At 70.4% G+C, this 55,722-nt stretch carries 54 protein-coding genes, 1 tRNA gene and 4 pseudogenes (1 of these 59 only partly in view); 22 read left to right on the forward strand and 37 right to left on the reverse strand.

Features of this window, described 5'->3' with window-relative positions:
- Positions 1–940: 940 nt before the first annotated feature.
- On the reverse strand, positions 941–1,363 hold the full coding sequence (locus ACH4SI_RS22365) for a zinc-binding dehydrogenase (protein ID WP_398298200.1): 423 nt from the start codon (positions 1,361–1,363) through the stop codon (positions 941–943).
- A gap of 16 nt (positions 1,364–1,379) precedes the next feature.
- Between ACH4SI_RS22365 and ACH4SI_RS22370 the strand changes: the two genes are divergently transcribed.
- On the forward strand, positions 1,380–1,925 hold the full coding sequence (locus ACH4SI_RS22370) for a DsbA family protein (protein ID WP_398298202.1): 546 nt from the start codon (positions 1,380–1,382) through the stop codon (positions 1,923–1,925).
- A gap of 38 nt (positions 1,926–1,963) precedes the next feature.
- Here ACH4SI_RS22370 and ACH4SI_RS22375 read toward each other — a convergent pair whose 3' ends face one another.
- The 3 genes from ACH4SI_RS22375 to ACH4SI_RS22385 are packed head-to-tail and all read right to left on the reverse strand — an operon-like array spanning position 1,964 to position 4,271.
- Positions 1,964–2,704 carry a GNAT family N-acetyltransferase gene (locus ACH4SI_RS22375; protein ID WP_398298781.1) on the reverse strand — a complete coding sequence of 247 codons (741 nt, stop codon included), beginning with the start codon at positions 2,702–2,704 and terminating at the stop codon, positions 1,964–1,966.
- 56 nt (positions 2,705–2,760) lie between these two features.
- Positions 2,761–3,663 (reverse strand): ABC transporter permease, encoded by a 903-nt coding sequence (locus tag ACH4SI_RS22380; protein WP_398298204.1) that lies wholly within the window; start codon positions 3,661–3,663, stop codon positions 2,761–2,763.
- On the reverse strand, positions 3,660–4,271 hold the full coding sequence (locus ACH4SI_RS22385; RefSeq protein ID WP_398298206.1) for an ATP-binding cassette domain-containing protein: 612 nt from the start codon (positions 4,269–4,271) through the stop codon (positions 3,660–3,662). Before ACH4SI_RS22385 ends, ACH4SI_RS22380 begins: the two co-directional genes overlap by 4 nt.
- A gap of 153 nt (positions 4,272–4,424) precedes the next feature.
- Here ACH4SI_RS22385 and ACH4SI_RS22390 point away from each other — a divergent pair, with 153 nt between their 5' ends.
- Entirely contained in the window at positions 4,425–6,731 is a 2,307-nt protein-coding gene (locus tag ACH4SI_RS22390; RefSeq protein ID WP_398298208.1) for a polyprenyl synthetase family protein, read from the forward strand.
- A 339-nt stretch (positions 6,732–7,070) separates the two neighbouring features.
- Here ACH4SI_RS22390 and ACH4SI_RS22395 read toward each other — a convergent pair whose 3' ends face one another.
- The 3 genes from ACH4SI_RS22395 to ACH4SI_RS22405 all read right to left on the reverse strand — a co-directional run bounded on the left by ACH4SI_RS22395 (position 7,071) and on the right by ACH4SI_RS22405 (position 10,633).
- On the reverse strand, positions 7,071–7,361 hold the full coding sequence (locus ACH4SI_RS22395) for a hypothetical protein (RefSeq protein WP_398298210.1): 291 nt from the start codon (positions 7,359–7,361) through the stop codon (positions 7,071–7,073).
- Positions 7,358–7,642: a hypothetical protein gene (locus tag ACH4SI_RS22400; protein ID WP_398298212.1), complete on the reverse strand. Its 285-nt coding sequence runs from the start codon at positions 7,640–7,642 to the stop codon at positions 7,358–7,360. Before ACH4SI_RS22400 ends, ACH4SI_RS22395 begins: the two co-directional genes overlap by 4 nt.
- Before the next feature lie 123 nt (positions 7,643–7,765).
- A complete protein-coding gene (locus ACH4SI_RS22405) occupies positions 7,766–10,633 on the reverse strand; it encodes a tetratricopeptide repeat protein (protein ID WP_398298214.1) in 2,868 nt (955 codons plus the stop codon).
- A 307-nt stretch (positions 10,634–10,940) separates the two neighbouring features.
- Between ACH4SI_RS22405 and asnB the strand changes: the two genes are divergently transcribed.
- Complete coding sequence (asnB, locus tag ACH4SI_RS22410; RefSeq protein WP_398298215.1) at positions 10,941–12,773, forward strand: asparagine synthase (glutamine-hydrolyzing); 1,833 nt, start codon at positions 10,941–10,943, stop codon at positions 12,771–12,773.
- A 212-nt stretch (positions 12,774–12,985) separates the two neighbouring features.
- Here the strand turns inward: asnB and ACH4SI_RS22415 are convergent, their stop codons facing one another.
- From ACH4SI_RS22415 to ACH4SI_RS22430, 4 genes and pseudogenes are all read right to left on the reverse strand, one after another.
- Positions 12,986–13,363 carry a hypothetical protein gene (locus ACH4SI_RS22415; RefSeq protein WP_398298217.1) on the reverse strand — a complete coding sequence of 126 codons (378 nt, stop codon included), beginning with the start codon at positions 13,361–13,363 and terminating at the stop codon, positions 12,986–12,988.
- Between the two features lie 94 nt (positions 13,364–13,457).
- Positions 13,458–13,787, reverse strand: a complete 330-nt coding sequence (locus ACH4SI_RS22420) for a CorA family divalent cation transporter (RefSeq protein ID WP_398298219.1) — start codon at positions 13,785–13,787, stop codon at positions 13,458–13,460.
- Positions 13,756–14,436: a CorA family divalent cation transporter gene (locus tag ACH4SI_RS22425; protein WP_398298221.1), complete on the reverse strand. Its 681-nt coding sequence runs from the start codon at positions 14,434–14,436 to the stop codon at positions 13,756–13,758. Before ACH4SI_RS22425 ends, ACH4SI_RS22420 begins: the two co-directional genes overlap by 32 nt.
- Positions 14,437–14,823: 387 nt before the next feature.
- Positions 14,824–15,745, reverse strand: a pseudogene (locus ACH4SI_RS22430) (YihY/virulence factor BrkB family protein).
- Between the two features lie 147 nt (positions 15,746–15,892).
- Between ACH4SI_RS22430 and ACH4SI_RS22435 the strand changes: the two are divergent.
- Positions 15,893–16,159 (forward strand): DUF4235 domain-containing protein, encoded by a 267-nt coding sequence (locus ACH4SI_RS22435; protein ID WP_398298223.1) that lies wholly within the window; start codon positions 15,893–15,895, stop codon positions 16,157–16,159.
- A 142-nt stretch (positions 16,160–16,301) separates the two neighbouring features.
- A tRNA-Trp gene (locus ACH4SI_RS22440) sits at positions 16,302–16,379 on the forward strand.
- A gap of 67 nt (positions 16,380–16,446) precedes the next feature.
- On the opposite strand, the gene ACH4SI_RS22445 is transcribed toward ACH4SI_RS22440, so the two are convergent.
- Positions 16,447–16,881, reverse strand: a complete 435-nt coding sequence (locus ACH4SI_RS22445) for a TlpA family protein disulfide reductase (RefSeq protein WP_398298225.1) — start codon at positions 16,879–16,881, stop codon at positions 16,447–16,449.
- Between the two features lie 186 nt (positions 16,882–17,067).
- Here ACH4SI_RS22445 and ACH4SI_RS22450 point away from each other — a divergent pair, with 186 nt between their 5' ends.
- Entirely contained in the window at positions 17,068–17,478 is a 411-nt protein-coding gene (locus tag ACH4SI_RS22450) for a DUF4395 domain-containing protein (RefSeq protein WP_398298227.1), read from the forward strand.
- Here the strand turns inward: ACH4SI_RS22450 and ACH4SI_RS22455 are convergent.
- Both ACH4SI_RS22455 and ACH4SI_RS22460 read right to left on the reverse strand, forming a co-directional pair.
- Complete coding sequence (locus ACH4SI_RS22455; protein ID WP_398298783.1) at positions 17,424–17,714, reverse strand: hypothetical protein; 291 nt, start codon at positions 17,712–17,714, stop codon at positions 17,424–17,426. The two genes, ACH4SI_RS22450 and ACH4SI_RS22455, sit on opposite strands and share 55 nt — an antisense overlap.
- Before the next feature lie 693 nt (positions 17,715–18,407).
- Positions 18,408–18,870, reverse strand: a pseudogene (locus ACH4SI_RS22460) (RrF2 family transcriptional regulator).
- Between the two features lie 200 nt (positions 18,871–19,070).
- Here ACH4SI_RS22460 and ACH4SI_RS22465 point away from each other — a divergent pair.
- A complete protein-coding gene (locus ACH4SI_RS22465) occupies positions 19,071–19,592 on the forward strand; it encodes a cupin domain-containing protein (RefSeq protein ID WP_398298229.1) in 522 nt (173 codons plus the stop codon).
- 128 nt (positions 19,593–19,720) lie between these two features.
- Positions 19,721–21,142 (forward strand): sulfatase, encoded by a 1,422-nt coding sequence (locus tag ACH4SI_RS22470; RefSeq protein ID WP_398298231.1) that lies wholly within the window; start codon positions 19,721–19,723, stop codon positions 21,140–21,142.
- Between the two features lie 122 nt (positions 21,143–21,264).
- On the opposite strand, the gene ACH4SI_RS22475 is transcribed toward ACH4SI_RS22470, so the two are convergent.
- Entirely contained in the window at positions 21,265–21,837 is a 573-nt protein-coding gene (locus ACH4SI_RS22475) for a TetR/AcrR family transcriptional regulator C-terminal ligand-binding domain-containing protein (protein ID WP_398298233.1), read from the reverse strand.
- Positions 21,838–21,959: 122 nt separating this feature from the next.
- Between ACH4SI_RS22475 and ACH4SI_RS22480 the strand changes: the two genes are divergently transcribed.
- Positions 21,960–23,048 carry an NADH:flavin oxidoreductase/NADH oxidase gene (locus ACH4SI_RS22480; RefSeq protein ID WP_398298235.1) on the forward strand — a complete coding sequence of 363 codons (1,089 nt, stop codon included), beginning with the start codon at positions 21,960–21,962 and terminating at the stop codon, positions 23,046–23,048.
- Between the two features lie 197 nt (positions 23,049–23,245).
- On the opposite strand, the gene ACH4SI_RS22485 is transcribed toward ACH4SI_RS22480, so the two are convergent.
- The 6 genes from ACH4SI_RS22485 to ACH4SI_RS22510 form a co-directional block, all read right to left on the reverse strand.
- Positions 23,246–23,401, reverse strand: a complete 156-nt coding sequence (locus ACH4SI_RS22485) for a hypothetical protein (RefSeq protein ID WP_398298237.1) — start codon at positions 23,399–23,401, stop codon at positions 23,246–23,248.
- A gap of 146 nt (positions 23,402–23,547) precedes the next feature.
- Positions 23,548–23,919: a hypothetical protein gene (locus ACH4SI_RS22490; RefSeq protein ID WP_398298239.1), complete on the reverse strand. Its 372-nt coding sequence runs from the start codon at positions 23,917–23,919 to the stop codon at positions 23,548–23,550.
- Positions 23,920–24,243: 324 nt separating this feature from the next.
- On the reverse strand, positions 24,244–25,080 hold the full coding sequence (locus tag ACH4SI_RS22495) for a hypothetical protein (protein WP_398298241.1): 837 nt from the start codon (positions 25,078–25,080) through the stop codon (positions 24,244–24,246).
- A 107-nt stretch (positions 25,081–25,187) separates the two neighbouring features.
- Positions 25,188–25,475 (reverse strand): YiaA/YiaB family inner membrane protein, encoded by a 288-nt coding sequence (locus ACH4SI_RS22500; RefSeq protein ID WP_398298243.1) that lies wholly within the window; start codon positions 25,473–25,475, stop codon positions 25,188–25,190.
- A 408-nt stretch (positions 25,476–25,883) separates the two neighbouring features.
- A complete protein-coding gene (locus tag ACH4SI_RS22505) occupies positions 25,884–27,068 on the reverse strand; it encodes an RNA polymerase sigma factor (RefSeq protein ID WP_398298785.1) in 1,185 nt (394 codons plus the stop codon).
- Entirely contained in the window at positions 27,065–27,484 is a 420-nt protein-coding gene (locus ACH4SI_RS22510) for a YciI family protein (protein WP_398298787.1), read from the reverse strand. The genes ACH4SI_RS22505 and ACH4SI_RS22510 overlap by 4 nt, the downstream gene beginning before the upstream one ends.
- Before the next feature lie 212 nt (positions 27,485–27,696).
- Here ACH4SI_RS22510 and ACH4SI_RS22515 point away from each other — a divergent pair, with 212 nt between their 5' ends.
- Entirely contained in the window at positions 27,697–28,218 is a 522-nt protein-coding gene (locus ACH4SI_RS22515; protein WP_398298245.1) for a hypothetical protein, read from the forward strand.
- A 19-nt stretch (positions 28,219–28,237) separates the two neighbouring features.
- On the opposite strand, the gene ACH4SI_RS22520 is transcribed toward ACH4SI_RS22515, so the two are convergent.
- Positions 28,238–29,461, reverse strand: coding sequence for an MFS transporter (locus ACH4SI_RS22520; RefSeq protein ID WP_398298789.1), 1,224 nt, complete (start codon positions 29,459–29,461; stop codon positions 28,238–28,240).
- Positions 29,462–29,696: 235 nt separating this feature from the next.
- Here ACH4SI_RS22520 and ACH4SI_RS22525 point away from each other — a divergent pair, with 235 nt between their 5' ends.
- Positions 29,697–30,530, forward strand: a complete 834-nt coding sequence (locus ACH4SI_RS22525; protein ID WP_398298247.1) for an MOSC domain-containing protein — start codon at positions 29,697–29,699, stop codon at positions 30,528–30,530.
- 3 nt (positions 30,531–30,533) lie between these two features.
- Positions 30,534–30,854: a VOC family protein gene (locus tag ACH4SI_RS22530; protein ID WP_398298249.1), complete on the forward strand. Its 321-nt coding sequence runs from the start codon at positions 30,534–30,536 to the stop codon at positions 30,852–30,854.
- Between the two features lie 26 nt (positions 30,855–30,880).
- Here the strand turns inward: ACH4SI_RS22530 and ACH4SI_RS22535 are convergent, their stop codons facing one another.
- The 4 genes from ACH4SI_RS22535 to ACH4SI_RS22550 form a co-directional block, all read right to left on the reverse strand.
- Entirely contained in the window at positions 30,881–33,253 is a 2,373-nt protein-coding gene (locus ACH4SI_RS22535) for an Orn/Lys/Arg decarboxylase N-terminal domain-containing protein (RefSeq protein ID WP_398298251.1), read from the reverse strand.
- 116 nt (positions 33,254–33,369) lie between these two features.
- Positions 33,370–34,674 (reverse strand): methyltransferase domain-containing protein, encoded by a 1,305-nt coding sequence (locus ACH4SI_RS22540; protein ID WP_398298253.1) that lies wholly within the window; start codon positions 34,672–34,674, stop codon positions 33,370–33,372.
- A gap of 40 nt (positions 34,675–34,714) precedes the next feature.
- Positions 34,715–35,197 carry a molybdopterin-dependent oxidoreductase gene (locus ACH4SI_RS22545; protein WP_398298255.1) on the reverse strand — a complete coding sequence of 161 codons (483 nt, stop codon included), beginning with the start codon at positions 35,195–35,197 and terminating at the stop codon, positions 34,715–34,717.
- 38 nt (positions 35,198–35,235) lie between these two features.
- Positions 35,236–35,787, reverse strand: coding sequence for an ROK family protein (locus ACH4SI_RS22550; RefSeq protein WP_398298257.1), 552 nt, complete (start codon positions 35,785–35,787; stop codon positions 35,236–35,238).
- A 130-nt stretch (positions 35,788–35,917) separates the two neighbouring features.
- Here ACH4SI_RS22550 and ACH4SI_RS22555 point away from each other — a divergent pair, with 130 nt between their 5' ends.
- Positions 35,918–36,901: a trypsin-like serine peptidase gene (locus ACH4SI_RS22555; protein ID WP_398298259.1), complete on the forward strand. Its 984-nt coding sequence runs from the start codon at positions 35,918–35,920 to the stop codon at positions 36,899–36,901.
- Here the strand turns inward: ACH4SI_RS22555 and ACH4SI_RS22560 are convergent.
- From ACH4SI_RS22560 to ACH4SI_RS22590, 7 genes are all read right to left on the reverse strand, one after another.
- Positions 36,898–37,926 (reverse strand): LLM class flavin-dependent oxidoreductase, encoded by a 1,029-nt coding sequence (locus tag ACH4SI_RS22560; protein WP_398298791.1) that lies wholly within the window; start codon positions 37,924–37,926, stop codon positions 36,898–36,900. The genes ACH4SI_RS22555 and ACH4SI_RS22560 overlap by 4 nt on opposite strands.
- A gap of 14 nt (positions 37,927–37,940) precedes the next feature.
- Positions 37,941–39,773, reverse strand: a complete 1,833-nt coding sequence (locus ACH4SI_RS22565) for an ABC transporter ATP-binding protein (RefSeq protein ID WP_398298261.1) — start codon at positions 39,771–39,773, stop codon at positions 37,941–37,943.
- Positions 39,770–40,633 carry an ABC transporter permease gene (locus ACH4SI_RS22570; protein WP_398298263.1) on the reverse strand — a complete coding sequence of 288 codons (864 nt, stop codon included), beginning with the start codon at positions 40,631–40,633 and terminating at the stop codon, positions 39,770–39,772. The genes ACH4SI_RS22565 and ACH4SI_RS22570 overlap by 4 nt, the downstream gene beginning before the upstream one ends.
- 19 nt (positions 40,634–40,652) lie before the next feature.
- Positions 40,653–41,597 carry an ABC transporter permease gene (locus ACH4SI_RS22575; RefSeq protein WP_398298265.1) on the reverse strand — a complete coding sequence of 315 codons (945 nt, stop codon included), beginning with the start codon at positions 41,595–41,597 and terminating at the stop codon, positions 40,653–40,655.
- Positions 41,598–41,599: 2 nt separating this feature from the next.
- The gene (locus ACH4SI_RS22580; protein WP_398298267.1) at positions 41,600–43,189 is read right to left on the reverse strand and encodes an ABC transporter substrate-binding protein; all 1,590 of its coding nucleotides are present in this window, start codon (positions 43,187–43,189) and stop codon (positions 41,600–41,602) included.
- A gap of 227 nt (positions 43,190–43,416) precedes the next feature.
- A complete protein-coding gene (locus ACH4SI_RS22585) occupies positions 43,417–43,500 on the reverse strand; it encodes a putative leader peptide (RefSeq protein WP_398298793.1) in 84 nt (27 codons plus the stop codon).
- A 67-nt stretch (positions 43,501–43,567) separates the two neighbouring features.
- The gene (locus tag ACH4SI_RS22590; RefSeq protein ID WP_398298269.1) at positions 43,568–44,794 is read right to left on the reverse strand and encodes an ROK family protein; all 1,227 of its coding nucleotides are present in this window, start codon (positions 44,792–44,794) and stop codon (positions 43,568–43,570) included.
- A gap of 359 nt (positions 44,795–45,153) precedes the next feature.
- On the opposite strand from ACH4SI_RS22590, the gene ACH4SI_RS22595 reads away from it, so the two are divergent.
- Positions 45,154–46,113, forward strand: a complete 960-nt coding sequence (locus tag ACH4SI_RS22595; RefSeq protein ID WP_398298271.1) for a TauD/TfdA dioxygenase family protein — start codon at positions 45,154–45,156, stop codon at positions 46,111–46,113.
- A 4-nt stretch (positions 46,114–46,117) separates the two neighbouring features.
- On the opposite strand, the gene ACH4SI_RS22600 is transcribed toward ACH4SI_RS22595, so the two are convergent.
- Complete coding sequence (locus tag ACH4SI_RS22600) at positions 46,118–47,077, reverse strand: alpha/beta hydrolase family protein (RefSeq protein WP_398298273.1); 960 nt, start codon at positions 47,075–47,077, stop codon at positions 46,118–46,120.
- Between the two features lie 145 nt (positions 47,078–47,222).
- On the opposite strand from ACH4SI_RS22600, the gene ACH4SI_RS22605 reads away from it, so the two are divergent.
- Both ACH4SI_RS22605 and ACH4SI_RS22610 read left to right on the forward strand, forming a co-directional pair.
- Entirely contained in the window at positions 47,223–47,486 is a 264-nt protein-coding gene (locus ACH4SI_RS22605; protein WP_398298275.1) for an SDR family oxidoreductase, read from the forward strand.
- Entirely contained in the window at positions 47,483–47,836 is a 354-nt protein-coding gene (locus ACH4SI_RS22610; protein WP_398298277.1) for a hypothetical protein, read from the forward strand. Before ACH4SI_RS22605 ends, ACH4SI_RS22610 begins: the two co-directional genes overlap by 4 nt.
- 291 nt (positions 47,837–48,127) lie before the next feature.
- Here the strand turns inward: ACH4SI_RS22610 and ACH4SI_RS22615 are convergent, their stop codons facing one another.
- On the reverse strand, positions 48,128–48,313 hold the full coding sequence (locus ACH4SI_RS22615; RefSeq protein WP_398298279.1) for a hypothetical protein: 186 nt from the start codon (positions 48,311–48,313) through the stop codon (positions 48,128–48,130).
- Here ACH4SI_RS22615 and ACH4SI_RS22620 point away from each other — a divergent pair.
- The 4 genes and pseudogenes from ACH4SI_RS22620 to ACH4SI_RS22635 all read left to right on the forward strand — a co-directional run bounded on the left by ACH4SI_RS22620 (position 48,305) and on the right by ACH4SI_RS22635 (position 52,605).
- Entirely contained in the window at positions 48,305–48,709 is a 405-nt protein-coding gene (locus ACH4SI_RS22620; protein WP_398298281.1) for a serine hydrolase domain-containing protein, read from the forward strand. The genes ACH4SI_RS22615 and ACH4SI_RS22620 overlap by 9 nt on opposite strands.
- A 298-nt stretch (positions 48,710–49,007) precedes the next feature.
- A complete protein-coding gene (locus tag ACH4SI_RS22625; RefSeq protein ID WP_398298283.1) occupies positions 49,008–50,420 on the forward strand; it encodes a family 2B encapsulin nanocompartment shell protein in 1,413 nt (470 codons plus the stop codon).
- Positions 50,411–51,697, forward strand: a pseudogene (locus ACH4SI_RS22630) (family 2 encapsulin nanocompartment cargo protein terpene cyclase); the annotation flags it as partial. The gene ACH4SI_RS22625 and the pseudogene ACH4SI_RS22630, both read left to right, overlap by 10 nt.
- Before the next feature lie 17 nt (positions 51,698–51,714).
- Positions 51,715–52,605 (forward strand): geranyl diphosphate 2-C-methyltransferase, encoded by an 891-nt coding sequence (locus ACH4SI_RS22635; protein WP_398298288.1) that lies wholly within the window; start codon positions 51,715–51,717, stop codon positions 52,603–52,605.
- Between the two features lie 66 nt (positions 52,606–52,671).
- On the opposite strand, the gene ACH4SI_RS22640 is transcribed toward ACH4SI_RS22635, so the two are convergent.
- Positions 52,672–53,565 carry a LysR family transcriptional regulator gene (locus ACH4SI_RS22640; RefSeq protein WP_398298290.1) on the reverse strand — a complete coding sequence of 298 codons (894 nt, stop codon included), beginning with the start codon at positions 53,563–53,565 and terminating at the stop codon, positions 52,672–52,674.
- 80 nt (positions 53,566–53,645) lie between these two features.
- Here ACH4SI_RS22640 and ACH4SI_RS22645 point away from each other — a divergent pair.
- Positions 53,646–54,931: pseudogene (locus ACH4SI_RS22645) on the forward strand (MFS transporter).
- 13 nt (positions 54,932–54,944) lie between these two features.
- Here the strand turns inward: ACH4SI_RS22645 and ACH4SI_RS22650 are convergent.
- The gene (locus ACH4SI_RS22650) at positions 54,945–55,145 is read right to left on the reverse strand and encodes a DUF4236 domain-containing protein (RefSeq protein WP_398298292.1); all 201 of its coding nucleotides are present in this window, start codon (positions 55,143–55,145) and stop codon (positions 54,945–54,947) included.
- Positions 55,146–55,302: 157 nt separating this feature from the next.
- Here ACH4SI_RS22650 and ACH4SI_RS22655 point away from each other — a divergent pair, with 157 nt between their 5' ends.
- On the forward strand, positions 55,303–55,722 hold the 5' end (the start) of the coding sequence (locus ACH4SI_RS22655; RefSeq protein ID WP_398298294.1) for a hypothetical protein. 4,287 nt of this gene lie beyond the right edge of the window; 420 of the gene's 4,707 nt are visible here — the first part of the coding sequence; its start codon is at positions 55,303–55,305; its stop codon lies beyond the right edge, outside the window.

The raw sequence follows: 55,722 nt of genomic DNA on the forward strand, positions 1-55,722 counted from the left end.
TCCCGACCGAACATTCGGTACCGAGCGGCACGGCCAAGTAATCCAGCCGGGCCACTACCTGTCAAGAGATGCAATGGATGCCGCAGAGGAAGCCTCTCGGACTCGAAAAGCCATGGCCAAGCGGCGTGGCGGGGCATTGGTCGATGAGGCCGCCGCGGACAGTGCCCGAGACCCCGGGGCACATCCCTCGAAGAATTCGAGGCCCGGTTCCGCCGCGCATACGCATAACCGATCCCCTCACGCCAGGATCGACCCATGTCCGTGCTCACCGCCGTGGCCGACAGGCCCCGTCCGGTCCCGGCGACCGTGCCCCCGTCGGCGTCGTCCTCGACGAACTCCGCGACTGCCTGAACGCGGCGCGCCTGATCGTGGGCGTAGGCCACCGGTCGCCCGACGGACCGGCCAACCTCGTCGACGGGCAGTGGCACGCAGTGGGCTCCCCGGCCGAGACCCGGACGCGGTCGACGGGTCCGTACTCGGGTCAATGCTCAAGTGGACGCCGCGACCTCGGCCGACGCGGTCCGGTGCCCCGCCACGGCGCACCGCACCTGGGCGACGGTCGATCTCGATGAGAGACCGCTGTCAGAGGCGGACGCTGGTACGTCGACGCGATGGAAGGGAGGCTCGCCCGCGGCATCGAGTGACCGCCGCGCACGCGCTGATCGCCCGCGAGGGTTTGCCGGTCGCGCTGCTGTCCGGGGACGGCTCGCACTGTCGAAAGCTCTCATCCGATCGCCGGAGATCGGCGTACTCGCGCTCGCCTTCGTCGGCTACGCCGGCTCACCAGCACCCCGGACCACCTCGCCGAACTGGCAGGCGTTCCCGCGCCCTGAGGCCCGTCCCTCTCACGATCCTGCGCGTGGTACCTGGGCGGTACCTGGGCCGGGTGTGCGTGCCATGCCGTGCCGGAAAACACCAAGGCCCCCGGCAGGGGCAAAGCTCAGGAGAAGTCCAGGATCACCCGACCGCGCAGGCCTCCGGTCTCCAGCATGCGATGGGCCCTGGCCGCCTCGTCGGCGGGCAGCACCTCGGCGACGCGCAGCGTCAGCGTGCCGTCCTCGGCTTGGCGGCGCAGCGTGTCCAGCCCCTCGGTGTCGGTGATGCCGTCCGGCACCATCACTGGGCGGACCCGGATGCCGCGCTCTGCCGGGCCGGACCAGCCCCGCAGCTCGGCCAGGGTCCCGCCGTCGGCGATGGCGGGCACCGTCCAGGTGGTCTGCACCGAGCCGTGCACGAGGCCGGGAACACCGTCGGGGGCCGGCACGCGTATGCGAGCGGCGACATCGATGCCGCGCTCGACGACGTGGTCGGCGCTGAAGTCGCGCACCAGCTCGGTGTCGTGCCGGGCGGCGTCCGCGATCACGGTCAGCCCGTCGGCCTTGGCCAGCTCGACCGCCTACCCGCCGACGGCCCCGGCCGCACCGGTCACGGCGACGGTCCCGCGGCACCGTGGCGACGTGGAGCTGGCCTTCCTCCCCTTCCAGGCCGCGCCGGACGCGCCCGCCGCCGGTGAGCCGCTCTTCGAGATCCACAAGCGGTACTTCGGCGAGGCGACCGCACGGCAGATCGCCTCCGACACCACTCTCGGCGCCGCGGACGGCTTGGAGCTGAACTTGCGGCCGGCCATGTTCACCCACACCTTCGACGCCCACCGCCTCCTCGCCCAGGCAGCCGCCCAGGGGCGCGGCGAGCCGATGGCGGAACGGCTGTTCCGGGCGTACTTCACCGACGGCCTGTGCCTCTCCGACCGCCCCACCTTGGCCCGGCTCGCCGCCGAGACCGGCGTCGTGATGGACGACACCGGAGCGGACGAGCTGCGTGCGGCGCTCGTCCGCGTGCGCACTCCCGGCATCGACGCCGAGGAGGCGTACGCGGCCGCGCTCGACGAAAACCACAACGGTCCGAACACCACCCACGGACGCTGACTACGCGCATGGGCCCGGTTGTCCTCGGGGCTGGGGCTTCAGTCCGCCAGCGCGTAGAAGCGCATCGGTGTGTTCGGCTCGAAGCCGATCCGCGGGTACACCGGTGCCCCGGCGGCGGTCGCGTGCAAAGTGGCGCGGGTCAGTCCGGTGGCGCGGCCGCCCTCGTACAGCGCCTTGCGCGTCACCGCCTCGCCGTACCCTCGACGCTGCGCGTCCGGGTCGGTGGCGACGAGCAGGACGAACAGGCGGCCCTGAGCCTCGACCGTCGCGGCGCAGGCGACCGGGACACCATCCCGCAGGGCCAGGTAGGCGTACACCTCCTTCTTCCATACCGTGGAGCCGACGATGCCGTCACGGCCTGCCTCGAGAGGAAAGCCGTAGGCGCGCGAGTTGATGTCCGCGTAAGCCCGCAGCTGTGCGTCGGTGGTCACCCGCTCGAACGTCAGGTCCGGGTGGTGCGGTTCGGGGATCGGCAGCAGGTCGCCTGCCATGCCGGTACCGGGAAAGGCGTAGGCCAGTCCCGCGCGCTGTGCCGCCTCGCCCAGTCCCGCGCGCGCGTCGTCCGCGAGCAGGTCCTCGAAGAGCCACAGGAAGCCCGGCTGCTGCTTGGACCGCATGATGTCCGCCGCTTGGCCCAGACGCTGTGCGAGGAGCGCCGCGTCCGCCCCGACATCGGTCAGTGTCACCGCGTTCCAGAAGGCGAAGCGGCAGTCGGCCCAGCGGACGACGACACCCGGAAGATCCCGTACGTCCGCCTCCTCGTCCCGGTCGAGCACCATGGCGCGCCAGACCGTGGAGAGTTGCCCCACCGATTCGACCGCGGCCGTCACATCTGTCACCGCAAACCTCTCGTCTTGTCGTGTGTGCAATGGTTTTGCGTCCTGTACAACGCTTCCCGTCGGCCGGAGGAACGGACTTCAAGTCCGGGGGTGCGCGGCGTGATGATGCGCGGTCGCGGTCTGTTGAGGCTGTTGCGCGTGCGGATGTGGAAGGCTAGCAGACCAGTGAGGGCGGAGGCCGTGAACCATCCGGCCTGGACGGCCAGGTATTTCGGCAGGGGTGTGGCGGAGAATCCGGCGCCCGTGGCGGCCTGCATGGCGCCGTAGGAGGGCAGGTAGCGCACGATGCTGCCGTTCGAGCTGGAGCTGTAGAGGGGGTTTTGGAGGGCGAGGTCGATGACGCTGGTCATCACGATGGCGAACATGCCTTCCACTTCGCGGCGTAGCAGTGAGCCGAAGGCGACGCCCAGGGCGCCGTAGGTGATGCCGGCGAGGAAGAGGGCCGCTGCGAGCAGGGCCGGTTGCTGGGGTTTCCAGAAGGCGCAGGTGAGGGCTGTCGCGTAGGCGGCTACGGCTGCGGAGATCAGTGTGAGGGAGATGAGCTTGGCCAGGACGAGGTGAGTGCGGGGGTAACCGGCCAGGGCGAGGCGGCGGTCGAAGCGGCCGTTGACAAAGGAGGCCGCGAACATCATGAAGCCGATGATCAGGGTGACGGCGTTGAGGGCGCCGGTGATCTCGGTGAGCTGGTTGCCGTGAGGGGTGAGCAGGTGTCCGGTGGCGCGCAGCCGGAAGCGGGTGCGGGTGTCCGGGACCGAATAGAAGGCCAGCGCCGTCCACACCGGGATGAACAGGGCCACGAGCACCATGGCGAAGCGGTTGCGCACATGCTCGGTCAGTGCGTAGCGGGTCGCGGTCGTGAAGAACATGCGGTGGCGGCGCCAGGGCCGGCGGGGCGTCATGATGCCGCACGCTCCGTGGTCTGTTCGTGCAGAAGACCGCCGTCCAGGCGCCACAACACGTCGAGACGTTCGGCGTCGTAGGCGAGGTGGGAGACCACGAGCACGGACCGGCCTTCATCGCGCAGCCACGTGGCCAGGTCCCAGAACCGCTGGTAGGTGTCCCAGTCGAAGCCCTGGTAGGGCTCGTCCAGCAGCAAGATGTGCGGGTCGTGCATGAGGGCCAGGGTCAGGTTCAGCTTCTGCCGGGTCCCGCCACTGAGGACCGCGGTCCGCTCGTCGGCGTACTCGCTGAACTGCAGTGCGCCCATGACCTCTTCGGCGCGGCCCAGGTTGCTCAGGCCGTAGGCGACCTTGAAGTACTCCAGGTGCTGGCGGACGGTGAGCGCGTCGTTGAGGACGGCTGACTGAGGGCAGTACCCGAACCTGCCCTCGTGGATGACCGTGCCCCGGTCGGGGGCGAGTTCGCCCGAGAGAATCTTCAGCAGGGTCGACTTGCCCGCGCCGTTCTCCCCCACGACACCGGCCAGGACTCCCGCCTCCAGCCGCAGGTCGATGCCGCGCAGGACCTCACGCCGGCCGTAGGCGTGGTGCACGCCCCGTACGTCCATCGATGGCCTCCCTCCCCTTGGTGTTCCGCTCTAACGAGCAGGGGACGGCTACGACACGGCGATCCGGATGTTTATCCGCAGAATTTTCATCCGATCTGATGGCCGGACGGCCAGTAGCCCATCGCGGAAGCGACGGGCATCTACCTTCCCCGCATGACCACCTCCTCCCGCCCCACGGCGCATGTCCCGTCGCACGCCACACCGCATGACGTCACCGACCCTGCCGCCTTCGGCCTGCCCCACCCCTCCGCCGGCGCCGAAGCGTGGTACCTCAACGGCCATCTGCGCGACGAGGACGGCAACGCGTACACGTGGATGATCAGCATCCTGCGCCACCAGGACGTCCACGACGATGCCGCCGCCCCCGGCCACGCCCTGGTGGCCGTCTGCTCCGGCCCGACGGGCGTGTCCCGGAGCACCTGGCTCACGCCCTCCATGCACGACACGGTCCGCAAGGCACTCGCGGGCGACACGGCACAGGATCAGCGCGTCCGCGAAGCACTGACACAGGCCCTCGCCGAAGGCCCCCTGCTGCCCGACCGACTGCTGGCCGAGCCCGTGGCCGAGTCGGCCGGGACCCTGGACATCTCCTTCGGCGACCTGGCGGCCCTGCGCCGCCAGGAGGACGGCGGCTACCGACTGGCCTTCCGGGACCGGGAACGCTTCGAACTCGTCCTCGCCCCCGCCAAAGCCGCAGCCCCGCAGTTCGATGCCCAGGGCCGCTACCCAGGGCGGCTTCCCACTGACGCGGACGCGATGACGTCGTACTTCGTACCGAGGCTGCACGCCCACGGCACGGTTCACCGGGAGAACGGCACCCGGAGACGGCTGGAGGGCCACGCCTGGTTCGAGCAGGACTGGGGCGCGACCTACTACAACGCCCAACGATCCCCGGGGACGCCGGACCACACCTGGGAGTGGGCCGGTATCCAGCTCGGCAACGGCTGGGAGATCAGCTGCATCCACTCCCGCACCAGCGATCCCGCCACCGGTATCGGCGGCCTGGAATTCACCCGCGCCACAGCAGTCGCCCCCGACGGCACCGTGAGCCACCACGACCTGACCTGGCGGCCCCTGAAGCACTGGACCTCGCTGGCCACCCTCAACACCTACCCCACCACCGTGCACGTGAGCGTGCCCGACCTCGGCCTGGACGCCGAGATCACCGCAACAACCGCCGAGGGCGAGATCCGCACCCTGGTCGTGGGCCGCGCCATGTGGGAGAGCCCCGCGGCCGCCCACGGCACCATGGGAACCACACCCGTGAGCGGCACCGCCTTCCTGGAGACCCTCCCGACCAACACCATCGGCGACCTCGAGCACTACATGCGCCGCACCCACGAGATCGCCGGCGCGGAAGCCGCAACCCTGTACTCCCCGGACCCGCGCGACGACGCCGCGCTCGGACTCCTCACCGGCACCAGCGGCCTGACCGGCCTCGACGCGAGCGCACGTCTCCGCCTCCACCAAGCGGTCGCCGCTCCCCTCCTCCACCTGCTGAACAACCCCGGACGCTCCTGGCGCCCCTACGTCGCCGCGGCCGTCCTGTGCCTCCTCGACGCCGACCCCGAGCCCTACCGGCCGCTCACCGCGATCACCGAGCTCCTTCACGTCTCCGCGCTGGTCATCGACGACATCCAGGACGACTCTCCCACCCGGCGCGGCCGTCCCAGCGTCCACGAGGTCTTCGGCACCGCTCCCGCCATCACCGCCGGCACCCTCGGCTACTACACCTTCGACGCCCTCATGCAGCGAGTCCCGCAGGCCGACCCGGCCACCATGCTGCGCATCTACCGTCTCTACCTTCGAGACCTGCGCGCCGCCCACGCCGGCCAGGCCCTCGACATCGCCGGACACCACACCGCGTTCGACGAAGCCGTCGCCACCGGCGACGCCCGTCCGCTCCTCGGCGAAGTCCGCACCGCACACCGCCTCAAGACCGGAATGCTCGTCCGCAGCACCGCCGAAGTCGCCGCGATCCTGGGCGGCGCCGACGAGCGGCAACTCGACGCCATCTGCCGGTACTTCGAAGCGGTCGGAACCTCCTACCAGATCACCGACGACGTCGCCGACCTGCACGGGCTGGTCACCGCGGAGGAACACCAGCAGGGCATCACCACCCGGTCCCCCGCCGAGGACCTGCGCAACGGCGAGGTCACCTACCCCGTGGCCCACGCTGTCGCACGCCTCGACGCGACTGACCGCCAGCGCCTGCGCGACTCGCTCCGGCAACGCTCCGACACCGGTGCGCGCGCCGCATCCCAGCTCATCCTCCACAGCGGGGCGCTCGAAGCCTGCACGACCGAAGCCAGCACCCTCGTCGACGAAGCCTGGACCGACCTGGCCCCTCTCCTCCCGCCCACCCCGCACAAGGCCATGGTGCGCGCCCTGGGCTGGTACGCCGCTCAACGTGAATCCGACCGCGGCGGACTGCCCGCGTCGCCCGTGCGACCGGAGTGACTGCTGGAGGCTGCGGGCCGTGGCGCGGGGTCGGCTGCCTTTCCGGCGCGGCCTCGGTCCTCGGGAATCTCCGGCGGCTGAGCCCACCCTCCCGCAACGCCGCCCGTACCTTCGCGGAACTCATAGCGGGGCTGAACCCCGTCCCGGGTTCAGCTTCGCCGTCCTGGAGGCGCACCCTGACGTTGGTTCGCAGCGCTTGGTGGGCGATGTGGTCCTCAAGGGGATCGCGTCCGGAAAACGGTCTGCCGAGGTCGGCTACTGGACGTCGGCGCATGCGCGGGGCCGCGGTGTCGCTTCCAGTGCGAAGCGACACCGGGGCGCTTCGCTTCGAAGGTAGTGTCAGAGGAACCAGACCAGCACCGGGATACGAATCTCGGCGATCTCGCGGAGGACGGTGTACTCGAATACGACGGGCTCGCCCGGGATCTGGAGGCTGAACCGGATGCCGAGGTCGTCCATCGGGTCACCGGGCGGCCGCCGGTCGCGGTCGACCGCGCCGCCGACCTCAAGGGCCAATGCGCTCAGGAAGTTGACCACCTTCTTGGACAGGTCCGGTGGCATGTCGAGCATCGTCTGGGCCGGGATCTCCTCCGTCCAGACGGTCCAGCCGCGGCGTGGAGCTTCGCTCACCGGGCGGCGCCTTCGAGGCGGTCGGCCAGCTCGTCCACGGACACCAGACGGCGACCCGCGGCGGCGTTCGCGCGGCTGTCCTCGGCGCCGGGGGCGCGGTCGAGCATCGCGGACTTCCACCAGCGGCGCATGACACCTGGGACGTCCTCCTCCTCGGCGGCCAGGACCTCGCTGTAGAAGAGGGCGCGCTGCGCGCCGCTCAGCGCGTCGCCGATGGCGTTGATGGTGTGCGGGATCGCCGTGCCCCGGCGGCCAGTCGGGTGGTCCGGCTGTGCGCTCATCCTTCGTTCCCTTCGTCGCGTCGAGTCTCGACGGCCCGCGGCCGAACCGTCGAGACGCACTCGGCACCCCCACAGCCTATCCGGGCCTCGGCGCGGTAGAGGAGCATCCGAAGCCGCGATGCGTCAATCGGCCTGGATATCGGCGACAAGCTTCTTCGCCGCCTCCAGCTTCGGCCCATAGGCCGCGGGGTCCGTGGCATTGAGGGCGGTGTAGATGTCCACGGCTTCCCGCGCCCGTGTGAGCGCCTGGTCGCGGCGGCCGGACTGCCGCAGGTAGGGGATCGTCGGAAACATCAGCCAGTCGCCCAGCCCTCCGCGATACCTCCCGGGGTTCTCGGTGGCGAGTTGGCGGAGGAGGTCGGTGGCCTCGACGGCGCGCTGTGCGCCCTGGGTGTGCTCGGGCTTGCCCCACAGGGCCTGGGCCAGGTTGATCAGCGTCCAGGCTTTTCGCCAGGGGAGTTCGTCGGATCCGGGTTGTTCGTGGATGAGTTTGTCGTAGAGGGCGAGTGCTTCCCGCATGCGGGCGATGGCCTCGTCGTGGCGCCCGCTGCCCATCAGGTACGTGCCCGCCGGGAACACCAGCCACTGCGCTAGCCCGGGCAGGTAGGGGGGTTTCTCGACAGCGAGCCGGCGGAGCAGGTCGGTGGCCTCGATGGCGCGTTGTACGCCTTGAGTGTGGTCGGGCTTGGCCCACAGGGCCTGGGCCAGGGTGACGAGTGTCCAGGCCTTGCGGTAGGCGAACTCGTCGGAGTCGGGCTGTTCGCGGAGCAGTTCGTCGTAGATGCCGAGTGCTTCCTGCATGCTGGTGATGGCCTCGTCGTGGTGGCCGCCGGCCAACAGATACGTGCCCGCCGGGAACACCAGCCACTGCGCGAGCATCGCGCGGTAGCCGGGATCCAGGGCCACGGCCTCCCGGGCGACCGCGATCGCGTCGGCCGCCCGGGCGTTGGCCTCGTCGCGCGCCGGGCCCGGCAGGTTCCACAGGGTCTGGGCCCTCGCCACCAGGGCTCGCGCGTCCGCGATCCGGGTCGGCGCGGTCGGCGTGGCCGTGTCGTAGAAACACGTCATGAGCCTCGGCACCTCACCGATCTCGCTGCCGTAGTCGACCCGATAGAGCGCTACGCTCCCCGCCGCCCGCGGCACCGCGGCGACCTCGGAATACGACCACCAGGGCTGTCCGAGCCACTGCGGCGCCGACCACTGGGTCTGCTGGGGATCCCGGTAGATGGTCTGGACGCGGCTGTCCCGGCCCTGCCAGAACCAGTTGGCCCGCCGGTCCCCGGTCACCGCCGGGACGATCGTGTAGGGCACGCCCCAGTGGGTGAGGTGCCGTGGGGTGATCTCGGACGGGGCGCTCCAGCCGCCGTCGTAGTGGATGTTCCACATGGCCCCGAACTTGCCCTGCCAGACCACGTCGGCCCTTCCGTCGCCCGTGCCCATGGCGTAGATGGATGCCGCGAAGTCGTCGCCGGGGAATTCGGCGATCTGCGTGGGCGCGCTCCACGCGGGGGAGGCCGCGTGGGAGTCGTAGGTGACGCTGTGCAGCGTGCGGTAGTTCATGGTCCACACCACCAGCACCACCCCGGGCGATGGGCAGGTCACCGTGAGGTCCGAGCTCAGCGACACGGCGCCTGCCGGGGTCGCCGCCTGCGGTGGCCCCCACGCTCCCCTGGCGTCCTGGAACGTGGCCATCAGTGTGCCGGTCCCGTTGTCGAGCCACAGCACGACGACCGAGCCCGGCGCCGCGGCGGCAGCTCCGGTGAACCCGATGTCGGTGGCGTCGCCGCTCAGCTTGACCGGGGCGTCCAGCCATCCGGTCGGCCGGGTGGGATCGGTGTGCGTGGCGTAGACGCCGCCGTCCTTGCCCTGGATCACGACCGTGACCAGGCCCGGCCCTGACGACAGGGCGAGCAGCGTGGGTTCCTTCCGCAACATCTTCTCCGCGCTGATGGCCACGGACGATTTCCAGGCCGGTGCGGTCGCGGTGGAGTCGTAGGAGGTGGTGCGCAGTTGTGCCTTGTCCGGGTCCCGCCACACCAGCACGGTGCGGCCCGGCCGGTCCGACGCCGCGGCCAGGGACACGATGGTGTCCGGCACCTCCACCGGGGTCCAGGGGGACCATCCGGGGGTGTGCGGGTCCTTGGCACAGTAGGCCACGGTGTCGTGGAAGGCCATGAGTTTGGCCAGACCCGTCCTGACCCGCATATCGGCGCGCATCTGATCGGAGTAGTAGGCCCGGGCGTCGTCGTACTCGGCCTGGCCACCGGGCCGCCACCCGAGTTGAGTGTGCCCCGTGTCGTAGCCGGTGATGTGGTCCACGCACTGGTAGCCCAGGATGTAGCTTCCGCGGTCGTCCGGACCGCCGCCGGTATGCGGTTCGATGGCCTGGTCGGCGTGTTGGAAGACCCAGTCCAGCCGCGCCGCGTGCCGGGTCAGCTCCTCGCGGGCCAGCCGGTCGTCGCGGTACTGCGGATTGAGCCCGGCGATCACGCCGAACCGGACCGTCAGGACATAGACATAGGCGATATGGGCCAGCCGGTGGTCGAAGACGCTTTCCGGCGAATTCGGGTCCGGGCGGTAGAAGTAGGAGTCGCCCTCCAGCAGCGTGTTCGCCGCCAGCCGTGAGTTGTTGTCCGCGTTGGACCGCAGGAACGGGTCCTTGCGCCCGCCGGCGACCCAGGCGCTGAGCTCGTCCGTGGCCGTGCGGGCCCGCCCGCGCAGCCCTTCCAGATCGCGCCGCAGATTGAGGACATACGCCTGCTGCTCGACCCTGACCGCTTGTTTCACGGCCTCCAGCACCTCGTCGAACCGCCCTTGCAGGGCGACGAAATCCTGGTGGAGCACCTCCAGTTCGGCCAGGATCTCCTCTTCGGGAGTGGGGCTGTGGCTGCCGAGGCTGACGAAGGCGACGATGCCCTGGTATGCCTCGTACGCCTTCTTGCCGGCTTCGTAGATCGCCAGTGCCGTGAGGACGGGCGTGGGCGTGGCCATATCCGGTGTACCCCCCATTGGGCTGTGCCCCCGTGGGCACGCCTGAGCCAAGTGAACCACCGGACAATCACGTATATGCTCGAAAAGTACTTGAGCGCCCCCTCTGTGCGCTTCGATCCCCCTTGAGCACCTATTTCGGGCGCCGGTTTTCGGACAGCGTTCGAGGCGAAACGTTCTCTTAACAGGAATTTACCGGTGAGAAACGACACCCGTCGGGGTTGGCGGCGGAAGGTAGCGGCCCACCTCCGGAGAGGTAGATGGTTAACCCAGGCAACCGTTCGGCTCCCGATCGAAAGGGTTGATCACCGTGTGTGGCATCACCGGCTGGGTCTCCTACCGTCGAGACCTGGCCTCCCACCGACAGCTCCTCGGCACCATGACGGAGACGATGGCCTGCCGCGGCCCGGACGCGTCAGGCACCTGGGTGACCGGCAGGGCGGCGCTCGGCCATCGCCGACTGGCGGTCATCGACCTGCCCGGCGGGGCCCAGCCCATGGCCGTCGAGACGGCCGACGGCCCCGTCGCCATGGTGTACTCCGGTGAGGCGTACAACTTCACCGAGCTGCGCGACGAACTGCGCCGCAGGGGCCACGGCTTCACCACCGACTCCGACACCGAGGTCGTCCTGCGCGGCTATCTGGAGTGGGGCGAATCCCTCACCGAGAAGCTCAACGGCATGTACGCCTTCGCCATCTGGGACTCCCGCACCGAGAAGCTGGTCATGGTCCGGGACCGGATGGGCATCAAGCCGTTCTACTACTACGAGACCGACGACGGCGTCCTCTTCGGCTCCGAGCCCAAGGCCATCCTCGCCAACCCGCTGGCCGCCCCCGTGGTCGGCATCGACGGACTGCGGGAGATCTTCTCGTTCGCCAAGACGCCGGGCGAGGCCATATGGAAGGGCATGAAGGAACTGCGCCCCGGCCATCTGGCCGTCCTCGACCGCAGCGGGCTTCGCGAGCGGGCGTACTGGCGTCTGGAGGTCTCCGAACACACCGATGACCAGCAGACGACCGTCGCCCATGTGCGGGAGCTGCTGGAGGACATCATCGCCCGCCAGCTCGTCGCCGACGTGCCCCGCTGCACCCTGCTCTCCGGCGGGCTCGACTCCTCCGCGATGACCTCGCTCGCCGCCCGCCGGCTCGCCGAGGACGGCGAGACCGTCCGCAGCTTCGCCGTCGACTTCCCCGACCAGGCGGAGAACTTCCGGGCGATCGACGTCGCGCCCAGCGTCGACACGCCGTATGTGCACGCGGTGGCCGAGTACGTGAAGTGCGACCACCAAGACATCGTGCTCGACGGCTCCGCCCTGTCCGACCCTGCCGTCAGGCGGGCCGCCATCGCCGCCCGCGACCTGCCCACCGGGCTCGGCGACCGCGACAACTCGCTCTACCTGCTGTTCAAGGCGGTCCGCGAGCAGTCGACGGTCGCGCTGTCCGGCGAGTCGGCCGACGAGGTCTTCGGCGGCTATCCGTGGTTCCACGACGAGCGGCGCGAGGCCGACACCTTCCCCTGGCTCGCGGGACGGCAGGTGCTCGGCGACACCAAGAGTCTGCTGCCCGACGACCTCGCCGCCCGGCTCGACCTGGACACTTACCTGCACGACCGGTACGTCGCCGCGCTGGACGAAGTCCCCCTCAAGGAGGGCGAGTCCGGCCTGGAGAAGCGCATGCGGCAGGTCTGCTATCTCCACCTGACCCGCATGGTCAATACACTCCTGGACCGCAAGGACCGCATGAGCATGGCCGTCGGGCTCGAGGTCAGGGTGCCGTTCTGTGACCACCGCCTCGTGCAGTACGTCTTCAACACCCCGTGGTCGCTCAAGACGTTCGACGGGCGGGAGAAGAGCATCCTGCGCGAGGCCACCCGTGATGTGCTGCCCGAGTCGGTCGCGAACCGCAAGAAGAGCGGCTACCCCGGCAGTTTCGATCCCGCCTATCTGGCCGCCATCAAGCGGCAGGCGGGCGACCTCATCACCTCGGGACACCCGGCCCTCGACCTGTGCCGCATCGAGACGCTGAAGCAGGCCATCGCCGCACCGGGCGAGACCATCACCACGCAGCAGCGCGCCGCCATCGAACGCGCCCTCGACCTGGCCACGTGGATGGACCTGCGTAAGCCCACCATCACGCTGGACTGAGCCGCGGGGGCGCCGGGCCGCGTCGGCCGACACCTCGCCGGTGTCGGTCGCGGCCCGGCGCAGCGCGTGGCGGCCGGTGGATCGCTGTTCGCCACGCGCTGCGCTCAGTGGCCGGTTGTGCTTCTGCTTGTTGGAGTAGTCGATCGGGCTCAGGGCCGCCCTTTCGGCGACGCCTTCCGGCGCGGCCCGCGGCGGGTACGGCCAGCCGCCCCCTACAGGGTGGCGTGGCGGTGCTGGAGCGCCGCCGCCTTCAGCAGGCTCACTACGGCGGCGATGTTCCGGCCGATTCCCGAGTTGATCCGCTCCAGCTCCCGCTTCTCCGGGGGCCCGTTGGAGGGTCGTCCCTCTGCCAGGATGGCGACGCGCGACAGTCCGGCGGCGGCGAATCCGCACACCCCCGCTTCTCCGGTCATGGTGGCGGAGTCGCTCCGGCGACCCGCGACGTTGGCCGCGACGAAGGCGATCGAACCCAGCACGGCGCGTTGGGGGGTGCCGGCCTTCGGCCCCGTTGGGCCGACCGCCTGGAAACGGCCGCCTTGGCGCCGGCGGCCGACCGCTGAGTCATAGGTGATGTCGCCGATCTTGAGCACAGCACTCCCTTTTTCCGGCGGGCTCCGCAGCCCCGCATGGAGGCGACGGTCACCATTCCAGAAGCGCGGCGGCGAACCCGAGCATTCCCAGCGGTCACAGCCAGCCGTTGCGGCGGAAGACCCGGTGCAGCAGCCCTGCCACGGTGGCCATCACCGTGATGGCGAGCGGATAGCCGAACGTCCAGTTCAGCTCCGGCATGTGTGCGAAATTCATGCCGTAGACACCAGCGATGAGTGTCGGGCTGGCCAGGATCGCGGCCCAGGCGGAGATGCGGCGCATGTCGTCGTTCTGCCAGGTCCCCACCCGTGCGAGGTGGGCGTCGAGGGCTGAGTTGAGCAGCTCGTCCAGCGAGCGCACCTCGGTGTCGGTGCGGTGCATGTGGTCGGCGACATCACGGAAGTACGGCAGCGCCTCCTCGGGCATCCGGCGCGGGCGCCCGCGAAATCCTGCACCACCGGAGCCAAGGGCTGTACGGCGTCGCGGAATTCGACGACCCGCGATCCGGGGAGAACACGCGTCGCTCCAGCGCGGTCAGGTCGGTGCGGACCTGGACGGCGGCCTCGGCGTAGGAGTCGACCACCGTGTCCAGGACGGCGTGCAGGACGGCGACGGGCCCGAACCGGAGCATGTGCGCATCCTCGTTCAGCCTCCGAGCCGCCTCGACGGTGGCATCGACCGGGCCGTGACGGACGGTCAGGGCGAACCGCGGGCCGGTGAAGACCATCACCTCGCCGGTTTCCACTTCACAGCCGTCCTCGACGTACCACAGCGTCTTCAGCGCCACTGCGAGCACATCCCCGTACCGCTCCCGCTTGGGTCGCTGATGCGCCTGGACGGCGTCCTCGACCGCCAGCGGATGCAGCCCCCAAGGGTCTGCCAGCTCTTCCAGCTCCCCCGGATGCGGCTCATCCAGGTGCACCCAGCAGAATCCCTGCTCGCCCGCGCCCTTCAGAGCGTCCAACACCTCAGTCGGACGGCTTCCGGCCCGGCGGCAGTCCACCTGCTCCGGTTCACCCGCCAGCTCGCGGTAGATGACACACCTCATCCCTCCCGCGTACACCGCTGCGCGCATCGCATTCCTCCCACCCATGACCGATCAGCGCGAGGCACACCTTCTGCACAGTTTGGTCACGCTGCCCTCACGTCTCCGGGCTTTCCGTACGCCACGGCGGGCTACCCGCATGGAGGAAGCCTTCTTCCAGAGGAGTCGTCGTGGTCTTCATCGCCTTCCTGCTTCCGCCCGGACTGATGTGCCTGGCACTGGTCTTAGGTCGCTATGAGGAGTGGGTGTTCAAGCAGCCCGCGCCCGGACGGCCGAGGAGTCATGCCCGCAGGCGGCATCTGTCTCTCGTTCCCACCACGGGCTCCCAGTCGGGGCAGCGGCGGAGCGCCGACGCGGCCTGATGGGCCGGAATGATCCGCGGCACGCGCAGCAGGCGCTTCCGAGAGCCGGCCGCCGTCAGGACTCGTCCATGCGGCGCAGGTCCTGGTCATCCCACTTTCGGGTGTCGCGCGGCTCCACGTACGGCTCGGCGTGCGGCGGGTGGCCACCGGCGATCGCACGCTGACGCGCTGTCTCCGCGTCGAACTCCAAACCCAGCAAGATCGCCAGGTTGCTGATCCACAACCAGATCAGGAAGACGATGACGCCCGCCATCGTGCCGTAGGTCTTGTTGTAGGAGGCGAAGTTGGCGACGTAGAACGTGAATCCGGCGGAGGCGATCATCCAGATCACCAGAGCCAGTAGGCTCCCCGGAGTGATCCACCTGAACTTCTTCACCTTGGCGTTCGGAGCGGCCCAGTAAAGGATCGCGATCATGATCGTGACCAGGATGAGCAGGATGAGCCATTTGGCGATGGACCAGACCGTCAGAGCAGTGTCCCCGATCCCCAGGGCCGCCCCGGCCTGGCGGGCCAAACCGCCGGTGAAGACCACGATCAGCGCGCTGGCCGCGGCCAGCACCATCAGCACGACCGTCACCCCCACCCGCACGGGAAGGATCTTCCACGCCGGGCGCCCCTCGGGCATGTCGTAGACGGCGTTGGAGGCGCGGATGAACGCCGCCACGTACCCGGACGCCGACCAGACCGCCAGCACCAGGCCGACGATCGCCATGATGGAGCCGGTGCCGCCGTTGCCCTGCAGCTGCTCCACGGTCCGGGTGATGATGTCGCGCGACGAGCCGGGAGCGAGTTGCCTGAGGTTGGCCGGGCGGCCGCGCCGCGCGCCAGGACCGTTTCGGCAGATCGGCCGGAGTGTCCGGGGCGCACCGCTCCACCTGCTCGTCGGGGCCGTGGACAGCGGACCCCGAATCCGCCTCCCGGGCCCGGTCCGAATGCGGCTGGTGACTGGTGTATCCGGTTTTCGGTAGCCGAACCATAGGGTGCGGAGCACCCCTTCGAGTTCAGCCCACGCGCTGAGTCCGCCGGCGCTCGGCGCCCGGCTGTGTGCCCGGGCGGCCTGCGGGTACCCGGCGGCGGTAAGAGGCTCCGGCCGACGCGTCGCCGCAGGAAGGGATGAGACGAACGTGAAGGCATCAAAGGTGGCCTACAAGCCCGTCGGGCTGGCGCTGGGAGCCATGAGCGGCATGATCGCCAGCAAGCTGTTCAAGCAGGCGTGGAAGCTGGTCGGCCACGGCCGGGAGGCGCCCGACGCCACGGATGAAGACCGGACTTGGAGCGAGGTACTGCTCGCCGCCACCCTCCAGGGCGCGGTCTTCGCCGCGGTCAAGGCGGCCGTCGACCGAGCCGGCGCCACCGCCACCCGCAGCCTGACCGGCGCCTGGCCCGGCTGATCTCCTCCGGGGCGCCGGTACGGCGCCCCGGGCCGTCCCAGCGGGGCTCTCGGCCTCGAGGACGCCGTATGTGCCCTGGTCAGCGCAAAAAATCCGTGGCCAGCCGCGATCGCGGGTGCCAGACTGACCGTGTCGAAGTCGAAGGGGCGTAGCTCAGCCAGGCCAGAGCAGCGGACTCCAAACCCGCGCGCCGCAGGTTCGAATCCTGCCGTCCCTGCCAAACACTTGCCGTCCCTGCCAAACACACCGGCGAACGTGCTCGACGGCCGAACACAACCTCGGCTCGATCAGGACGAGGCGCCGGAGCTCCCGGTCGCCCTGCCGATGGCTGTCATCACATCCGCGCGCCGGGGCTGCCCGGACGTCCTGCCGACAACCTGGCCGGCCCGGTCGAGCACCAGCACGGTCGGTGTCCGCAGGATCCCCAGCCGCCTCACCAGCTCGAGCCGCTCCTCCGCGTCGATCTCCACATGCTCCGCGCCCGGCACCGTCCCGGCGATCTCCACGAGCAACTGCCGCGTCGGGCGGCAAGGCCCGCAGAAGGCGGTGGAGAACTGGACCAGCGTCGCCCGGTCCCCCAGCTCGGCTCCGAGTTCCGCCGGCGACAAGCGCACCGCGCCATCCCGCTGCCGTACCCGTAGCCTCCCACCACGCGCCGTACGCGCCACTCCGAAGAGGCTCGCAAGAAGCAGTACCGCGGCGCACACCACCAACCCGTTCATGCCACCAGTCTGCAGCCTGGTCATTGCCCCTGAATACCGCCCGGCTACCATGACGACCATGGACTCCGCCCTCCTGCTGTGGCTGACCACCCGCCGTGTGGTCGACCTCTGCCGGGTCACGGCCACCCGCTGTCGCTGACCCGCACCGGCCCGATCACAGCCCTCCCCCTCCCGGAGTCCTCCACCATGCAGATCGACCCGCGCGGCTCCCGTTTCGCCGCCACGCTCACCACGCTCGTCCTGTGCGCAGTGCTGATCACCGGCAGTGGGACGCTGCTCGCCGCGCAAACCGCGATCTTCGCGCTCGGCGCGTTCGCGGGCCTGCGGTACTCCCCGTACGGCTGGCTGTACCGAGTCGCCGTGCGGCCCAGGCTCTCCCCGCCGCGTGAGCTGGAGGCCGCCCGGCCGCCCCGCTTCGCCCAGGGTGTGGGCTTCGGCTTCGCCCTGGTGGGCACCGTCGGCTATCTCGCCCAAGTCCACTGGCTCGGCTTGGCCGCGACCGCGCTCGCCTTGGCCGCGGCCTTTCTCAACGCGGCCTTCGGCTACTGCCTCGGATGCGAGATGTACCTGCTCATCCGCCGTGTCCGAAGCGCCTGACCGCAAGCGCCGACCGCAGTAGCCCAGAGCCGGATCCGGCGTTCTGGGGTGCGCGCTCGCCGTTCTGGTGAGGGAAGAACGGAACGGCCGGCGCCGGCGCTGATGGTGTCCAGGATGCGGTGGGCCCGTTCCCAGGCCGGTTCCTCGGTATGAGCGAGGATCGGGCGGAAGGACACGCTGATCCCGGGCGGCTCGGCGCGTCCGGCGGCTGCCGCGGCGGCGCGTACGGAGGCGATCTGCTCGGCGGTCTCCGCGAGCGGTTCACCTCATAGCGCGGAAGTACAGCGGGATGCCGGCTGAGCGGAACGGGAGGATCTGGGGGGCGTAGTCCTCGAGGCGGTAGTGGCGGCCCCCATGGCTGAACGGCTCGGTGGAGGACCAGGCGCCGCGCAGTCCTCGCGGGCCGCTTGCCGGACCCGGGATGATCCGAGATCCCGCAGCAGCCGTCCGGCATCCAGTCCGTGAACTCCGCGCACGGCTTCGCGGATACCGTCCTCGGTGTCGGCGGGAGTTCCCAGGACGAAGGTGGTCTCCCGCAGACGCCGCAGCACCCGCTCCGCGACCTGCGCGCCCCTGCCTCTCCGATGCCTTGACGCCGAGGGAGCCGGGCCGGATGCTGCGTGTCGGCCAGTGCAGCCGGGGCGCGTACGGGGCGCCCGTGTGGCCGGCCACATCGCTGATGAACCCCTCGTACCAGCGGGTCTCGGCATCCGGGTCGGGGACCGGATCGTCGCCCTCGTCGAAGAGGATGCCGAACACCCGCCGCCAGGCGGCGCACGGTCCGAGCGTCTGACGCAGCAACCGGAAGGCGGGCTCCGAACCCCAGGCCCACGGGCAGGCCACGTCGGTGAACTCGGTGATGCGCAGGACCGGCGACGCCTCCCCCTCCCCCCGCCGAGCCTGCCCGCCACTGCCCGCGCGCACCCAGGTCATGCCGGTACCGCCGGGGAGGAGCCGCGCGCCACGGCGCCCGGGGCCGCCGCGCCATCGGGCGTCGACGCGCCCTGCTCCGCGAGTGCGGCGATGGTCGTCCCTCCGAGCACCTCGTACACGGCCGCCTCGACGGAACGCCACAGCTCCGGAAGGCCACCGGCGGCCCCCGGGTAGGCCAGCACCTCCGGCCGCAGGCCCCGCAGGGTGAGGAACTCACCGTCGACGGCGGCCATCACCTCGGCGACGCTGATCGCGTCCGCGGCGCGGCCGAGCCAGTAGCCACCCGCGCCGGCTGCGCACCAGGCCCGCCTTCCGGAGGTCTTGGAAGACCGACGTCAGAAATCGGAACGGGATGTCCTGCGCGGAGGCTATGCCCTCACAGGTCAGGGGGCGCCCGTTGTCGGCCGCGAGTTCGACGAGCGCCCGCACCGCGTAATCCGCCTTCGCCGAGATCTGCACGCGCACCGTCTCTCAGAGAGGTTCCGCCCGTGGACGCCACCGCGTGTGAACCGGAACAAATGCCGGCTCGGCGGCAAGGGACACACCTTGACACCCATTCTCCGGACTCTCTACGGTCGGCGGCTCCGACACCAGCGGCCGCCCGCCCCTCCCCCGCCCGAACCGGCGTGGCAGACCGGGCCCGGACGAGCAGGAATCCCATGCCCCAGAAGGACGGCTTCCACCCCGATCTCCCCGACCACGGCACCGACGGTTCCGGTTCCTCACTTCCGCTGCGCGCGCGGCTGCACCACATCCGCGCCGACGCCCTCGACGGCGACACCGCCCAGAGCGGCGGGATGCGGCGGTTCGCCGCGATCAGCGGACGCAGCGTCGGCTCGGAACGCATCTGGATGGGCCAGACCCACGTCGCCCCCGACACCGCGTCCTCCAACCATCACCACGGGGCATCCGAGACGGCGATCCATGTGGTGAAGGGGCACCCGGAGTTCGTCTTCCTCGACGACTCCGACGGTACGCCCGAGGAGGTCCGCATCCGCACCTCGCCCGGCGACTACATCTTCGTACCGCCGTACGTTCCGCACCGCGAGGAGAACCCCGGCACGGAGGACGAGGCGGTCGTGGTGATCGCCCGCAGCACCCAGGAGGCCATCGTCGTCAACCTGCCGGAGCTGTACGTGCTCGATCCCGAGCGGCTCGACACCGCGCCCGGCGGCGACTGACGCCGCGAGCCGTCCTCCGGGGAACGGCCGGCGCTTGTTGCGGAGATATGTAACGAGCATGAACATCGCATGAGGGCGGCCTGTGGGGCGTTGCCCGCCGCCTCCGCTCTCCCACAGTGTTGATCACCATGAACGATCCCAGGATGTCCCGCCGTCTCTTCCAGGGTCTGCTCGGCGGGGGCGCGCTCACCGCGGCGGGCGTGACCGCCGCCGGACCGGCCGACGCGAGCGATACGGAAGAACGGCCCTTCCGGGCCCGCCCCGGCGGCGCCTCGAGCCGCCGTCCCAATCTCCTGGTCATCCTGGGTGACGATCTTGGCTGGGCCGACCTGGCGTCCTACGGCGCACCGCACATCAAGACCCCGCACCTGGACCGTCTCGCCCACCAGGGTGTGCGCTTCACCAACGCCTACTCCGGCTCGGCCACGTGCTCCCCGACCCGGTTCAGCCTCTACACCGGGCGTTTCCCCGGGCGGACGAAGGGCGGCCTGGCCGAGCCGGTCAGCAACCGCACGCAAGGGCTGGACCCGAACCATCCCACCCTCGCCTCGCTGCTGAAGGGGGCCGGATACGCCACCGCCCTGATCGGCAAGTGGCACTGCGGCTGGCTGCCCGACTACAGCCCGACGAAGTCCGGCTGGGATGAGTTCTTCGGCAACTTCGGCGGCGTACTGGAGTACTTCTCCAAGCTCGGACAGCTCGGCGAGTACGACCTCTTCGAAGGTGACGCCACCCACCGGGACCTGCGTTACTACACCACGGTCCTCACCGAACGAGCCGTCGAGTACGTCACCCGCGACCACGACACACCCTGGCTCCTCAACCTCAACTTCACCACCCCGCACTGGCCGTGGCTCGCCGAGGGCGATGCCGCCACCGGAGCCGAGATCGCCGAGAAGATCCGGGCAGCGAAAAGTCATGCGGATGTCGTCGACGCGCTGAGCCACTACGACGGCGGTTCCGTCGCGAAGTACGCGGAGATGGTCGAGAGCCTGGACGCCGCCATCGGCGAGGTTCTCGCGGCACTACGGCGCTCGGGCCAGGAGGACGACACCCTGGTGCTTTTCGCCAGCGACAACGGCGGCGAGCGCTTCTCCTACAACTGGCCGCTCAGCGGGGAGAAGTTCTCCCTGCTGGAAGGCGGCATCCGGGTCCCGACCATCGTGCGCTGGCCGGCCCGGATCGGCCCCCACCAGGTCAGTGACGAGCCGAACTTCTCCCCCGACTGGACCGCCACCCTCCTGGAGGTGGGCGGCGCCCGGCCGGATCCGGCGTATCCGCTGGACGGGACCAGTCTGGCCGGGTACCTGCTGCGCGGGGAGGAGCCGGGCGAACGCGACCTGTTCTGGCGCGTCCGGGCCAATCGGGCGCTGCGTCGTGGTGACTGGAAGTACTACCAGGACACCGACGGCAAGGACCATCTGTTCAACCTCGCGCGCGACTCCAGGGAACAAGCCGACCTCGCGCCCGACCGGCCGGAACTGCTCAAAGAGCTGAAGGCGGCCTGGGAGAAGACGGCCGAGGACCTGCTCCCCTATCCCGCGTCCTGAGGCGCGTTCCGAGACGCGACGACTGGGAGCCGGCCGTCCTCCAGGGCCAGGGAGACGCCCGGTTCCGCCCGGGCGTTCCTGACCTTGCGGCCGGACCGGACGCCGAAGCGGGCGTGGTGTCGTCACTCCGGCAGCAGACGGGACACGAGGGTGCGTGTCCATTCGGTGGTGAGGGGCCGGCCGGTGAAGACGGCCCGGTAGTAGAGAGGGGCGAGCAGGGCGTCCGTGGTGTGTTCGAGAGTCGGGGTCCGATTGCCCCGGGCCCGGTCCCGTTCGAGTATGGCTTCGAGCGCTTGGCCGCGTTCTCCGCTGCATGCGGCGGCGCCTTGTCCACCTGCCGTGCCGATGGTGGCGCGCACCAGGGCGAGGGTGTCCGGGTCGCTGAGGTCCTTGGCGAGGTCGAATGCGTAGCGCTCCAGGTCCCCGCGCAGGCTTCCGGTGTCCGGCACCACGAGGTCGCCGGAGAAGCGGCTGGTCGCGACGTCGGCCAGCAGCTCGCCGACGGAGCCCCAGCGCCGGTAGACCGTGGTGGCGTGTACGCCCGCGCGAGCGGCCACCACCGGAATCGTCAGCGGGTCGTTGGCCTCGTCGGCGAGCAGTTCCCTGACGGCCTGGTGGACGGCCGCCCGGACTCGGGCGCTCCGGCCGCCGGGGCGGCTGCCGGAGTGGGGCGAGGAAGAACTCGTAAGGGGCACAGGTCCAGTATTGCATTGATCGCTGCTTTTTTAACGCAGTGTTCGTTGCGCTTATGGTACGTTGAAGCCGTAATCGCAACGATCACTGCGAGGCTCGCCCGCCTCGGGAGGTGAGTTCAGCTGTGTCCAGCCAAGACGTCACAGGCCCCGAGATGCGCCCGCTGCGGCTGCGGGACGTCACCATCCCCCATCGTGTGTGGATGTCCCCGATGGCCCAGTACTCCGCGGGAGCGGACGGGAAACCGACCGACTGGCACCTCGTGCACTACGGTGCACGCGCGATCGGCGGGGTGGGTCTGCTCATGGTCGAGGCCACGGCCGTGGGTCCGTGGCACCGGGCCACGTCGGCAGACCTCGGGATCTGGAATGAAGAACAGGCCGCTGCGCACCGGCGCCTGACCTCTTTCATCGCCGAACACGGCGCGGTTCCCGCGATCCAACTGCTGGCCGCGGGAAGGAAGGGGTCGCATCAGGCGCCCTGGAACGGCGAGGGACAGAACGGCCCGGTGAGCGTGGCCGACGGCGGCTGGGAGACCATCGGACCGTCGGCGATTCCGTTCGGCGGTTTGCACGTTCCCCGGGAAGCCGACCATGCCGACATCGACGAGGTCGTGGAGGCGTTCGCCCGGGCGGCCCGGATGTCCCACCTGGCGGGATACGAGGCCGTCGAGATCCACGCCGCGCACGGGTACATCGTGCACCAGTTCCTTTCCCCCCTGTCCAACCACCGGACGGACGAGTACGGCGGGAGCCTGCAGAACCGAATGCGCCTTCCCCTGCGCGTGGCTCGAGCCGTTCGTGAAGCCTTCCCGGCGGGGAAGCCCGTCTTCGTCCGTATCACCGCCACGGACTGGGTCGACGGCGGCATCTCCGTCGACGAGGCGGCCACATTCGCCAAGGAACTGGCGGCCGTGGGGATCGACCTCCTGGACATCTCCTCCGGAGGGGTGGTGCGGGACCGGGCGGCCCGCGCACCGGTGCGGGACGGGGTCCACGCCGAGTTCACGGACACGCTCAGGAAGGCTTCGGGGCTCGCAGTCGCCCCGGTCGGACCGATCGGCGACCTGTCGCAGGCCCGCGAGCTCATGGCCGACGGCCGGGCGGACGCAGTGCTCATGGGACGCGCGCTTCTTCGCGATCCGTATCTCGCCCTGCGCAACCGGCCCGGCGACAAAGTGGCCTGGCCAAGCCAGTACCACCGCGCGCTGTGAGATCCGCCCCTGTCAGGCGCGCTGTGGCCGGTCCACCGCCGACCATCCGATCAGCGCACCGCGCAGAGCTGCCACCAGGCGCGTGGCGGCCTCGTCCTCGGTGTGTCCGCTCTTGATGAGGTCAAGGTGTCGCGTGGGTCGAACAACGCGTTCCACAGGTAGAGGGCTTCGTCGCCAAGGTCTCCGAGGCCGCGTTCTCACGTGGTCTGGCGCAGCGGCTCGGCGAGTGCTTCGGCCTGCGGGGTGAGGTAGCCGGTGTTTTCGCGCAGGCGCTCGAGATAGCCGCGGTGCAAGCGCATCTGCGTCATCGCGCCGCCGTGTTCGAGGACGAGGGAGACCGAGTGTCGCGACACCGCGTCGAGCCTCGCCATGCCGCGGCTGGTCTGCCGCCCGCTGAAGTTCCTGGGCTGGGAACCCACTTGGGCACGGACCCCGCGAGGCCGCGCTCGACGCCGAGGTCGAAGCGCTTCGGCGCGCGGCCCGCTGACCGGCCCGAGCCTCACGCGGCCAGCGTCTGTGCCACCGCCACCGCGGGCACGCGTGCCACCGGCGTACGCACCGGCGCGACCGGGGAGCGGGCGGGCCACACGCGGTACGTGGTCTTGGCCGGGTCCACGAGGGGCTCACCGAGCGAGATCCGTCCCTCGGAGTACAACCTGTCGCACTCAGGGGTAGGCAGAGCGACGTAGCAACCGCCCCTGTTGGTGACCGAGTCGTACGGCTGCCAATAGCCGTACCGCCGCCGCCCACTCGCGTGCACGGTGAGAAACACCGGAGTACGGGAGTCGCACATGACGCGGAGAACGCCGGCGTCGGCGGCGTCGAGCGGGCCCTCGGAACGGAAGCGGGACGGGAAGGGGACGGCGGACATCAGAGTTGCCTTTCCGAGGGACCTGGGCTCAAGATCATCTACCCCAATTAAATCAGCGATTCGGTGTCTATGACACCCCCAACTTCCGCCAGGGCAACGAGGCTTGGATACCCCACACCGCCTTCGGGCAGCGGGACCAGGGCGGAGTCGGACCAGGCCCCGAACTCGCGGCACGGCTGGCCGGCGCCTTGGTCCTCACCGCCCACCTCGGCACCCCTCGCTCTCTCCTCGAGCGCTTGATTGCCACCTGGCCCCCAATACCCCCGAGGTGGACGACATCCACGATGCGCTGCGGGGAGACGAGGAAGGGGGTGAGGGAGGGTGTCAGCTGTCCGTGGACCGGACGGTGCCCATGATCTCCTTGATCTCGGCGGCCGTCAGTGCGTTCGGGACTCCCTGGTCCGCGTAGATCACCCAGCCGTGCATGGTCCCGTCGGGGAGCTTTTGCGCGATGCTGTGCACGATCGCCTTCGGCGGGACGCATGAGCTTGCGCGGTTGGTGACGGTGACCTGGGCGGTCGCGGTGTAGCCGTCGATACCGCCCTGCTTCAGCGGCTTGGGCTCACTGACCTTGATCTTGGGCTTGTGGTCCTCACCGCCGTACGCGGCGAAGCCCCAGTTGCCCGCCCAGTTACGGGCGTTTTCCTGGAGGGAGCCGTCCTTGCCGCCGCCCGTGGTGCCGACGGTGGCGAGCTGCCCCTTGCCCGCCTCACCGATGGCCTTCGGGTTGGGACTCGACCCGCAACCGCCCTCACGGTAGTTGGCGGCTCCGGTCATGACGACGATCGGCTGACCGTCCTTGTCCGTGTAGGACAGCGCCGTGCCCTCGTCGATGAGCTTCCACTTCTTGGCCTTGGCGGGCACGTCGTAACGGAAGTGGTGCTTCTGCGCGGTCTGCGTCTGCCATCCCGGGACCATCGGCTGATCGCCCGAGGGGCTCGCCGGGCCAGAGGACTGGGACGATCCCGCCGAAGGCGCCTTCGACCCCGCAGCGCCGGTGTCCTTGTCCGTCGACTTACCGGTGTCGTCGTTGCACCCGCTCAACGCGACGGCCATGCCTATGCCGATGGCCGCGATCAGGGTCTTCTTCGTTCGTCGGGAGGCCACCCGGGTGGACTGCCGGTGCTGAGCAATGCGCTTGAGGATCTTTGGCTGAGACATGATCGGCACTTTAAGCGAACCGCACCGGCGCCATCCCCCGGGTGACCGCCCCACTGCGAGACGTACACCTACTCCTGACATTTCACACAAGGACTAGCTGACCGTGTTCACAGCTTTTCGAAGGGGTCGTGCTCGGCGAGAAGTTTCTCCACCCGGGCCTGATCGACTCGGGTGACGAGTTGCCCGGCCTCCTGCCGGTCCCGGATCACCTTGGCCAGGGTGAAGGCGGACGTCACCAGGTAGAGCACGGCGATGGCCAGGAAGCCGCGCACCCAGGCATCGGCACTCAGCCGGAAAATGCCGATGGCGGTGGCCGCCATGGCGATGGAGAAGGAGGCGACCGCCTGACCGTAGAACGCGGCCGTGCTCTGTTGCTTGACCGGTGTCTCACTCATGGGCAAAGGATCGACGGTCGCGGTCGGCCGCACACCCGTACGGATACTCAGGTACGTACTCAGATCGGGTCTCCGGCGACAGCGTCGGCCCTCCGTCCCCTTGCCATCTGTGGGATCCACGGCCATGTCTGCGGCAACGTCTACAACCGCGACAACCGGTACGGCCGCCAAGGACCTGGTCCCGCCGAGCCCAACCGCTAACCGCTACGGGCTAGTCGAGGCCGAGGGCGCCCGCCGCTTCGAGTACCACGTTCCGCCTGCCCTGCCGACAGCCGCGCGACACCAGGCGGCGGGCACGTCACGGGCCGCCGGTCTGAAGGGCCGGCAGCGCCGGGACGGCCCGCAAGACCGCGCACGCGCGTTCGATGCGCCGCGCAGCACCCGTTGAGGGAGCCGGTCAAGCGCGGGTCAGCGGCTCCGGCGGGTGTTGAGCCGGGCGGCCTGGCGTGTCAGGTAGTCGCGCTCGGCGAGGTTGGGGGCCTTGTGGGCCGCCTCGGCGTACAGCCGTGCCGCCGTCGCCACATCGCCGTCGCGCTCATGGAGGTACGCCGCCACCGCGGCGTGGCGGGGCAGCGAATCGTCCAGCGCCGCGAGCGCCGCCAACCCGGCGCGGGGTCCGTCGGCCTCGCCGACGGCCACCGCACGGTTGAGCCGGACGATGGGGCTGTCGGTCAGGCGCGCGAGTTCGTCGTACCACTCGACGATCTGTACCCAGTCGGTCTCCTCGGCGGTGGGCGCGTCGGCGTGGAGTGCCGCGATGGCGGCCTGGGTTTGGAACTCGCCCAGCCGGTCGCGGGCGAGAGCTGCCTGCAGGATCGCGACGCCCTCGGCGATCGACGCGGTGTCCCACCGGTCGCGGTCCTGCTCGGCGAGCGGCACCAGGCCGCCGTCCGGCGCCGTCCGGGTGGCGCGCCGGGCGTGGTGGAGCAGCATGAGGGCGAGCAGCCCCGCCACCTCGGGGTGGTCGTACGCGGCCGCGAGCTGCCGGGTGAGCCGGATGGCCTCGGCGGAAAGGTCGATGTCGCCGGAGTAGCCCTCGTTGAAGACCAGGTAGAGGACGCGCAGCACGGTGGCGACATCGCCGGGCCGGTCGAAGCGCACACCGGAGACGGTGCGCTTGGCCCGGCTGATGCGCTGCGCCATGGTCGCCTCGGGCACCAGGTATGCCTGGGCGATCTGGCGGGTGGTGAGCCCGCCGACCGCGCGCAGGGTGAGCGCGACCGCGGACGACGGGGTCAGTGAGGGGTGGGCGCACAGGAAGTAGAGCTGGAGGGTGTCGTCCGCGGCGGCAGCGGGTCCGGGGGCCGGTTCCTCGTCGAGGAGGTCCTCACGCCGGCGGCGGGCGGCGTCCGCCCGGGCCTGGTCGAGGAACCGGCGCCAGGCCACGGTGACCAGCCAGCCCTTCGGGTCCCGAACGGGGTCTCCCCCGCTCGAGCGCAGCCGAGAGCTTGGGGAAGGGTCGGCCGGCCAGACGCGGAGCGCCTCGACCAGCGCGTCCTGCACGGCGTCCTCGGCCGCCGCGAAGTCGGCTCCGCGGCGGACGAGGATCCCGATAACGCTCGGCGTGAGGCTCCTGAGCAGGGCCTCGTTCATCGGTGTGGGCACTCCGTGATGGTGGGCGGCGAGGCCAGGAACGGGCGCAGCTCGAGCCACTCGTGGATCGGCTTTCCGCCCGCCCCGGGGGCGGCCGACAGTTCCCCGGCCAGTTCGACGGCCCGCTCGTAGCTATCGACGTCGATCACCATCCAGCCGGCGATGAGGTCCTTGGTCTCGGCGAACGGGCCGTCGGTGACCGGCGGGCGCCCCTCACCGTCGTACCGGACCCACGTCCCCTCGGGGGCGAGCGCCTGGCCGTCGACGAACTCGCCGGTCCCCTCCAGCCGGGCCGCGAAGTCCCCCATGTACGTGATGTGCGCCGAGATCTCCTCCGGCGTCCACTGGTCCATGGGCACGTCGTTGACCGCGGCCGGAGCGCCCCGGTAGTGCTTGAGCAGCAGGTACTTGGCCATCGTGTTCTCCTCGGTGCCGGTGCGACCCGTTGTGGTCGCGTTCACCCCAGGGACGGAGCCGGACGCGGGTTCTCGACATCGTCGCCCAAAAAATACGTCCGACTCTGTCGTGCCCCCCCCTCAACCGGGCGCGGCGGCAGGTGCTGCCAGCGTAAATCGGACTGGGCCGGTCCGTCCGGCGAACCTGTGTCCTGACGGGGGACCCTTTCACCATGCGCCACCTTCGTCGCGTCGCCACGTGCGGCGCGCTCGCCGCCTCTGCCCTCCTCGCCCTTACGGCCTGTTCCAGCAACGGATCGGGCGATGCGCCGTCCGCCGCCGGCAAGGACGGGAAGAACGGCACCAGCAGCAGCGGCTCGCCGAGCGCCGCGGGTAGGCCATCGCGGTCCGCCGCAGCGGACAAGGCGGGCGGCGGGTCCGGTCCCGCCCAGGCCGTCAAGTCCAAGGCCGAGGTCAGCATCAAGTCGTGCCAGTTGCGCGACGCATCCAAGCTGTTCGCAATCGTCCAGCTCAACAACGTGAACGGCGCGGCGGACTACGCCTACACCGTCAAGGTCCGCTTCCTGAACTCCGCACACTCCGACCAGGCGGTCTACACCACCCTCGCCCAGGTGCCCGTCCAGGTCGGGGCCATGAAGAGCGCACTCGCGTCCACCACGTGGAAGGGCGACTCGGCCGCGATGCCGAAGACGTGCGAGGTCGCCAAGGCCACCAAGGTGAAGATGGGCGGCTGACCGCAGGCCGCCGCGGGCATCACCGTCGAGATCCCGGGCGGCTCGTGGTGGGCCGGGGATCCTGGTGAGGGCCGACCGGCGGAGGTGCGGCCACGGGACCGGTACGTGCGGTGATCACCATCACGGCGAGGCCGAGTGCCACGACCGCGGCGCCCACGTACAGCGGGGCGGTATAGCCCAGGCCGGCGCTGATCGCGAGGCCGCCGAGCCAGGCGCCCAGGGCGTTGCCGACGTTGGAGGCCGAGACGTTGGCGCTGGCGGCGAGCGGTGCGCCACCGGCGGCGTCCGTGACGCGGGTGATCATGCCGGGGACGGCGGCGAACCCGAAGACGCCCATCAGGAAGACCAGGACCACCGACGCCGCCCGTCCCTCGGCCAGCACGCCGAACGCCGCGAGGGTGACGGCGAGCCCGGCCAGGGACGCGATCAGCGTACGGTCACGGTCGAGGTCGGCCGCCCGGCCTCCGGCGACGTTGCCGATGACCAGGCCGCCGCCGTAGACGACGAGCAGCCAGGCGACGTCGGTGCTGGAGAAGCCGGTGACCTCGGTGAAGGTGTACGCGATGTAGCTGAACGCGCCGAACATGCCGCCGTAGCCGAGGGCGGTGGCGGCGAGGGTCAGCCAGACCTGGCGGGAGCGGAAGGCGCGTAGCTGGGGTCGCAGGCCGGCCGTCCGGTGGGCCTCGTCCACCGCGCCCGCCCAGGCCGGGACCCACACGGCGATGGCGGCCAGGGCCAGCACGCCGATCCCGGTGACCGCCCAGAACGTGGCGCGCCAGCCGAAGCGTTCGCCGACCAGGGCGCCGAACGGCACACCCAGCACGTTGGCGACCGTCAGCCCGGCGAACATCACGGCGACCGCGCGCGAGGCCCGTTCCGGCGGGACCATGCGGCGGGCGACGAGCGAGCCGATGCCGAAGAAGGAACCGTGGCACAGGGCGGCGACGACACGGCCGAGCAACGCCACGGTGTAGGTGGGCGCCACCGCGGAAAGCAGGTTGCCGAGGACGAACAGCACCACCAATCCGACGAGGACGGCCTTGCGGTGGATACGGGTGGTGGCGGCGGTCAGCAGGATCGCACCGATCGCGACGCTCAGGGCGTATCCCGAGATGAGCCACCCGGCCGCGGCCTCGGAGACGTCCAGATCGTGGCCCACCTGGGGCAGCAGGCCCGCGATCACGAACTCGGTCAGGCCGATCCCGAAACTGCCGAGCGCGAGCGCGACCAACCCGGCGGGCATCCTCCGCGTGTCCCCGTCCCGTCGGATGTTCACGCAAACATCATAGGGCTCGGGTTCAGCGGGGAGGCGGTCGCTGCCGCCCCTGTTCCTCTGGCGGAAGGCCGACGATCACCGGGCGGGGGTCGGCGGACACACCGGAAGTGGGTGGGCGAGCCGCCCGCGTATTTCGCTTGCCGCGCGGCCACACGCCCCTATGATCACGGCGTTATGGCAGGCACACAGACAGGGGGAACATGTGGCCAGGGTCGCCGCGCTGCTGACCTATCCCATCAAGGGGTGCGCCGGAATGCCCTCGCATACCACGATGCTGACGCCCGCCGGGCTCGCCCATGACCGCAGTTTCATGGTCACCAACGAGGACGGTGTCTTCCGCAGCCAACGGCGCGACCCGCGACTGGCCTTGATCCGCCCGGAGATCAGCGCCGACGGGCTACGGCTCGCACTGCACGCCCCGGCCCCGGGCCCGGACACGGTCGGGATCGACGTCGACATCTCCGGTCGGTCGCGAGAAGTCGAGCTGTTCGGGGCACCGTTCAGGGGCATCGACCAGGGCGACGAAGCCGCCGCGTGGCTATCCGATGTCCTCGGCTCCCCGAGCCGCCTGGTGCGCGTTCCGGCCGACCACGACCGGGTCACCGACGGCCGCACGCCCGGCACCTCCGGATACGCCGACAGCTGTGCCGTCCACATCCTCTCCCAGTCCACCCTGGATCTGCTGAACGAGCAGCTGGGCGCGCACGGCACCCCGCGCCTCCCCATGGAGCGCTTCCGCCCGAACATCGTCGTCGGCGGCTGGAACTCCCCGCACACCGAGGACCGCGCTCACCGGATCAGCATCGGGGGCACGGAACTCGGCTACGCCAAGCTCGCCATCCGCTGCGCCGTCACCATGGTCGACCAGCAGTCCGGTGCCAAGGCGGGCCCCGAGCCACTGCGCACCCTGGCCGCCTACCGCCGAGCTGCCGAGGGCGGCGTCGCCTTCGGCACGAAGTACGCCGTGCTGCGCGCCGGCGAACTGTCCGTGGGCGATGAAGTGCACGTCACGTCGTGGGGCGAGTCGGAGCTCTGATTGATGTCTGTCTCGCCCGTCAAAGCCGCCCGCATCGCGCTCGTGGTCCTCTACACCGACCACTTGGAGGAGTCGCGCGCGTTCTACGCCGGTCTGGGGCTGCCCCTCGTCCAAGAACAGCACGGGCGCGGCCCGCTTCACTACGCCGCCACCCTGCCGGACAACACCGTGTTCGAGCTCTACCCCGCCAACGCCAGGCGGCCTGCCTCCAGTGTGCGGCTCGGGTTCACCGTCGATGGCCGAGCCATGACTCCCCCATTGGCTCCTGGCCGCCACGTGGTGGAAGACCCGGATGGGCGTGCCGTGGAGCTGTACGTGGCCTGAAGTCGCGTTTGGCGCCGATCACTCGATCACCTTGTGCCCAGGGCCGGGGGCGGGACGGCAATCTTGCGGGGCTCGGACAGGGCACCGTGGCGGGCTTCCGCCTCCCGGGACAGACACTCGATCAGGTAGTCCCCGGTTTCGGAGTCGATGGTCACGCCGTGGGTCTCGCTGCGGAATCCGGGGAAGCGGCGGTCGAACGACTCGAGGGCCGTCAGATAGCGCAGCAGCGGACCGTTCGCGGTGCCGATGCCCTCGCCGGGCATCAGCACCGGGATGCCGGGTGGCGTGACGGTGACCATGGCCGCGGCCACGCGGCCTGCCGCATCGGCAAGCCGTACCCGCTCGGTGCCGCCGCGGATCAGACGCTGGTAGCAGAGCTGCGGAGGGGCGACCGGCTCCGGCAGCTCCTGGAAGGCGGTGTCCAGCAGCTGGACCAGGTTCACCGCGCGGAGATAGTCGTGCATCTCCTGGCACAGTCCGCGCAGTGTGCCGCCGGTGTAGCGGTTCGGGTACGCGGTGACCAGCCCGGGCAGGACGCGGTCGAGCGGTGTGTCCTCGTCGTAGTGGGACTTGAAGTCCATCAGGGCGTCCAGGAGGGTGCCCCACTTGCCCTTGGTGATGCCCATGGAGAACAGGACCAGGGTGGTGTAGCTGTCGGTCTTCTCCACCACGACGTTCCGGGTGGCCAGGTAGGACGTGAGGATCCGGGCGGGGATGCCCCAATCGGCCATGTGGCCGCTTGCGTTGATCCCCGGGCAGGTCACGGTCACCTTGAGGGGATCGAGCATGCAGTAGCCCTGGGCGAGCCCGGGGAATCCGTGCCAATCCGCGTCGGGCTCCAGCTCCCAGCACGACGGTTCCGTGCGCAGCAGCTCGGCCGGGGCCTCGTCGAAGGGCAGCCGCTCGCCGGTGGACGGGTCGGTCACCGTCTCCGGCTGCCAGACCCCGAAGAACCAGGCGGGACGGTCACCGGCGGCCTTGATGCGACGGCCGATCCGCACCACCGCCTGGCGGAAGCGGATCGCCTCGGTCACCGCCTCATCGATCAGCCAGCGGCCTTGCGGGCCGTCCATCATCGCGGTGGCGACGTCCAAGGAGGCGATCATCGGATACAGCGGGGAGGTGGTGCCGTGCATCATCAGCGCCTCGTTGAACCTGTCGTGCTCCACCGGGGCTCGGGGCGCGGGCTTGATGTGCACCATGGCGCTCTGCGACAGCGCGGCCAGCAGTTTGTGGGTGGACTGGGTGGCGAAGACGGTGGGCCGGTCCGGGCCGGGGAAGGTGTCGGGGCCCACGGACATCCCGTAGCGCCCGGCGTAGAGGGGGTGGAAGCGGGCGTAGGCGAACCACGCCTCGTCGAAGTGGACCCGGGGTGTGCTGGCCGCGAACGCTCGGGCGACCTGGAGCGCGTCGTAACACAGGCCGTCGTAGGTGGAGTTGGTGAAGACGGCGTACTGGGCTTGGGAGGAGAGTGCTTCGCGCGCCAGTGGGTTTCCGCCGACGCGGGCGGCCACGGTGTCCGCCTGGATCTCGCCCGGGGGCAGCGGGCCGGAGAGACCGTAGCCATTGCGCGTAGGGATCAGATACACCGGCCGCGAGCCGGAGATGACCAGGCCGTGCAGCACCGACTTGTGGCAGTTCCGGTCCACGAGCGCGATCTCGTCACGGGTCACGCTGAAGTGGCCGACGAGACGGTCGCAGGTGGAATCGCCGTGCAGGACGAAATACGTGAGGTCGGCGCCGAAGACCCGGGCGGCGTTCCGCTCCGCCTCGCCGATGGGCCCCGTGTGCTCGAAGAGGGAGCCGAGCGCTTCGACCGAGATGGACAGATCGCTACGGAACAGCCGCTCCCCGAAGTAGTCGTGGAAGGCCCGGCCCACCGGTGACTTCAGAAAGGCGACGCCACCGGCGTGGGCCGGGGTGTGCCAGGAGTACTCGTGCGTATCGTCGAAGTGGCGCAGTGCCTTGAAGAACGGTGGCAGTACGGCTTCGCGGTAAGCGCGGGCAGCGCTGGAAATCCGCCCGGCGATGAAGGCTGCGGTGTCCTCCTCCGGCCAGACGTACCCGACCACGGTCTCCGACACCCACAGCGGCAGGTCTTCGAAGCCTTCGTCGGCCGCGATGAGGAAGACCGGCAGGCTCTGGAACCGTCGGCCCACGTCGCGTAGTACGGCGGCGCCGCCCGGTTCGCCGCTCGGGTCAAGCTCCCAGTCCACCAACGCCGCTGCCAGACCGGCCTCGGTGCGCAGCACCGTCCGGGCTTCGGCGCCGGTCCCGGCCCACCGCACGGCGAATCCTGCGGCCTCGACCGCCTCACGGATCCTGCGCAGTTGTTCGGCCCCGGCCGTGTCACCGCCGGGGTGCTCCCGGACCGCGAACAGAACGGTGTTGCCCGCCATATCCCCATCCCCCTCCTCGGCCTGCCGCCGCTGTCCGTCAGAGTTTCCGGGGACGGACGCGCGCATGGCGACGCAATCGGGGAAAGGCCACCCGAAAGGAGGACATGCCCTCAGACTCAGCCGGTGCGCACCGCCCGGGCCAGGAAGTGGTGTGCCGCGTCCTCGTAGCAGAGCAGGTCCCAGCCCGTCGCGTGCGGCGTGGGGCGCAGGTTCTGCTCGGCCAGCAGGTCGTCGGGGGCCAGGGGACGCCCGTGGCGGGCGGCGCGTTCGGCGCGGCCGGAGCGGTGGAAGAGCAGCAGGACACCGCCGGGGGCGGTTGCGCGGGCCCATTCACGCAGGGCGGCGGCGGAGTCGGGGACGTGATCGATCAGGCCCGCGCTGAAGACGCCGCCCAACGAGCCTGTCGGCAGCGGCAGTCGACAGGCGTAGCCGAGCAGCAGGTGGGCGACGCCCGCACGCCCTTCGCGGGCGGCGGCCGTGAGCATGGCCGGCGTGAGGTCCACTCCGAGTACGACACCCCGGGGACCGACTTCGTCGCGCAGCGCGGGCAGGGCGAGGCCACTGCCGCAGCCCATGTCCATGACCCGCTGCCCCGGGAGCAGTTCCCTGCGGGAGACGGCCGCCGCGTATCGGGGGCCGTCGGCGGCGAAGTGTTCCTCCCAGGTCGCCGCCAGCGAGGTGAAGAAGGCGCGGGTCGTGGTCCGGGCCGCCCGGGACGCCACGAGAGCGGCGAAGCGCTCGAAGACGCCGTCGCGGTGCGGTGCCGACGCGGTCAGTTCGGCGGGGGTGGACTCCCGGAGGTCCGGCACGGTGGCGGCCTCGTCCGGGAAGGCCGTGGCGAAGGCGTCGATGGCTTCCTCGTCCACCTCCAGGTGGAATTGCAGCCCCCAGCCCGCGCCACCGATGCGGAACGCCTGGACCGGGTAGCGGTCGCAGGAGGCCAGCAGGGCGGCACCGGCCGGGAGGTCCATGGTGTCGCCGTGCCAGTGCAGTACGCGCAGGTGTTCGGGTAGCGGGGCGAACAGCGGGTCGGCGGGCGCGGCCGAGGTCGTCCGCACCGTTCCCCAGCCGGTCTGCTGACCGTCGCCGGGCCGGGCCACGCCGCCCGCCGCCACCGCGAGCAGTTGCGCACCGAGGCACACCCCGAGCACGGGCACCACCGCCTCGAGCGCGACCCGCAGCAGGGCCAACTCGGCCGCGCGGGTCGGAAACGCAGGGGAGTCGTCGTACGCCGCCATCGGTCCTCCCATGACCACCAGCGCGGCCAGTCCGTCCGGCGATTCCGGCACCGGGTCCCCCGCCCAGGTCCGGCATACCCGCACCGGCAGTCCGGCCGCCTCCAGTGCGGTGCCGATGGCGTACGGGCCCTCGTGCGGCAGGTGCTGGACGACCAGGACGCCCGTCGGTTCCGCCCAGCTCACGGGTCGCCCTTCGTCGTTGCCGCACGGGTATCGCCTCGTGTCACGTCCACGAGGTGTAGCCGCCGTCCACGCGGATAGCGGTGATGCCGCTGATGTACCGGGCCCCGCAGCGGTCCTGGGGTAGGACGAGCTGGGTGCCTGCGCGGTCGAGCGAGGTGTCGTCGATACCGACCGCGAGCAGGACCGGCGCGCTGCCGAAGTCGGGGTCGATCTCCCCCCAGGACAGCAGGGCGTGGTGGCCGTCCGTGCCGGACACCGCGATCAGGAAGCGCAGGCGGTCCTTGCGGCGGGCGGGGTCGAAGCCGGGGCCGGCGGTCGCCAGGACGTCGTGCAGCAGCGGTCCGGTGAAACGGTGATGCCGGATGCCGCTAGTAGCGCACTCGAAGCTGACGTCGGCCTCGTGCTGGGGCCAGGCGAGCAGGTCGGGCACCGTCAGGCGGGCCGGACGGTGCAGATCGCCGGTGAGCACAAGTTCCGCCAGCGGGCGGGCGGCCGTACCGGCAGTGGCGAGGGACTGACTCACGGGCTACCACCTCCCGGATGACCGTACCCGGGCCCGGGTCACCTACAAACGCACATGCCAGGCCGGTCGATCACAACTCCGGCTCTTGCGATGCCATAGGCCCGATTTTCCTCGTATGTGCGGCAGGGTCGTCGGCGGCGGTGTTCAAAGCCAGGCGGCGAGTCCCCTGGGCGACAGGGCTCGTTCCACGGTCGGAGGCGGGTGGCTTGGGCGAGGGCGCGTTCGTAGACGACGCTGCGGATGCCGGCGAGCAGGTCGTCCTGGAGGATGGCGAAGGCGCCGCCGACCACGATGAGGTCGGGGTTGTGGAAGCACACCATGGCGGCGAGAACTTCGCCGAGGCCTTCACCGGCTTCCCGTACGGCGCGCAGAGCGCGGGGCTCGCCCTGCTGGGCGAGTCGTATGGCGTCCCATTTGGTCTTCACCGGCAGGCCCTCCCGGGCGAGTCGGGCGGCGATGTCCTCGCCGTTGACCACCGCGCCGAGGCAGTCCGAGTTGCCGCAGCCGCCGCAGAGCCGGTCCTGGTAGTCGGTGCCGCGCAGCCGTACGTGGGCGATGTCGCCGGAGATTCCGTCGGCGCCCCGGTGCAAGGGCTGAAACACCCCCTGACAAGTCAAGATTCCCGTGGCACTCTGCCTCACGCACGTCTATCCGCACCGCTCTTCGTTCCCCCACCCTGCCCGGACGCGACCGGTCCGGGCACGGCAGAAGGAGACATGCGTGAGACGCCATCGCACCGCCGCGGGCATTCTGCTGGCCGTCGGAGCCCTGCTCACCGGCGGCCTCCTCGATGCGGGCGCGGCCACCGCGGCACCGCCCGAATCGGCCTCCGGGCCGTCGGCAGCGGCCCGCACCGCCTCGTCCGCCGAACAGCACAGGGCCCGCACCTTCTGGACGGCTGAACGGATGCGCGCGGCCACCCCGCTCGATCTGCTGCTGACCCGGCAGGCCGCCAAGCGGCTGAAGACCCCCGAGACCGGAGGGCCGTCGACCACCGTCGAACCCACCGCCGCACCCGCCTCCTTCCCGCAGGCCGGTGGCCCGTGGACCGGCAGCGGGGAGGTGGTCAGCACCTCGGGCCGGGTGTTCTTCACCTTCCAGGGGCGTACCGCCTCCTGCACCGGCAACGCCGTGACCAGCCAGAACGCCAGTACCGTCATCACAGCCGGACACTGTGTGAAGTACCAGGGAAGCTGGCACACCAACTGGGTCTTCGTGCCCGCCTACGACAACGGCAACGCGCCGTACGGCAAGTGGACCGCGGCGACGACACTCACCACCCCGCAATGGGAAACCAGTGAGGACATCAACTACGACATCGGCGCCGCGGTCGTCGCCCCACTGAACGGCCAGAAACTCGCCTCGGTGGTCGGTTCGCAGGGAATCCAGTTCAACGGCGGCTACAACAAGCAGATGTACTCCTTCGGGTTCCCCGCCGCCTCGCCGTACGACGGTACGAAGCTCATCTACTGCAGCGGCAACAGCTCGAAGGACTTCCTCCTCACGCAGGACCACGGCCTCGCCTGCAACATGACGGGCGGCTCCAGCGGCGGCCCCTGGCTCACCGGCTTCAGCGAGCTCGCCGGCACCGGGCTCCAGGTCTCCGTGAACAGCTTCGGCTATGTCTTCCTGCCGAACCAGATGTTCGGTCCGTACTTCGGTGACGTGGCGAAGGCCCTGTACGACAAGGCCCAGGCCGCCTAGCCGATGCCGCCGCGCGGCTGCCGGCCCAGGGCCGGGCCGAGCCTGGTGGCGATGTCGGTGAGGATCTGGACATAGTCCTCGTGCGCGAAGGTGAACGGCAGCGCGAACGCGACCTCCTCGACCTCCCGGAAGGCGGCGTGGGAGGCGAGCCGTTCGGCGATCTCCTCCGACGTGCCGACGAGGTCGGGCGCGAACATCATGCGCGCCGGCCCCTGCGGTGTGGCGGTCCGCGGCATCCGCTTCCGGGCGTATTCCTCGTACTTCGCGCGCTGCTCCGGCGAGGCCGTGTCGGTGGGGATGACGACGAGCCCTTGGGAGACACGGGCACGGTCGCCATCGGGGTGGTGGGCGCGGAAGGTCCGGATGTGCGAGAGCTGGATCTCGGCGAAGTCCTCGGACTCCTCCGCCTTCACCACGCTGCTGGTGAGCAGGTTCATTCCCTGCTCACCAGCCCACCGGGCCGAACGCAGGCTGCCACCGCCGTACCACATGCGGCGGCCGAGTCCTGGAGAGTGCGGCTGGACCCGGTCGGAGAACACCTCGAAGCCCTCGACACCGCTGAAGTCGGTGACCTGTTCGCCGCGTACGAAGTCCAGCAGCCGTCGCACGCGCTCGTGGCTGAAGTCCTCGGCATCGGCCGTGTCCGGGTAGAGGGCGTCCTTGACCTGGTCGTAGTGGTTCGGCGGGCCGACGCTGACGCCCGGGTTGAGGCGGCCACGGGACAGGATGTCGACCGTTGCCAGGTCTTCGGCCAGCCGCAGCGGATTCTCCCATCCCACGGGGATGACGGCCGTGCCCAGCTCGATGCGGCTGGTGCGCTGTGAAGCCGCCGCCAGGACGGCGATGGGTGAGGAGATGCCGTACTGCAGATGGCGGTGGCGCACCCAGGCGCTGTCGAAACCCAGGCGTTCGCCCAGTTCGATGATGTCCAGTGTCGATTCATGGCCCCGGCCCGGGTCGGCCTCGTCGAACAGGCCGATGGTCAGGAAGCCGAGCTTCCGCAAGGGTCTCGAGGGCTGCGGCACCTGCTGGTGTGTCTTCATACGACAGGAGTCTCCAGCATCGCCGGAGCGGCCGGGGCGGGTTCGGGGGCGGCCGCCAGCAAAGTGCTGGTGTAGGGGTGTCGCGGGTGGACGCACACCTCGTCCGCGGGGCCCGTCTCGACGATCCGGCCCCGGTGCATGACCGCGATGCGGTGGCTGACCTGCCGTACGACCGCCAGGTCATGGGCGATGAACAGCAGGGCCAGTCCGAGGTCGCGCTGGAGGTCGGCCAGGAGGTTGACGATCTGCGCCTGTACCGAGACGTCGAGCGCCGAGACGGGTTCGTCGCACAGCAGCACGGACGGTTCCGGGGCCAGGGCGCGGGCGATGCCGATGCGCTGGCGCTGGCCGCCGGAGAACGCTCGGGGCATCCGGTCGGCGACGGCCGGGTCAAGGCCGACCAGTTCCAGCAGCTCGGCGACCCGCTTCTCGCGTGCGGCGCGGTCCGGCTGGAGCCCGTGGACGAGGAGGGGTTCACCGACGATGTCGCCCACCGTCATCCGCGGGTTGAGGGAGGCGTACGGGTCCTGGAACACCATCTGCACCTGGCGGCGCAGCGCCCGTAGCGCGGTACGGGACGGCCGGGTCACGTCCTCGCCGCGGAGCCGGATCGTGCCGCCGTCGGCCGGGTGGGCGTGTGCCAGCACCCGGGCCAGGGTGGATTTGCCGGACCCGGACTCCCCGACGACGCCGAGGGTTTCGCCCGCGTGCAGGGTGAGGGAGACGTCGTCGACGGCGACGAGCGGTGCGTGGCGGCGCCCCCGGAACTCCTTGCGCAGGGCGGCGGCCTCCAGCAGGGGTACGTCCCCTTCGGCGGTGGCGGGCTCGATGCGTTCGGTGTCCTCGGCGGGCGGGGCCACCGCGACCGACCGCTCTTCCTGGTACCAGCACGCCACGCCGTCGACCAGGGGCGGCGCCTCGGTCCGGCACCGCTCGTCCGCCGCCGCACACCGCTGCGCGAACGCGCAGCCGACGAGTGGCAGCGACAGGTCGGGCGGTGCGCCGGGAATACCGGTGAGCCGGGTGCCGGAGGGGGACGACAGCCGCGGTACGGCGGCCAGCAGCCCCGCGGTGTACGGGTGCCTGGGCCGGGTGAGGACGTCCGTCGTCGGGCCGTGCTCGGCGACCGTTCCGCCGTACATCACCAGCGCCCGGGCGCAGGAGCGGGAGACGACGCCCATGTTGTGGGTGATGAGGAGCAGGGCGGTGCCGGTCTCCTCGTTGAGCTTGGCCAGCAGGTGCAGGATCTGCTCCTGCACGGTGGCGTCGAGTGCCGTGGTCGGCTCGTCGGCCACCAGGACGTCCGGCTCGCCCGCGAGTGCCATCGCGATGAGGATGCGCTGGCGCTGGCCGCCGGAGAACTGGTGCGGATGGTCGTTCAGCCTGCGCCGCGGTTCCGGGATGCCCACCAGGTCGAGCAGTTCCTCGGCGCGGGCCCGCCGCGTGGCGCGATCGCCGTGGCGGTGGGCCCGCAGCACCTCGTCGAGATGGGTGTGGACCGACAGGACGGGGTTGAGGGAGGTCATCGGGTCCTGGAAGATCGTCCCGATCCGGGCGCCGCGCACCGCGCGCAGCTCCTCCTCGGTCGCGGTGGCGAGATCGGTGCCGTCCAGCAGCACCGATCCGGCGGTGATCCGTCCCGTGCCCGGCAGCATCCGGGTCAGCGCCAGCGCGGTGGTGGACTTTCCGGAGCCGGACTCGCCCACGACGGCGAGGGTTTCGCCGCGCTCCAGGGTGAAGTCCACGTCGCGTACGGCGTGGACGGTTCGTCCGTCCGGAGTGCTGAAGTCGACGCTGAGGCCGCGTACGTCGAGCAAGGGGGATGTCATCGGCGGACCTCCCGGTTCAGGGCCTCGGACAGCAGGGAGAAACCGAGGACGAGCGGGGTGACGGAGAGCATGGGCCCGGCGGCGAAGAAGGGCGCCTGGGCCAGGTAGGGCAGGGCCTGGCTGAGCATGCTGCCGAGGGTGGGTTCGGGCGGGCGCACACCGACCCCGAGGAAGCTCATGGCGCCTTCGAGGAAGACAGCGATGGTGAGGGAGAGGCCCAGCTGGACGACCAGCGGGTCGGCGCAGTTGGGCAGGATGTGCCGCAGCAGCAGCCGCGCCCGGCCGGTGCCGCCGACCCGCGCGGCGACGGCGTACTCGCGCTCGCGCTGGATGAGGATGGCGCCGCGCAACTGCCGTCCGAAGACGGGGATTTCGGCGAGCGCGATGACGACGATCACCGGTAGCCGGCCCGGGCCGAGGACCGCCGTGATGGCGAGCGCCAGAATCAGCCCCGGGAAGGCCAGCACCAGGTCGAACAGCCGCTGCGCGACGGTGTCCAGCACCGGGTGGACGGCGGCGAGCAGGGCGAAGGCGCAGCCCAGCAGTGCCCCGAGGGGCACTCCGATGGCGATCACCTCCAGGTCGGCACGGATGCCGTACAGCACCCGGCTGAGCAGGTCGCGGCCCAGGTCGTCGGTGCCGAGCAGGTGTCCGGCGCTGCCGGGGCCCAGCAGGGTGTCACCGCTCTGGTCGGTGGGATCGTAGGAGGTGAGCAGCGGGGCGAGCAGGCCGCCGAACACCACCAGGCCGACCAGCAGCAGGCCGATGCGGCCGCGGGTGGTGGTGAGGGCGGTGAGAGAGGGGTGGCGGGCGGCCCGTGTGCGTACCCGTCGGGCTCTTGCGGTCGAGAGCGTGGTCATGGCGGTGTTCACTCCCAGTTCAGTCCCACCGGATGCGCGGGTCGAGCAGCGCGTAGACGATGTCGGTCAGCAGTTGGATCGTCACGAACACCGTGACCAGGAGCAGCAGGACGTCCTGTACGACCGGGTAGTCGCGCCGGGTCAGCGCCTGGTGGGCGAGTTGGCCGAGGCCCGGCCAGGCGAAGATCGCCTCCACCAGGACGGCGCCGCCGAGGAGCTGGCCGGTCTGGATGCCGAGCAGGGTGACGACGGGTGGCAGGGCGTTCGGGAGGGCGTGCCGCCACAGCAGTCTGCGCCGGGGCACTCCGGCCGCGGTGGCGGTGCGGATGTAGTCCTCGCCGAGGGCGCGTTCCAGGCTGTCCTTCAGATAGCGGCCCAGGACGGCCGCGCTGGGGAGGGCCAGGCACAGCGACGGCAGCAGCAGATACTGCAGCTCCAGGTCGGGCGCTTCGAGGAGCCCGACCCGGCCACCGGACGGCAGCACGACGAACTGCACCGCGACGACCAGTACCAGCACCACGCCCGTCACGAACGGCGGCACCGCGAGGGCCGCGGTGGTGAGTGCCCGTACGGCCGTCCGCACCGCGGGGTGCCGGGAGGTGGCGCCGAGCACGCCGAGCAGCATGCCCAGGGCGACGGTGAAGAACAGTGCGCCCGCGGTGAGTTCGGCGGTGGCCGCGAATCCGTCACCGATCAGGTCGGCCACTTCACCGCCGATGGCGTACGAGGGTCCGAGTTCACCGGAGACCAGATCGCCGATCCAGGTCACGTACTGCGTCACCAGCGGCTGGTCGAGGCCGAGTTGGTGGCGGATGGCCTCGACCGACTGGGGCGAGGCGTCCGGCCCGGCGAGCGCGTCCGCGGCGTCGCCGGGGACGAGCCGCAGGATGGCGAAGATCAGGAAGGAGGCGAGGAGCAGGACGAGCAGGGCCGAGGGGATCTTCTTCAGGAGGTAGCCACGCATGGTCAGTCCAGGTAGGCGTTGTCGAGGTTGAGGTACACGTACTTGTTGAGCGTCGGCCCGTGCAGTCTCTTCGCCGCCACTTGCACCGCGTCCTCGATGGCGAGGTCGATGATGAACGCCTGGTCGAGCAGCAGGTCGGAAACTCGTCGGTAGAGGGCGTTGGCGGCGGCGCCGTCGGCCCCCTTGCGCCGCCACGCCGCATGGACGGCCTCCGTGTACTCCGACGAGCGGAAGTGTGAGGTGTTCTTGGCCTCGTTGAAGGGGTAGGCACTGATGGCAAGTGTCGAGGGGTGCACCTGCCCGAAGGCGTGGGTGTTGATCCACAGCGTCGGCATCGTGCCGGAGATCAGCTGCTTCTGGAACACGGCCGGGTCGGTGGGTTCCAGCCGGGTCTTGATCCCGGCCTCCTTCAGATCGTTCTGCACGATCTCGGCGATGGTGGTGTGCACCGGTGTCGTGGGGTGGCCCAGCGGCAGGGTCTGTTTCGTGGACACCCCGGAGGATTTCAGCAGCTCGCGGGCCTTGGCCGGGTTGTGTGTGTAGTGGGAGCGGTTGGCCTCGCTGTGCGCGGGTGAGGACCTGGGCCAGGGCGCCGCCGAGGCGAGGCCGTAGCCGCCGAGCGCCTGCGCCACGATCCGGTCCCGGTCCACCGCCCAGGCGACGGCCTGCCGGAAGGCCTTGTTGTCGGCCGGCGCCTTGGTGACGGTGGCGCCGACGTACATGGCGCCGGTGCCGGTGTCGTACTCCTTGACGCTGAAGCCCGCGCCGATCTTGAGCGTGGCCAGGTACTTGCCCGGTACGTGGTACGACAGCTGCGCCTGGCCCGAGCGCAGCGCGGACAGCAGGGCGTCCGGCTGGGTGTAGACGCGGACTTCGACGGCGTCCAGATAGGGGCGGTCCGGGATCCAGTACCTGTCGTTGCGCACGAGGTTGAGGCCCACCCCGGGCCTGCGGCTGACGTATGTGAAGGGGCCGGTGCCGTTGAGCTTCTTGCCCGCTATCGCGTCGTCGATCGTGTGCCGGTCCGCGATGATCATGAACTCGAAGAGGTCGAAGAGGTTGCTCACCGGGTGGGCGAGTCTCAGCACCAGCTCATGGTCGCCACGTTTCTCGAAACCGGTCACCGCCTTCGCGGTGGCGGCGAGTTGGGACGAGCGCTCCGGGTTCAACAGGTTCTTGACGGCGAAGATGACGTCGTCCGCGGTGAACGGGCGGCCGTCGTGATACGTCACGTCGTCGCGCAGCTTGAGTGTGATGCTCCGGCCGTCTGCGGCGTAACTCCACGAGGTGGCCAGCTCCGGCTGGGGCCGCAACCGGTCGTCGTAGCGGATCAGGGTGTTGTAGATCAGCCGGTTCTGCAGCGACTGGTCGGCCTGGGTGAACAGCAGGGAGGGCTCGAAGTCCTCGTTGACGGCGACCGTGAGCGTCCCGCCGCGCTTGGGTCCGCCCGCCGATCCGCCGACCGTGGAGACGGCGGAACGGCAGCCGGTCAGCGCGCCACCCGACCCGAGCAGCAGGGCACCGGCGCCGGCGGCCCGCAGCGCGGTGCGCCGGGACAGCGGGTCCGCAGGCGGGAAAGGGGGTGTGCGCATGAGGGAGGACCCATTCTTTTCGCTTCGGCAGGAAGTAATTCAGGAAGTCATTGACGGGAACGAACGCGTGGCAGCGCGCGGGCCGCGGATCGGCCGCGTCGCTACGGGGAGGCGGGGCAGCCGGAAGGACGGCGACCGGCGTGAGGTGCCACGCCGGACACGGATCAGCCGTGGCTCAGCGGCGGCGGATCAACGGTGCGTCAGCGGCGGTGCGTACCGGCCGTGCGTTATCGGCGGGCAGCACAGATCGCGCTGGCCTGCCGACACAGATCGACATGCCAGCGGGACACGAGGCGCAGGTCCGGGGGCACGCGCAGCAGAATGTCAGCGGTCCGGCGCGATGGTCAACAACCGTCTGAGCAGGGGGGCTTGTCAGGTCTACGGGAGCATTGCGGCCGTATTGCGACAAGCTTGCAGTGGGCTTGTGAGCAGCGGATCCAGTACGACCGTGGCGGCCGCCACGAGAAGGGCCGCCGGTCCAGCATGTGGGACCACGATCCGCTCGGGGTCGTCGCAGACGTGTGCGTGCGCGATCGCGGCCGTCCGGATCTCGTCGAGGTACGCGGGCTGTAGCGTGCTGGACCGCTCGGTGATCACCACGAGATCGGGGTTGAGCACGTCGAGGAGCAGGCCCGTCGCCCGGCCCACCGCCCGCGCCCGCTCCCGCAGGAGTGCGTCGGCCCGCCGGTCCCCCGCTGCCGCCGCGTCCACGAGCAGACCGGCGTCGGCCTCGGGAATCAGCCCCGCCGCCACCGCGCGCCGGGCGAGGACGGTGTCCGAAACCGTCGCCTCCAGACAGCCGGTACGGCCGCACGGACACGGCGCCGTGCTGTCCGGCACCGGCAGATGCGCCACGTCCCCGGCCCCCGACCTGGGCCCGCTGTGCACCACGCCCGCGATGGCGAGCGCCGCGTCCACCACGTTGCCGACGAACAGGTGCACCAGGGAGCGCCGTGCCGCCGGCCGCCCGAACAGCAACTCGGACCGGGCCACGGCACGGGCATGGTTGTCGACCCGGACGGGCAGCCCGGTGTGCCGTCGGAGGTCGGCTCCCAGCGGGTAGTGGTCCCAGCCGAGCGCCTCGTGCCGTACGACGGTGTCGTGCGCCGGGTCCACCCAGCCGCCGATGGCCGCGCCCACCCCGAGGACCCTGCCGCCGTCCGGCCGGTGTTCGGCGAGGAACGTGGCCAGCGCCCGCCCCATGCGTTCCCGCAGCTCGGCGGCGGGTATCCCGTCGTGCGGGAAGTCCTGCCGGGCCACCACCGTGCCGCGCAGATCCGTCAGTCCGAAGCTCGACCCGGGCACTCCGATGTGCACACCCGCGACGAGTGGCCCGCCCACATCACCGGTGTGCAGGTCCACCGGTATCTGCGGTCTGCCCACGCCGCTCGCGGCCACCAGCTCGGGCACCTCGCGCACCAGACCGAGCCGGGTCAGGTCGGTGCACTGCCGGGACACGGCCGCCGGACTCAGCCCGGCGAGCCGGGCGATGCCGCTGCGGGCCACCGGGCCGTGGTCGAGCACGGCGCGCAGCACCGACGCGGCGTTGGCCTCCCTGCGGCCGTCGCCGGAGGTACGGGCGCCCGGGGGCGGACTGATCGGCATGGTGGTCCTCCTGGCGGGTGGGCGGAAGTCTCCAACATGCCGTGCCCGGTGGTGTTCTGGCGACCCGAAGGAGGCCGGGGTCGCGCTCGTGTTGCAGGGTCATGAAGCCGACCGGTGAAACCTTGACCGGCCATCGGCACGATGCCCAAGCTCGTGGACGTGACCGCGATGAATCTCCGCGTTCCGCGGCTTTGTGCGGGCCGGGGGCGCCCCGCCCGCTCCGGGTGTGCGTGTCGCTGACCGCCCACGGCACCCCTCTCTCCTTCAGCGTTCTGCACGTTTCACCTGCGCGGATTTTCTTCCGCTCCGACAGCAACGAAAAGAAGCCGTCACCCACCCCGGCGAAGGGACCCTCCACCATGACGTTCACCGCACCCCCCGCGACCACCACCCTCACCGTCGAGAAGATCGGCGGCCGCATCGGGGCCGTGATCTCCGGAGTGCGGCTCGGCGCCGACCTGGACGAGGCCACCGTGGCCGCGATCCGCGCCGCCGCGCTCGAGCACAAGGTCGTGTTCTTCCGCGACCAGCACCACCTCGACGCCGAGAGCCACGAGGCGTTCGGCAGGCTCCTCGGCGAGCCCGTCGCGCACCCCACCGTGCCCTCCGCCGACGGCCGCTACGCGTTCCCCATCGACAACGAGCACGGCGGACGCGCCAACCAGTGGCACACCGACGTCACCTTCGTCCCCGCCTACCCGGCCTTCTCCATCCTGCGCGCCGAGGTCATCCCGCCCTACGGCGGCAACACCCTCTGGTCCAACACCGCCGCCGCCTACGCCAAACTCCCCGAGCCGCTGCGGGTCCTGGCCGACAGCCTGCGCGGCGTGCACACCAACGACTACGACTACGCCGCCACCCGCCCCGACGCGCCGGCCGCGGCGCTGGAGCGGCACCTCACCGTGTTCACCGCCATCAAGTTCCAGACCGAGCACCCGGTGGTGCGCGTCCACCCCGAGACCGGCGAACGCACCCTGATCCTGGGGAACTTCATCCAGAAACTCACCGGCTTCAACGGCCGCGACTCGCGCGCCCTTATCGAGCTCCTCCAGTCGCACATCGAACGTCCGGAGAACACCATCCGCTGGCAGTGGCGCGCCGGTGACGTCGCCCTCTGGGACAACCGCGCCACTCAGCACTACGGCGTCGACGACTCCGACAACCACGAGCGCACCCTGCGCCGCGTCACCATCGACGGCGACGTACCGGTCGGCGTGGACGGCCGCCACTCGGTGCTGCTCGCACCGGAGTCGGTGCCCGACCCCGCCTACGGAATCGCCTCGGGCGCCTCCACCGATGGCGCGCTCGCGCAGGGCTGATCCGTCACTTGGATTCCACGCGTCCGAGCGGGTGGGAGCCGACCGTCAGCGCTTCCCGCGCCACCTGCCACGCGGAATCCCCGGGGTACAGCTCGGTGCGGAGGTAGGCCCAGGTGAGCCGCTGGACCGCGGACACGCGCTCGGGGCTCTCGTCCGTGGTCTCGGCGACGTCATATCCCGCGACCCCGCCGAGCCCGTGCTCCGCGTCGAACAGGGTGAGCAGGGACTTGGGGCCCGGGGAGAGGGTGTACGGATCGGTGTGCCAGTCCGGGCCCATGACCGTCAGGTGGGCAGAGGCGTCCTTCTCCCCGGCGACCACGAGCGCGGGCGTCGTCATCGTGGAGAAGTCCGTGGTCAAGAAGAACGGCATGTTCTCCGCCACGGACGGGCTGAGCGCATCGCCACCCCTGCCGGGCGCCGCGAGCAGGACGCCCGCCTTGATGCGGGGCTCGGCCAGGTTCACCTCCGTACCGTCGTGCGGATCGGTGAGCCGGGCGCCGAGCAGCAGGCTCGCGGTGTGCCCGCCCATCGAGTGCCCGGCCACGGCAACCCTGCTGCGGTCCAGGCGCCCGAGGAGCTGCGGTACGGCGGCCTCGATCACATCGAGCCCGTCGAGGATGCGCTTCATGTCCTCGGTCCGGGATCGCCAGAACAGCGGCGCACCGGGGGTGTCGGGGTCCAAGCTCAGGGTCCTGGAGCTCAGATGGGTGGGCTGGATCACGACGAATCCGTGTGCCGCCCAGAAGTTGGCGAGAGGGGCGTAGCCGTTCAGCGAGGAGAGGTGGTTCGAGTAGCCGTGGCCGTGCGACAGGAGGATGACCGGCAGGTCGCTCCCGGTCACGGGCGCCGAGACGCGCGTCTCCAGGTCCACGGCCCGGCCGGGGGCGGGTAGCACCACCGGACTGACCGAGAGGACGGGAGCGGGCGAGCGATGCGTGTCGGCTGGGTAGGTCGGTTCACTCATGATGCGTGTTCCCCTTCGACGGCCCCCACACGGAAAGCGGAGCGCTGTTCCGGATCAATATACGGAGCAACGTTCCGCTTCGTCAACGTCTCCTGGTCAGCCCGGCAGACGGAATACTTCGAGCAGCGCCGAGGCTGACCTGTCCATGAGTGAGATTCTTGTGACAGGCGCGACCGGCAGTGTCGGCCGACAAGTTGTTGCTCGACTCCTGGCCACGGACACCGACGTGCGGGCATTGGCGCGGGACCCCGAAACGGCCGGGCTACCGGAGGAAGTGACGGTCCTCAGCGGGGACCTGTCCGAGCCGGACACGCTGGAGAGGGCATCGCCTCCAACGCGCGAGGGTGGGCCGAGCAGATCCGCGCCACGCAGGTCGTTCGCGGCCCCGACATCGCCGCTACAGCCGTGATCCACGAGCGCGATGTCGCGGCCGTGGCGGTCCATGCCCTGACCGCTGACGGGCATGTAGGTGCGAAGCACGTCCTGACTGGTCCGCAGGTACTGAGCAGGGCCGAACAGGTCCATGCGATCGGAGAGGCGATCAGCCGCCCGGTGACCTTCGAAAAGGTCCCCGTACAGGCCGCGCGCGAGCAACTGCTCGCCGACGGCAGGCCACCCGCCCTCGTCGAAGCACTGTTGGCCAGCGCTGAAAACCGTCCCGAATCGAACCTGATCACCTCGACGGTGGAAGAGATCACCGGAGTGCCCGCGCGCACCTTCCGTGTATGGGCGGAGGAGCATGCGGAGGAATTCCGCTAGGTTCGCGGTGCCGTTCAGCACGCCCCGGAGGTGTGACTGGGTCGAGAACCGTCACACCAGGCCCGGCAGGTCGACGGCGGACGGGTGACGGCCCGCGTTGGGGGGTATTCCCCGTCGCGACCCCTGGGGTGCGCCCGATCGCGCCCCGTTGGGGGCGAAACGAGCGTCCAGCCATGCCTTCCACTCTGCGAAACGCCTCGCCATGGCACTCGGTGTCGTTACGCTGCTCGCCATCGAGGTGGCCCCCGCCCCCGCCCAGCCCGCCGGTCCCTCCCCTGTGAAGCGGTTACGTCAGGACACCGAGGCGATCCACACCCTCGGCATCAGCGGTGCGCAGACCCGCACGATCGCGCGTGATGGTCGGCAGTCGGTCGCCACCAGCGGTATCCACGACGACCTGCCCGGATACAGGAGTACTACCAGCAGCGCCACGACGTGTACCTCCCCGAGCAGATGGTTGCCCGCGCCATGGCCCACGCGCCCGACTTTCCGCCCGGCGAGGACTGGGAGTATTCCAACACCGGCTACGTCCTCCTCGGCATGATCATCCAGAAGGCCACAGGTCAACCCGCCCACCAGGCGATCGAAGACCGCATCCTGCGCCCGCCCGGCCTCGACCGGACCCGGTGGATGGGCACCTCGCCCGCCCTGCCCCGGCCGCATGCCCAGGCCTACCAGCTCTTCGGCCCCGGTTCCCGGGTGGACGTCACCGACCGGATACCGGTGGACCATTCGATCCTTTCGTTCGTCACGACCACACGGGACGAGAACGTCTTCCTCCGCACACTGCTCGCAGGCCGCCTGCTACCGGTGCGGCAGCTGGCCCAGATGAAGCAGACCGTCCCCGTGAGCGCGGAGGTCCAACAGCACTAGTCCGGCGGGCGATACGGGCTCGGTCTGGTGGAACGCTCCCTGAATGCCGTCTTGTGTGCGCCGCGCATCGGGCACGCCTGCGATCGCATCTGAAATACCGTCGGCCGCGTTCGCAAACCCCGCGCAGGCCACGATCATCTTATCGAGTTAATACTGACGGCTCCCCTTGGCCGATCAGGTGCCCTGGCAACTACCGTTCCATGGGTCTGCGCGGATACCCGGATGCACCCCTCCCTCCTCCTTTCCGGTGACGCGCATGCGCGCGAGGCCACCGCCGTGACGAAGGAGAGCTCGCCCGATGACTGTTGGTACCAGCCCGGAATCACCCCTGGAGCCGACTCGGCAGTCCAGCCTGAGCACGGCTGCTGCCCGCAACCTGGCCACCACGACCAAGTCCGCGCCGCAGATGCAGGGGATCACCTCGCGCTGGCTGCTGCGGTCGCTCCCCTGGGTCGAGGTCAAGGGCGGTACCTACCGGGTGAACCGCCGGCTGACCTACACCGTCGGCGACGGGCGCGTGGAGTTCGTCCAGGACGGTGGCACCGTCCGGGTAATCCCCCGCGAGCTCGGCGAACTGGCCCTGCTGCGGGGCTTCGAGGACGTGGAGGTGCTGACGGCCATCGCCGACCGGTGCGTCCAGCACGACTTCCGGGCCGGGGAAACGCTGGTCGAGCGCGGCACGCCCGCCGAGCAGATCCACTTGATCGCGCACGGCCGCGTCAAGCGGACCACGGTCGGCAAGTACGGTGACGAGGTCGCCGTCGCCGTGCTCGCCGACGGCGACCGGTTCGGTGAGGACTCCCTGCTGGACACGGACGCCCGGTGGGACTGCACCGCCACCGCCGAGACCGCCGGCACCCTGCTCACCCTGTCCCGCGCCGACTTCGACGCCGTGCTGTCCTCGGCGCCGAGCCTCCAGGACCACGTCCGGGAGTTCCGTTCACTTCTCGGCCGGCAGCAGAACCATCGTGGTGAGGCCGAGATCGCCTTGTCGGCCGGTCACACCGGCGAACCCGCGCTGCCCGGCACGTTCGTCGACTACGAGCTGAAGCCGCGCGAGTACGAACTCTCCGTCGCGCAGACCGTTCTGCGGATCCACACGAGGGTCGCCGACCTCTACAACGAGCCAATGAACCAGACCGAGGAGCAACTGCGGCTCATCATCGAGGCGCTGCGTGAGCGCCAGGAGCACGAGCTGATCAACAACCGAGAGTTCGGCCTGCTCCACAACGCCGACTTCAAGCAGCGCATCCAGCCCCACTCCGGCCCGCCCACCCCGGACGACCTCGACGAACTGCTCTGCCGCCGCCGCGGCTCGAAGTTCTTCCTCGCCCATCCCCGGACGATCGCGGCGATCGGGCGGGAGTTCAACTCCCGCGGGCTCTATCCGACCCACGTCGACCTCGGCGGGCAGCAGGTCCCGGCCTGGCGCGGCGTCCCGATCCTGCCGTGCAACAAGATTCCCATCAGCAAGGAGAACACCAGCTCGGTCCTCGTCATGCGCACCGGCGAGGACAACCAGGGTGTCATCGGCCTCCGGCAGACCGGTCTGCCGGAGGAGTACGAACCGGGCCTGTCGGTGCGCTTCATGGGCATCGACGAGAAGGCGATCATCTCCTACCTCGTGAGCGCCTACTACTCCGCCGCCATCCTGGTGCCGGATGCCCTCGGCGTGCTGGAGAACGTGCAGATCGCCCGCAGCCGCGACTAAGGGCCCTCCCCTGCACGACGGCTACGACGGCCCGGCCCCGCGCCGGGCGGGCCGCGCGTGCCCGGAGTCCATCCGGGACTGCCACCCACCCCACCGAGGAGCCATGGATGCCTGCGCCTGAGTTTCCCCCTCCGCCCTCCCTGCCCACCCCGCCGCCCGCCGCTGCCGTCGAGGCGCGCACCGCGGGCGCCGGCCTGGAACGGCTCCTGCGCGGCCCCAGCGGACTGGGCACGGCGAGCCTGCACCTGGCCCCGCGCGAGGAGCCGACGCCGCCCGCGCCGCCGGAGGATCCGGCCGAAGGCCACCCTGTCCCGGGCCTCTACTACCACCCGGTGCCGGAGCCCGACCCCGGGCGGGTGGAGGAGGTCAGCCGCAGGATCAAGGCCTGGGCGCTGGACGAGGTCGACCTGTATCCCGAGGACTGGGAGGACCAGTTCGACGGCTTCTCCGTGGGTCGCTACATGGTCGCCTGCCACCCCGACGCCCCCACCGTCGACCATCTGATGCTCGCCACGCGCATGATGGTCGCCGAGAACGCGGTGGACGACTGCTACTGCGAGGACCACGGCGGCTCGCCCATCGGCCTCGGCGGGCGCCTGCTGCTGGCGCACACCGCCCTCGACCCGTTGCACACGGCGAAGGAGTACGAGCCGCAGTGGGCGGAGTCGCTCCATGCGGACGCGCCCCGGCGCGCCTACCGCTCGGCCATGGAGTACTTCGTCCGAGAGGCCAGCGCCTCCCAGGCCGACCGGTTCCGGCACGACATGGCCCGTCTGCACATGGGATACCTCGCCGAGGCCGCGTGGGCCCAGACGGACCACGTGCCCGAGGTGTGGGAATACCTGGCGATGCGCCAGTTCAACAACTTTCGGCCCTGCCCCACCATCACCGACACCGTCGGGGGCTACGAACTGCCGGCGGACCTGCACGCCAGGCCCGCGATGCAGCGGGTCATCGCGCTCGCCGGGAACGCCACCACCATCGTGAACGACCTGTACTCGTACACCAAGGAGCTGGCCGGCCCCGGCCTGCACCTGAACCTGCCCGTGGTGATCGCCAAACGTGAGGGCATCTCCGAGCGGGAGGCCTATCTGAAGACGGTCGAGGTCCACAACGACCTCATGCACGACTTCGAGGACGAAGCAGCGGCCCTGGCCGCCGCCCTCCCCGTCCCGACGGTGCAGCGTTTTCTGCGCGGCGTGGCCGCGTGGGTCGACGGCAACCACTACTGGCACCAGACCAATACCTACCGCTACAGCCTGCCCGATTTCTGGTAAGAGGAATGGAGCTATCAATGACCAGCACCGAGTTCAGCACCGCCATCGGCGCTTCCGCCGACGCCTCCGCATTCATCCCCGCCCCGGTGACGCCCTACCAAGGGGACATCGCCCGCTACTGGGATCGCGAGGCCAGGCCCGTGAACCTGCGGCTCGGTGATGTGGACGGCCTGTACCACCACCACTACGGCATCGGAGACGTCGACCACGCCGCTCTCGGCGGCGACGGCGATGACGAGAAGAAGCTGATCGCCGAGCTGCACCGCCTGGAGTCGGCTCAGGCCGAACTTCTCCTGGACCATCTCGGCCCCATTGGGCGCGACGACACGCTCGTGGATGCCGGATGCGGCCGCGGTGGCTCCATGGTCATGGCCCACCAGCGCTTCGGGTGCACGGTGGAGGGCGTCACGCTGTCGGCCAAGCAGGCCGACTTCGCCAACGGGCGTGCACGCGAACTCGGGATCGAGGACCACGTCCGCGCCCACGTCTGCAACATGCTCGATACGCCCTTCGAGACCGGGCAGGCCGCGGCCTCGTGGAACAACGAGTCGACCATGTACGTCGACCTCCACGACCTCTTCGCCGAGCACTCCCGCATCCTCGCGGTCGGCGGCCGCTACGTGACCATCACCGGCTGCTGGAACCCGCGTTACGGCCAGCCGTCGAAGTGGGTCTCGCAGATCAACGCGCACTTCGAGTGCAACATCCACTCCCGCCGGGAGTACCTGCGTGCCATGGCCGACAATCGCCTCGTACCGCAGGCCGTCATCGACCTCACCCCCGCGACGCTGCCCTACTGGGAGCTGCGGGCCACGTCCTCGCTGGTCACGGGCATTGAGGAAGCGTTCATCAACTCCTACAAGGACGGCTCCTTCCAGTACGTCCTGATCGCGGCCGACCGCGTCTGAACCGCCCGACGACTCCGTGACGGCTGAAAGGGCCGGGTCCGTTCCCCGACGGGCCCGGCCCTTCCGCTATCCGGTCCAGTGGTGACGGGCGAGTTCGGCGAGGGTGGTGAGGACGGTGCTGGGCAGGCGGTCCTTGTGGCGCAGGTAGTGGATGCCCAGGACGGGTTTGCTGGTCCAGGGCAGGGGTGCCACCTCGCCGCGGGCGAGTTCGTCGGCGACGGCGGCCGCGGGGAGCAGGGCGACGCCCAGACCTGCCGCGGCGCAGCGTTTGAGTGCTTCCACGCTGACGAATTCCATGGTGGTGGGGTGGATGGCCGCGCGGCCCAGCTCGCGTTCCATGACATCGCGTTGGGCGCAGCCGTGCTCCATGAGGAGCAGGGTTTCGCCGGCGAGATCGGCGGTGTCGACGTGGCGGCGGTGGAGGAGCGGGTGGCCCGGGTGGGCGATCAGTCGCAGGGACTGCCGGGCGAGGAGTTCGGTGGTGGCCATGGGGGCGGTGATGTGTTCTTCGAGGAGGAATCCGGCGTCGAGGGCTCCTTCGTTCAGGGAAGTGAGCAGGGTGTTCCTGCCGGCGGGGCCGAAGGCCACACGGAGGTGGGGGAAGTGGTCCATCAGCGCCCGGAGGAGGGGTGGCAGGAGGTGGGCGCACAGGCTTTCGGGGGCGGCGATGCGCAGGGTGCCGCGGACGGCGCGGGGGTCGCCACTGGCACCTTGGACGGCTTGGCGGGCTTGTTCCGCCTGATGGGCGAGTTGCCGTGCGTGGGGCAGCAGTTCGCCGCCGGCGTGGGTCAGGGTGATGCGCCGTCCCAGGCGCTCGAAGAGTGCGGCGCCCAGGTCCTGCTCGAGGGCTTTGATGTGTGCGGTGACGCTCGACTGGACGTAACCCAGGTCGTGGGCGGCGCGGGTGAAGCTCATGTGACGGGCGACGGCCAGGAACGTCGTGACGTGCTTCAGCTCCATTCATTCATCGCATTCCGTGACGGTTTGGATCGGAGATGTCCGTTGGACCCGATGGGTCGGGGCGGCATACACCTTGGGTCATGGCCCTCTTCACCTTCCCGCGCCGGACCGGCCCGGCACAACGGCGCTCCCCCACCGGACTGGCGGGGCGGGACTTTCTCCTGCTGCTCGCCGCCACGCTGGGGACCTTCTCCAATTACGCGCCGCTGCTGTCCGTGGTCTCCCTGTGGTCGGCCGAGGGTGGCTCCGGGCACGGCGGGGTGGGTGCGGCCACCGGAGTGACCATGGCCACCACGGTGGGCATCCAGCTGGTGATGAGCCGACTGCTGCGCCGGTACGGGTTGCGGCGGATCCTGGCCGCCGGGGCGCTGTTGATGGGCCTGCCCACCTTCGCCTATCCGGTCTCCTCCGGTCTGGAGTGGGTCCTTGCCGTCTCGGCGGTGCGGGGCGTGGGCTTCGGCATGGTCGCGGTGGCCGGCAGCGCCTTGGTGGCCGAGCTGGTGCCGCCGGCCAACGTGGCCGGGCGGTGGGCCGGTACGGGGCGGCGGTGGGTCTGCCGCACGTCGTCTGTCTGCCGGCGGGGGTGTGGTGTGCCCAGGAGTTCGGCTTCACCGCGGTCTTCGTCGTCACCGGAGCCGCGAGCGTGCTGGCGGCTCCGCTGGCCGGGATGATGTCGAGTCGGCGGGTGGAGCACCCGCACGAGAAGGCGGGCGCGGAGGCGTCGTCCGGACGAGGGCGTCCCCGTACCCCGGGTCCCGGGCAGGGCGGCACGAGCCGCCCTTCGGGGGGTCTGCGCCCGCTGGCCGGGCCGTGGGCGATGCTCATCGTCTCCGCCTGTGCCCTGGGCGGGATGACCTCCTTCCTCCCGCTCGCCCTGAAGGGGGACGCGGCCGCCCCGACCGCGCTGTTCGTGCTGTCGGCGGCGGTGATCGTGGGCCGCTGGGCAGCCGGGTCGTTCCACGACCGCGCCGGGTCGGGGCGGCTGCTCGTACCCGGGGTGCTGGCCTGCGCCTTCGGTACGGCGGGGGTTGCCGGTGCGGCCGCCGGCCTGCCCGCCCCCGCCGTGCTGGCCTCGGTGGCGGCGGGGCTGTACGGGCTCGGGTTCGGTGCCCTGCAGAACGACACCCTGGTGATGATGTTCCACCGGGCGGGTCCGCGGGGGCATGGCAGGGCCAGCACGGCGTGGAACATGGCCTACGACGCGGGCACCGGCATCGGCGCCGTGGTCTCCCAAGTGGTGGGCGTGGACGGTGCCTTCGCGGTGGCGGCCGTCCTGATCGGGCTCGTCGGGCCGATCGCCCGGCACGAGCGCGTCCACGAGACCGCCCAGCGGGGTGCCGCGACCTGGACGGGTGAGACCTGTTGAACGGCGGGAGCCGTCAGTGGCGTGAGGTGGTCCTGGTGCTGGTCTTGCGGTAGCCGAACGGGCCGGGAAGGTCCACCGAGGTCGTCCTGCGGCCGGTGGAGGAGTAGGTGCGCTTGGTGTCGCCCTTTCCGACCGTGACGGAAACGGACTTGCGGTTGATGTTGAGCCGGACGCCGGGAAGTATGCGGAAGCTCTTGCGGAAGGTGACGGGCACGACAACTCCTTTCCTCGCTCCTTCGCGTTCCCCGCGTTCACGCCGCTACGCGGTCCGGTCTCCTGGAGACGCTTCGGGAACAGGAGGGTGACGGCCTCGTCACGCCCCTCCTGCCACCCTTCACGGGAAGAATGCGCCGTGGGAGGGGGCTCGTCCGATGCCACCGCCGAAGGCTCTCGCGCTGCGGCCAAGGACGTCGGAGAAGGTCCCCGCCGCGGCTGCCCCGGCTGCCCCGGCTCAGGAGCGGCCGGACGTACGCGACCCGGCACGGCCCCAGTTCCCCGCGTCCAACGCGGCGGTGTCGGCGGCTTTGGCCGGTACCGGACGCGGGCCGGGATCGCTTCCGCCGCTGGCCAAGGCGCCGCCCACCGGGCAGGACATGGTCGGCAATGGTGCGGTCGCGGCGGCCCGCCGTGCGGAGCCCGCCGACAGGCAACCGCCCGCGGCCGAACCGGCCCCGGCACCGGCACCGGCGGAACCGGCTGTGGCGGAGGCTGCTGCGGCGCCCGGTGGTGGTGGCCCGGAGGTGACGGCGCGTCCCGGCCCGGACGCGGATCCGAAGTTCGGGGCGCTGAAG

The organism is Streptomyces sp. NPDC021212 (genome assembly GCF_044332925.1).
In the GTDB taxonomy this organism is placed as follows: Bacteria; Actinomycetota; Actinomycetes; order Streptomycetales; family Streptomycetaceae; genus Streptomyces.

Bases quoted from the DNA above. Each gene is read 5' to 3' on its own strand.
- ACH4SI_RS22375 (WP_398298781.1), bottom strand. From the start codon at position 2,704: ATGGTGCTCGACCGGGACGAGGAGGCGGACGTACGGGATCTTCCGGGT.
- ACH4SI_RS22380 (WP_398298204.1), bottom strand. From the start codon at position 3,663: ATGACGCCCCGCCGGCCCTGGCGCCGCCACCGCATGTTCTTCACGACC.
- ACH4SI_RS22385 (WP_398298206.1), bottom strand. From the start codon at position 4,271: ATGGACGTACGGGGCGTGCACCACGCCTACGGCCGGCGTGAGGTCCTG.
- ACH4SI_RS22390 (WP_398298208.1), top strand. From the start codon at position 4,425: ATGACCACCTCCTCCCGCCCCACGGCGCATGTCCCGTCGCACGCCACA.
- ACH4SI_RS22400 (WP_398298212.1), bottom strand. From the start codon at position 7,642: ATGAGCGCACAGCCGGACCACCCGACTGGCCGCCGGGGCACGGCGATC.
- ACH4SI_RS22405 (WP_398298214.1), bottom strand. From the start codon at position 10,633: ATGGCCACGCCCACGCCCGTCCTCACGGCACTGGCGATCTACGAAGCC.
- ACH4SI_RS22420 (WP_398298219.1), bottom strand. From the start codon at position 13,787: ATGCCCGAGGAGGCGCTGCCGTACTTCCGTGATGTCGCCGACCACATG.
- ACH4SI_RS22425 (WP_398298221.1), bottom strand. From the start codon at position 14,436: ATGCGCGCAGCGGTGTACGCGGGAGGGATGAGGTGTGTCATCTACCGC.
- ACH4SI_RS22445 (WP_398298225.1), bottom strand. From the start codon at position 16,881: ATGAACGGGTTGGTGGTGTGCGCCGCGGTACTGCTTCTTGCGAGCCTC.
- ACH4SI_RS22450 (WP_398298227.1), top strand. From the start codon at position 17,068: ATGCAGATCGACCCGCGCGGCTCCCGTTTCGCCGCCACGCTCACCACG.
- ACH4SI_RS22465 (WP_398298229.1), top strand. From the start codon at position 19,071: ATGCCCCAGAAGGACGGCTTCCACCCCGATCTCCCCGACCACGGCACC.
- ACH4SI_RS22470 (WP_398298231.1), top strand. From the start codon at position 19,721: ATGAACGATCCCAGGATGTCCCGCCGTCTCTTCCAGGGTCTGCTCGGC.
- ACH4SI_RS22490 (WP_398298239.1), bottom strand. From the start codon at position 23,919: ATGTCCGCCGTCCCCTTCCCGTCCCGCTTCCGTTCCGAGGGCCCGCTC.
- ACH4SI_RS22495 (WP_398298241.1), bottom strand. From the start codon at position 25,080: ATGTCTCAGCCAAAGATCCTCAAGCGCATTGCTCAGCACCGGCAGTCC.
- ACH4SI_RS22500 (WP_398298243.1), bottom strand. From the start codon at position 25,475: ATGAGTGAGACACCGGTCAAGCAACAGAGCACGGCCGCGTTCTACGGT.
- ACH4SI_RS22505 (WP_398298785.1), bottom strand. From the start codon at position 27,068: ATGAACGAGGCCCTGCTCAGGAGCCTCACGCCGAGCGTTATCGGGATC.
- ACH4SI_RS22510 (WP_398298787.1), bottom strand. From the start codon at position 27,484: ATGGCCAAGTACCTGCTGCTCAAGCACTACCGGGGCGCTCCGGCCGCG.
- ACH4SI_RS22515 (WP_398298245.1), top strand. From the start codon at position 27,697: ATGCGCCACCTTCGTCGCGTCGCCACGTGCGGCGCGCTCGCCGCCTCT.
- ACH4SI_RS22520 (WP_398298789.1), bottom strand. From the start codon at position 29,461: ATGCCCGCCGGGTTGGTCGCGCTCGCGCTCGGCAGTTTCGGGATCGGC.
- ACH4SI_RS22530 (WP_398298249.1), top strand. From the start codon at position 30,534: ATGTCTGTCTCGCCCGTCAAAGCCGCCCGCATCGCGCTCGTGGTCCTC.
- ACH4SI_RS22535 (WP_398298251.1), bottom strand. From the start codon at position 33,253: ATGGCGGGCAACACCGTTCTGTTCGCGGTCCGGGAGCACCCCGGCGGT.
- ACH4SI_RS22565 (WP_398298261.1), bottom strand. From the start codon at position 39,773: ATGACATCCCCCTTGCTCGACGTACGCGGCCTCAGCGTCGACTTCAGC.
- ACH4SI_RS22570 (WP_398298263.1), bottom strand. From the start codon at position 40,633: ATGACCACGCTCTCGACCGCAAGAGCCCGACGGGTACGCACACGGGCC.
- ACH4SI_RS22575 (WP_398298265.1), bottom strand. From the start codon at position 41,597: ATGCGTGGCTACCTCCTGAAGAAGATCCCCTCGGCCCTGCTCGTCCTG.
- ACH4SI_RS22580 (WP_398298267.1), bottom strand. From the start codon at position 43,189: ATGCGCACACCCCCTTTCCCGCCTGCGGACCCGCTGTCCCGGCGCACC.
- ACH4SI_RS22590 (WP_398298269.1), bottom strand. From the start codon at position 44,794: ATGCCGATCAGTCCGCCCCCGGGCGCCCGTACCTCCGGCGACGGCCGC.
- ACH4SI_RS22595 (WP_398298271.1), top strand. From the start codon at position 45,154: ATGACGTTCACCGCACCCCCCGCGACCACCACCCTCACCGTCGAGAAG.
- ACH4SI_RS22600 (WP_398298273.1), bottom strand. From the start codon at position 47,077: ATGAGTGAACCGACCTACCCAGCCGACACGCATCGCTCGCCCGCTCCC.
- ACH4SI_RS22605 (WP_398298275.1), top strand. From the start codon at position 47,223: ATGAGTGAGATTCTTGTGACAGGCGCGACCGGCAGTGTCGGCCGACAA.
- ACH4SI_RS22620 (WP_398298281.1), top strand. From the start codon at position 48,305: ATGGCCCACGCGCCCGACTTTCCGCCCGGCGAGGACTGGGAGTATTCC.
- ACH4SI_RS22625 (WP_398298283.1), top strand. From the start codon at position 49,008: ATGACTGTTGGTACCAGCCCGGAATCACCCCTGGAGCCGACTCGGCAG.
- ACH4SI_RS22635 (WP_398298288.1), top strand. From the start codon at position 51,715: ATGACCAGCACCGAGTTCAGCACCGCCATCGGCGCTTCCGCCGACGCC.
- ACH4SI_RS22640 (WP_398298290.1), bottom strand. From the start codon at position 53,565: ATGGAGCTGAAGCACGTCACGACGTTCCTGGCCGTCGCCCGTCACATG.